Below are 57671 nucleotides of genomic sequence, written 5' to 3' on the forward strand. Positions count from 1 at the left end.
TCCGCCACCAGGCCTGCACGCACCGGGTTGAGGTCCATATAGGCCATGCATAGCAACAAGTAGGGATCAGCCTGGATCAATGTGGAGCGGTAGCGCCCTTCCCATAGGGTGCCGGACCGGCCTTGCAGGTCATTGAAATAACGAACATAGCTGCGTCCCACAGCCTGCATCATCTGCGGCAAGCCCTTTTCCGCTTGGGGCGTTGCCAACAGGTGAAAGTGATTGCCCATCAACACGTAGGCGTGGATGGCGACATCAAATCTCTTCGCGTTTTCGTGCAGCAGACCCAGGAGATGGCGGTAATCGTCCATCGTCGCAAAAATCGGCTGGCGATTGTTGCCCCGTTGAATCACATGATGCGGGTAGCCGGGCAGCGTGAGACGGGGGAGTCGGGCCATATGAAGAGAACAGGGATTGTTTGAGAATGTCAGCCCAGTTTAATGGGAATCCGACCCCAATTAAATCGCAACACTGTCCTGCTTTAGCAGGAGCCTTTTTTTGCCCCTAGTAAACCGGCACGATCCGGAAACTCAGGAATGCTGCCTGCGCAGCAACTCTGCATGTATCTGCACCGCAAGCGCCAGGCCGATGGCGCACAAAGCCACACTCACCCAGCCCGTCCACTGCCAGCCACCTGCGTGCACCGCCACCCAGGCCACCAGGGGTGGCACGGCGACCTGTCCGGCCGACGACCACTGCTGCATCCAGCCGACGGTGGTAGACACGGCAGCCGTGCTGGGTGCCAGCCGGAGCGCCAGACTGAAGAGAGTGGCCGGAATCAGGCCGCCCACCATGGAGAAAACCAGCACGGCGGCATATTGCACCCACGGACCGGCATTCGTGCCAAAAGCCAGCAAGGCGCCCGCCCCCATGGCCAGAAAACCCGTGACCAGCAGGGTCAGCGGCTGCACCCTGCGTTCCAGCAAACGCCCGGCAACAACATTGCCCACCATATTGAGCGACGCCGCAAGCGCGGTCAGCCATCCGACCATGGTGCTGGCAATACCGGCCTTCGCGTAAATCGAGGGCAAAAAGCCCACAACGGCCAGCCACTGGCCCGAATAGGCGGCAAAGGTCAGCGCCATCAGCCAGACCGGGCGTGAGCGCAGGGTCTGGCCAAGCAAACTGCCCTGGCGGGAACTGCCGGGCGAATTCCCTCCGGCAACCGGACGGCCATGCAAAGGCGTATCCGCCGGAACATACCAGCCAAAAGCGACGGCCGTCGCGACAGTCATCGCGGCCAGCAGACACCACCACACCCGCCAGCCACCATCGTGCGAGCCCAGAAGCATGACCCACGGCCCAAGCAGCAGAGCCAGTGAAGTCCCCAGCGGCATGTAGGTGCCCCATACACCCAGCATGCTGTTGATGCGCTCGCGACGCACAAGCTGACGCAACATGCCTGGGCCTGGCAGCACCACCCACAGGAAACCCAGACCTTCAAGGGCGCGGGTGGCGAGCAGCCACGCGGCACTGTCGGCCAGGGCGCCCAGCGCACTGGCACAACCCAGCAGCAACAAACCGCCCACCATGCTGCGTTTGAGGCCCATGCGTTGCGCGGCCAGGCCGGTCAGCAACCCCAGCGACATGCCGGCCAGTTGGACCAGCGATAACAAAAAGCCTGCCTGCAGCAGCGAAATACCCAGCACCCGCTCCAGCACGGGCAATGCCGGCGGCAGTTTGCCAATATGCAATGCGGCAACAATGCCTGCTGCCACCACGCAGAAAGCTGCCGGCATGCTGGGGACAACGCTGGTTTTTGGATCACTCACATCAAACAATCACATCAAAGAATCAAAAGACTGGCCCGCAGGACTCAGGCGGGAAAAACGCTGCGCCCCATCAGGCGCTCATGCTCTTTCGCGGCGAAGCGGTCGGTCATGCCTGCAATGTAGTCGGCCACCACACGCTCAGGTTTTGCACCCGCCGCATGCGGCATGTCGATGCCGTCAAAGCGGTCGATATGTGCCTGCGGCATCTGCGCCGGGTCGGCCATGTAAGCCTCAAACAGATCACGCACCACCTGCTTGGCGGCCTGCGTGGTTTCAACGACCTGTGGATGGCGGTATAAATTTTGTAGCAGGAAGCGCTTGAGGGACGCCGACCGGGATGCCATTTCCTCATCAAAGCAGACCAGCGGGGGATGCTCGCGAACGGCATCGACATTGGCTGGCGCAGCCTTCCGAACTGCGCCCAGCGTCGCATCGATCACGTTGTAGACCTGCGCGCTGAGCATTCGGCGTATGGTTTCAAACAGCAGCCGCCGGCCCTGCAGGCCTGGATTCGCGAGTTCGGTCTCGCGGCGGTATTGGCTGAACAGCGCCACGTCTTCGAGCTGGTCCATGCCCAGCAATCCCGAACGAACGCCATCGTCGATGTCATGGGCGTTGTAGGCAATCTCGTCTGCCAGGTTGGCCAGTTGCGCCTCCAGGCTGGGTTGCTGCCATCGGGGCCCGGAAGAATCCTGCGCTACAAAACGATGGGCTACACCGACGGGCTCACGGGCTTCAATGTGCCGGGCATTGCGGCGGGAGCAGTGCTTCAGGATTCCCTCGCGGGTTTCAAACGTGAGGTTCAGGCCGTTGTAGGCCGGGTAACGTTCTTCCAGGGAGTCGACCACGCGCAGGCTTTGCAGGTTGTGTTCGAAACCCGCGCTTTCAGGGTTGTGTGTTTTCAGGCAGTTGTTCAGCGCATCCTGGCCTGCATGCCCGAACGGGGTATGGCCCAAATCGTGCGCCAGTGCAATCGCCTCCACCAGGTCTTCGTTGAGCTTTAGCGTGCGGGCGATGGAGCGGCCGAGCTGGGCCACCTCCAGCGAATGCGTCAGCCGCGTACGAAACAGGTCGCCCTCATGGTTCAGGAAAACCTGTGTCTTGTAAACCAGCCGGCGAAACGCCGTGGAGTGAACAATGCGGTCACGGTCACGCTGGAAGTCGGATCGCGTAGGCGCTGCCGGCTCGGGGAATCTGCGGCCACGCGACGTGCGCGGGTCGCAGGCGTAAGGTGCCAGGGTCATGAGTTAGTGATAAAAATAGCCTGCAGCCAAGTCAGAATGCCTGCAACCAGCTATTAAATTAGGAGCAAATAGAAAACCATCCCAATGATTACCGGCAGCAGGCATCTATGACCTCACGCACCAGGGCATCCGGTGCAGCCCGAACTACCGCACTGCCGGGGCCCTCGACCAGCACAAAGCGGATTTCACCGGCCTCTGATTTTTTATCAATCCGCATCAGCTCAAGGTAACGGCCGGCGTTGTCGGCCTCAGAAAGGACAGGCCCCTTGACCGGCAACCCGGCGCGCCGGACAAGTTGCACCAGGCGTTCTACAAACGTCATGTCAACCAGGCCCAGGCGCTGCGACAAATGCGCCGCCATCACCATGCCGCAACCCACACCTTCACCATGCAGCCATTCGCCGTAACCCAGCCCGGACTCGATGGCATGCCCAAAGGTGTGGCCGAAATTCAAAATGGCGCGCAAACCCTGTTCACGCTCATCCTGGCCAACTACCCAGGCCTTGATCTCGCAGCTGCGCTGGATGGCATGGGCCAGGGCAGCCGGGTCCCGCGCCAGCAAGGCATCCAGGTTGTTTTCAATCCAGTCCAGGAAGGCCAGGTCTGCGATGGGCCCGTATTTGATGACTTCAGCAAGCCCGGCGCTGAGCTCGCGTGCAGGCAGGGTCTTGAGCACATCCAGGTCGCACACCACCAGCTGCGGCTGGTAAAAGGCGCCAATCATGTTTTTCCCCAGCGGGTGGTTGATCGCCGTTTTACCCCCGACCGAAGAATCCACCTGCGCCAGCAATGTCGTTGGCACCTGCACAAAAGGCACGCCGCGCATATAACTTGCAGCGGCAAAGCCGGTCATGTCACCAACGACACCACCGCCCAATGCAAACAACACCGTCTTGCGGTCACAACCGTTTTCCAGCAGCGCGTCAAAAATCAGCTGCAGTGTTTGCCAGTCCTTGTGAACCTCGCCATCCGGCAAGGTTGTCAGCAGCACTCTGCCGTAACGGGTCTTCAATGCTGCCTGAAGCTGGGCAGCATAAAGCGGCGCTACCGTGGTATTGGAAACAATCAGGGCAGTACTTGCCGCAGGCAGGTTCTGGTAGCCTGCAACGTCGCCCAACAGGCCCTGGCCGATGACGATCGGATAGCTGCGCTCGGCCAGGCTGATCTGCACATGCGCCCTGGCGGAAAGAGAGTTTTCTTGCATAGTCCTCAAGTGTAGGGGCACTGGCGAAAGCACTGGACGCGGAGTCCCGCATCACCGCGGTCAGTGTCTGGACTCTTCCTTTCCTTGCTACGCCCGCGCCGGCACGATTCCCGCCAGCTCCAGCTGCATCAGGATCATGTTGACCAGCGTGGACACCGAAGGACGGCCTGTTTCTATGACGAAATGCGAGGTTTCCCGGTACAAAGGGTCGCGTACGCCGTAAAGTTCCTTGAGGCGGGCGAGCGGATCGGACACCTGCAGCAGGGGACGGTTCTGGTCGTTGCGCAGGCGGCGAAACACATCTTCAGGCGCGGAATGCAGGTAAATCGCCTGGGTCCGCTGGCGCAAATGTTCGCGATTGGCCGGTCGCAAAATCGTGCCGCCCCCCGTGGAGAGTACGCAGGCACCATCCAGCGTCAGTTCATCGACAACGGCTTCTTCGAGGTCACGAAATGCGGACTCGCCTTCGCGCTCGAAAAACTCGCGTATGGAGCAGCCGATCCGCTGTTCTATAACCAGGTCGGAGTCTATGAACTTGACATCAAGCCGCCTGGCAAGCTGCCGGCCTATCGTGGATTTACCCGAGCCAGGTAAACCCACGCAGGCGATTCTGGCTGGGAGTGCATTCACTTTGAAATTTGCAGTGCAGTCAATATGGGCAGGCCTTACAGCCTGCGGAGATCCGGGAGTTTACGCCTGCCTGCAGTATGAGAAAGTCGCAAACCCCGCCATCAATTGACCAGCGGGGATTTTTTCATGCCAAACGACTGTGTCAGGCTTAACGCAACGGCGCCCCATTCGTCAGCATTTTGGGCGTGATGAACACCAGCAGCTCATTTTTGGTAGCCGTGCGGGTCTTGGTTTTAAACAGGTTGCCGACGCCCGGCAGGTCCCCAAAGAATGGCACCTTGGTTTCGTCTTCACGATCGTTTTGCTCGTAAATACCGCCAATCACAACCGTTCCACCGTTTTCGACCAGCACCTGCGTCTGTATGTGTTTGGTATCGATGGCAAAGCCGTTGGCAGTAGAACGGCCCACGCTGTCCTTGTTAACGTCCACGTTAAGAATGATATTTCCCTCGGGCGTGATCTGCGGCGTGACCTCAAGCTTCAGATTGGCTTTACGAAAAGCAATCGACGTAGCGCCGCTGGATGTGGCTTGCTGGTATGGCAACTCAGTGCCTTGCTCAATGATCGCCTTGACTTGGTCGGCCGTCACGATGCGGGGGCTGGACACAATTTTTCCCTTGCCATCTGCCTCCGCAGCAGATATCTCAAGGTTCAGGAAGCGTGTTTTTGCAGCGTTGAATAAAGATACAGCAAATGTGGCTGCGGGAAACCCGTTCTGCCCGACCCCAGGCAAACTTACAAATTCTCCAGCTGTCGTGCCTGCGGTGGTGGCGTTGTAGCTACCTCCGAAAGCCGAGTTGGCATTTTGATTAAACGGCTGTCCTCCAAGCCTGACGCCCAAAGATTTCCCGAATGTGTCAGCAGCCTCCACAATCCGCGCCTCTATCAACACCTGTCGCACGGGAATATCGAGTTTGGCGATCAGGGCCTGCACCTGCTCAAGCGAGGAAGGCACATCTGTTACAAATAACTGATTGGTTCGCACTTCAGCAATCACGCTGCCCCTGGCCGACAGCATCTTGGTTGCGCCAATACCCACGCCCCGCAAATTGACGGCGATATCCGATGCCTTTGCATAGTTCAGCTTGAAATCCTGGGTACGCAACTGCTCCAGGCTCTGAATTGCATTTTTAGACTCCAGGTCAAGCTTGTCCTTGGCAGCCAGCTCATCCTTGGGCGCGATAAGCAGGACGTTGCCCGATTTACGCATTCCCAGCCCTCTGGCCTGCAAAATAATATCCAGCGCCTGGTCCCAGGGTACATCCTTCAAACGCAGCGTGACATTTCCAGTGACCGTATCGGAAGTCACGACATTGAAGTTGGTGAAATCTGCAATCACCTGCAGGAGAGAACGGATTTCAATATTCTGGAAATTCAGGGACAATTTTTCGCCGTTATAACCCGGCCCTTGCGTCAGTTTGTTGGCGTCAACTTTTTGCTGACGCACTTCCAGCACAAACTGGTTATCGCTCTGGTATGCGCTGTGCTCCCACAAGCCCTTTGGCTCGACCACCATGCGCACCTTGTCGCCGGACTGGAAAGTTGTCACGCTCTGCACCGGAGTACCAAAGTCGGCCACGTCCAGGCGACGGCGCAGGCCTTCAGGAAGCGCGGTCTTCAAAAATTCCACCACCAGTGTCTGGCCTTGCTGGCGAATGTCAACGCCCACCTGGTTATTGGGCAGGTCCACCACGATACGCCCGGAACTGTCAGGGCCACGCCTGAAATCGAGGTCCTTCAAAGGCAGGATGTCACGATTGCGGTTTTCAGCGAATACAGGCGCCGCAACAGCCGAAGGGGCCGCAGCAACCACGGGGTCCAGCGTGACCAGCAGGGATTTTCCCTGTATCTCGGCCCTGTACGCTGTTGAAGCCTTGAGGTTCAGGACTACTCGGGTCCGTCCTCCGGCCTGGATCACATTGGCCGAACGCATATTGCCCAAATTGATATCAACAGCCGAGCGCCCCATGGCGCTGTCAACCCCAGGGAAATCAAGCGCAATGCGTGCCGGCGTCTGGATGCTGAAACCCGTTGGAACTGCAGCCAGGGGCTCAGCCAGGTCAATCCGGATAACCTCAGAGCCACCCTGGACAGAACCAGTCACAGACTGGATCGCATTGGCAGCTTGCGCAGAGGGTGAAAACGCTGCCGCAAATATTGCAATCGAAATGGAGGCGCAAGCCAGCACAACCCCAAGCAAGCCCTGCCGGCTGCCTCTTCGGGCAACTGTTTTGGATGTCGATGCCTGCTTGTTCATTTTGATCCCTCTTGAAGCTGTAAAGTCGCCGCTCGCTCTATCCATTCGCCGGCGGCATCCTGGACAATCTCACGCAAAGTCAGGCCCGTCTCCGAAACCTTGGTAATACGGCCGTAGTTCTGGCCCAGATAATTGCCCACACGAACCTGATAAAGCAGGTTGTCAACGCGCACCAGCGCAACGGGTTGCCCCACCTTGATGAGGCTGCCCACCATGACAACCGCATCCAGCGGGGAAGCCTCCAGGGGCTCCTTGCGCCTTGCCAGTTCCGGCGCAATCAAGGCGGCATTGGCCGTCACCTGGTTTGAATCCCGTTTCAGGGCCTGTGCCAGTTTTTGACTGCTGAAAGGCTCCGTGGAGCCCTCCTGGGTATAAGGCTGCGGAGCAAATTTGGTGGGCTCGGGCAAACGCTCAACCCTGGGCCTGGTCTGGTTGCGCTGCTCCGTCATCCATTGCTGCAATTGCTCCTCATCCGACGCACCACAACCGGCCAGCCCCAATAGGCAACCGATCAGCAATGCCCGGGTGGATACCTGTTTACAGGAGATCATTTTTTCTCTCCCTTGGCAGGCCCGGCTTTACGCTGCAGGGCAACTTCGTCGTTATCCAGGTAGCGGAAGGTTTTGGCGGTGGTATCCATCGTCAGCGTACCCTCCTTGGCCGGGACCAGCGTCAGGTTGTTCAAGGTCACGATTCGGGAGAGATTGGCAATATCCGCGGCAAAGGCACCGATGTCGTGGTAACGGCCCGTCACACGCACCGCGATGGGCAACTCGGCGTAATACTCTTTCACGCTCACCTGGCCGGGCCTGAACAGCTCAAACTGCAAACTGCGTCCCAGACCGGCCTGGTTAATGTCCGACAGCAAGGCGTCCATTTCTGCTTTACTGGGCAATTGTTTTTCAAGTTGTGTAACGTACTGTTGAACCTGTTCGCGTTGCTTTTTCAGGGCGTCCAGGCTGGCAGCCTGCGAGAGTTTTTTTGTGAAATCGCCCCGGAGCTGGGTTTCCTTTTCGCGCGCCGCAGTCAACTCTTCATCCGAGGAGCTCAGCCATACAAACCAGAGGCCGACAATGACAAACACAGCCACCGCTGCACACAGAAGATAGCGCGGCAAGGCAGGCCACGACGGCGGATCATTGGGATCCAGGCCTGAAAACTGTGCCTTCAGGCTGGCCTGAAGGCCTGCGAAATCAATATTGGGTTTGGGAATTTTTGCCATGGTCAACTCTGATTCAAACCTTGGCAGGCGCCGGGACCGTGGATCCGGACCCGCTCGCAGCCGACGCAGGGGATTTGGGTTGATCACTTGCACGCTTAAGCACAACACGCATGGAGAAATTGGACACCCGCCTCTGGTCACGAGCGGACAACGCCACATTCGCGGCGGTGATTTCAATCAGTTCGGGCCGGGTCAGCCAGGGACTGTTGTTGCCAAGATTGCGAAGCAGTTCCGATACGCGCTCGTTGGACTGGGCAACACCAGTCAACAACACGACCTGGTTGTCCTGCTTCATGCTGTTGATATACACGCCGTCGGGCAACTGCTTGACCAGCTCAGTCAACAGGTAGACCGGCAAATTCCGGTTGCCCTGCAAATCCTCGACCGCGTTCTGGCGCGCACGAAGTGCGGCAATTTCCTGCTGCAGCCCGGCAATGTCCTTGATCTGCCCTTCGAGCTTGGTAATTTCGGATTTGAGTACGGTATTCCTGTCGTTCTGACTCGAGATCTGTGCCTGGTACCACGAATACACGGCACCGCAAATCAGCCCGCCCACCAGGGCGGCGACACCCAGTGTCGTAAAAAACAGTTCGCGTTTGCGCTTGCGCGCCGCCTCGCGATGGGGGAGCAGATTGACCAGAATCACCGCAAGAACCTCCGCAGAGCCAAACCGCACGACGTCAAATACGATGCAGCTTCACGCCGCATCTTTTTTTCACGGACGTTGTTGCCGATCGTCATCCCGTCAAAAGGATCGGCCCGCATGCTTGCAAACGAGGTCTGCTGCGTCACCGACTCGGTGAGCCCGGGAAGCGCCGAAGACCCCCCCGCCAGCATGACGTAGTCCACCTTGTTGTGCGGCGTACTGGTAAAGAAGAACTGCAGGGCACGCCCGATTTCCTGGGCCATGCTTTCCACAAAAGGCTTTAAAACACCCGACTCATAGTCATCAGGCAAATCGCCGCTACGTTTTTTATTTTCGGCCTCTTCAGGTGAAAAACCATACTGGCGCACAATCAACTGGGTCAGCTGGGCACCGCCAAAGGCCTGGTCGCGCTCATACAGGACTTCATCATTCCGGATGACCTGCATGCTGGTTGTCAGGGCTCCGACCTCGAACAGCGCAACCATGGTATCCACGCCCTTGTTGGGCAGGCTTTCAATCAGGCGCGCAGTGGCCAGCCGGGAGGCATAGGACTCCACATCCACAACGACGGGCTTGAGGCCCGCAGCTTCAGCCAAACCCTGGCGGTCCTGTACCTTTTCCTTGCGGGATGCGGCAATCAGCACCTCGACGTCACCACTGGAGGTGGCGCTTGGCCCCACCACGCAAAAATCCAGGCTTACCTCGTCGAGCGAAAAAGGGATGTACTGGTTAGCCTCGGACTCCACCTGGATTTCAAGCTCGGACTCACTCAAGCCCCCCGGTAGAATGATTTTCTTGGTAATGACGGCCGAGGCAGGAAGGGCCATGGCCACATGTTTTGTGCGCGTCCCGCTCTTTTTGACCACGCGGCGCACAGCCTCGGCCACTTCGTCGAACTTTTCGACGTTGCCATCGGTAATCCAGCCGCGCTCCAGCGGCTCGATGGCACAGCGGTCAAGCACAAGCTGGCCCGCTTTGTCCCGACTCAATTCCACCAGCTTCACGCTGGACGAACTGATATCAAGACCCAGCAATGGCGGTTCCTGGCGGTTGAATAAAGACCCCAAAGAGATCAAGACGGTCCCCAAATGACGGCTAATGAGTAGCCTTGCATACTTAAGAAATCACTTGAATACTATCAGCAAGCCCTTTGTACAGTATGGATTTTTCCTGTTTCGCTTACTATTACCGTTGTCAAAACCCGACGCTTTTTACCAGGCGGGGAGAATCCGTGCTCAAGCACTTTAGGGCTTCAAAAGGTAAAAGTGCGGCCTTGCGCTTACCCGGCCACAGTTTCCGGTCCCCCTGATTTTTATAATAGCTGCGCGCCTTTACGATTGCCTACATGCCGCCAAACCCTTCCACTTCAGCCTCTCCCGACCCAAAATCCAGCCTTTCAAGCCGTCCGCCCTGGCTTCGCTGGCTGATCAAACTCTCCCTTTGGGGGGCGGGCCTGGCGGCGGCCGGCGCCTTGAGCATTCTCATGGTGGTCGCCGTCGCGCTGGCAGTGGCCTACCCCAACCTGCCCGATATCTCCGACCTGTCGGACTACCGGCCCAAGCTGCCCATGCGGGTCTATTCCGCTGATGGCGTTGTGATTGGCGAATTCGGCGAAGAGCGGCGCAGCCTGACACCCATCAAGGACATTCCCCAGGTCATGAAAGATGCCGTGCTGGCCATTGAAGATGCACGGTTCTTTTCACATGGCGGTGTGGACTATCTCGGCGTGATTCGTGCGGGCCTGGCCAACGTGGGCCGGGCCAAAAGCCAGGGCGCCTCGACCATCACCATGCAGGTAGCCCGAAATGTCTACCTGTCGGCCGAAAAAAGCTATACCCGCAAGATCTACGAGATCCTGCTGACCTTCAAGCTGGAGCACCTGCTGACCAAGGACCAGATCCTTGAGATCTATATGAACCAGATCTTCCTGGGCAACCGGGCATATGGCTTCGCGGCCGCTTCCGAGGCTTACTTCGGCAAGCCGCTCAAGGACATCACGATTGCAGAAGCTGCCATGCTGGCCGGCCTGCCCAAGGCGCCGTCGGCCTACAACCCCATCATCAACCCCAAGCGCGCCCGCGCCCGGCAGCTCTACATCATTGAGCGCATGGAAGACAACGGCTTCATCACCAGCGCTCAGGCCACGGCCGCCAAGGCAGAGGAGCTTTCCGTCAGGTCAGGCCCCGACGCGGGCCGCGTACATGCCGAATACGTTGCGGAAACCGTGCGCCAGATGGTGTTTAACCAGTATGGCGACCAGACCTACACGCGCGGACTCAATGTGTACACCACCTTGCGCGCAACCGACCAGACCATGGCTTACAAGGCGCTGCGCAAGGGCATCATGGATTACGAGCGCCGCCAGATTTACCGGGGACCCGAAAAGTTTGTGGATTTGCCGGCAGACGCAGCGGAGCTTGAAGATGCCATCGATGACGCCCTGACCGACAACCCGGACAACGGCGACGTGATGTCGGCGGTTGTTCTCGAAGCCAATCCCAAGCGTATCCTGGCAATGCGGCAGAACAGCGAAAGCGTTGAAATCACAGGTGACGGCCTCAAGCCCGCGCAGTCCGGCCTGTCCGATAAAGCCGCGCCCAACATCAAGATTCGCCGGGGAGCCGTGATTCGCGTCGCCAAAACGCCAAAAGGTACCTGGGAAATCACCCAGTTGCCCGAAGTGGAAGGTGCGTTCGTCGCGCTGGACCCGCGCGATGGTGCGATCCGGGCCCTGGTCGGCGGCTTTGACTTTGAGAAAAACAAGTTCAACCACGTCACGCAGGCCTGGCGCCAGCCGGGCTCCAGCTTCAAACCCTTCATTTATTCTGCCGCCCTTGAAAAAGGGTTCACACCCGCCACGGTTGTCAACGATGCACCGCTGTTCTTTGATGCCGGCGTCACCGGCGGCCAGCCGTGGGAACCCAAAAACTACGACGGCAAGTTTGAAGGCCCCATGACCCTGCGAAACGGCCTGAAGAAATCAAAGAACATGATTTCCATCCGCATACTGCAGGCCATAGGCGCGCCTTATGCCCAGGAGTGGGTTACCCGCTTCGGCTTTGACGCCGAAAAGCACCCCGCCTACCTGACCATGGCGCTGGGTGCCGGCTCGGTGACACCCATGCAAATGGTCACCGCATACTCGGAATTTGCCAATGGCGGCTACCGCATCAATCCCTACCTCGTCACCAAAATTACCGACCAGAAAGGCAAGGTACTGGTTGAAACCAAAACGCCGGCACCAAGCGAAGCCACGCGCGGCATTGATGCCCGCAATGCCTTCATCATGTCCAGCCTGCTGCAGGAGGTAGCGCGATCCGGTACGGCTGCAAGGGCACAGGCAACCCTCAAGCGCCCGGACATCTACGGCAAGACCGGAACGACCAATGACTCGATTGACACCTGGTTTGTCGGCTTCCAGCCAACCCTGGCCGCCGCGGTCTGGATGGGCTTTGACACACCTAAAAACCTGGGCGACCGGGAAACCGGCGGCGGCTTGAGCCTGCCGGTCTGGATCGACTTCATGGGTTATGCCCTCAAGGGCGTGCCGGTCACCGACATCCCCGTACCCGAGGGCGTGGTCAATGTGGGCGGCGAGTGGTATTACGACGAGTACGCCAAGGGCGCCGGGGTGAGCAGCGTGGGGCTGGGACAGCAGGACCCCGCAGCCAATGCGGCCCAGCCGGGAACGACTCCCGGCACGCCCGGTGCGCCAATTTCCGTTTTACCGCCTGCGGATGAAAAGAAACGGATTCTGGACCTGTTCAAGAACTGAAGCCAGGCCGGTCAACCGCTGGACTGGCCTTGTCAGTCCAGCGGTTTGAAACCCAGCGTCTGCCCGGACTGCTCGCTGGCGTAACGCGATAGTCCGCTGAAAAACTCGCTGGCGTCCTTCGTGTCCGTCCACTGGCGGCCATTGAATTTGTAATGAAAACCGCCGGCCCGGGCAGCCATCCAGATTTCCTGCAAGGGCTTCTGGAGGTTGATGACGATCTGGCTGCGGTTGGCAAACGTCAGCGTGATCATTCCGCCGGTGCGCTGGTTGTCGACGTCCGCGTCGGTCTCATCGTTGATCCGGTCGCATGCCAGTTCAACAGCCTTCAGGGCCTTCTCGGCATGGTCCAGATATTCAAGGTCCGTCATTACAATCCCATCATGGTTTTTTCATTTCAAATTTTAGGCCGCCAGCCAAGTGCCTCATGGCGCCATGGACTTGCATTTGCAGTTCTGGGATTGTCAGGCCTGGCCGGTTGCGGGCAAAAGGGCCCCCTGTTTCTGCCGCCACCGGTAAAACCTGTCCCTGCGGTTTCTGCACCCCAACCCGCAGTCGTAGCCCCCGCACTGCCCGCATCGGCTTCCAGATGAGCAACCCTTACGCTCCACTGGGCCAGTCCCCCCTGCACGCCGCGCTCCCGGGCCACCCGTTTGTGGCCTACCGTGACAAAACCCTCCATGTAGAAGATATCGCACTGGATACCCTGGCCGCCACCCATGGAACGCCACTGTTTGTGTACTCCAAAGCCGCCATGCTGGCAGCGCTGGCCGCCTATCAGCGCGGCTTTGCCGGGCGTCATGCGCAAATCTGCTACGCCATGAAGGCCAACTCCTCATTGGGCGTGCTGCAGGTATTTGCCCGCGCCGGCTGCGGCTTTGACATCGTCTCGGGCGGTGAGCTGGACCGCGTGCTGGCCGCTGGCGGTGAAGCCGGCAAGATCATTTTCTCGGGCGTTGGCAAAACCCGCGCCGAGATGCGCCAGGCGCTTGCGGCCGGCATCGGCTGCTTCAATGTCGAGAGTGAAGCAGAGCTGGACGTACTGTCGGAAGTGGCCCTGGCCGCAGGCCTACGCGCGCCCGTCAGCATCCGCGTCAATCCCAATGTAGACCCGAAAACACACCCCTATATTTCCACAGGGCTGAAGGACAACAAGTTCGGCGTGGCGCATGAGGACGCCCTGCGCATTTACCAACACGCCGCCTCGCTCAAAGGCCTGAAGATCGTCGGCATCGATTGCCACATCGGCTCGCAAATCACGGACACTACACCCTACCTCGATGCCATGGACCGCGTGCTGGACCTGGTAGGCGCGATCGAGGGTGCAGGCATCCCGCTGGAGCACATCGACTTCGGCGGCGGGCTGGGCATCAACTACAACAACGACACGCCACCCGAGGCCGACGTGCTCTGGCAGCAGTTGCTGGCCAAGCTGGATGCGCGGGGTTACGGAAACAAAAAACTGATGATAGAGCCCGGGCGCTCGCTGGTCGGCAATGCCGGCGTCTGCCTGACCGAGGTGCTCTACGTCAAACCCGGCGAACATAAAAACTTCTGCATCATCGATGCAGCCATGAACGACCTGCCACGCCCGGCGATGTACCAGGCCTTTCATGCCATTGTTCCGGTCCTGGTGAATGGCAAGGAAACCCCGGCAGCCACCTACGACGTGGTGGGCCCGGTATGTGAAAGCGGCGACTGGATAGGGCGTGACCGCGAACTGGCCGTAGCGGCCGGCGACCGCCTGGCCGTGCTGTCAGCCGGTGCTTATTGCATGAGCATGTCCAGCAACTACAACACCCGGGGGCGGGCCGCCGAGATTCTGGTCGATGGCGCAGCCGTGCACCTGATCAGGCAGCGCGAAAGCTCGCAAGACCAGATGCGCCATGAGCATCTGGTGGCTGGATAAGCGTCTGAATCGCTATCAACCTGATAGCTGGCTGCGCCCTATCTTATTGAGCTGCAGCCTCTTTTTCCTTAAATATTGCATCACGCGCCAGCCCAGCAGCACGACGATGATGGCGGCATACACAAACACTTCGGCAAAGTTGTTTTTGGCGGCGCGCATCCAGAAAAAGTGCAGCAGCCCCAGGCCTGCGATCAGGTAGACCAGCTTGTGCAGCGTCTGCCAGCGTTTGGCGCCCATGGCCTTGATCGCGGCGTTGAACGATGTAGCGGCCAGTGGCGTGAGCAGCAGAAAAGCCGAAAAGCCCACAAGAATGAAAGGCCGCTTGGCGATGTCTTTCGCAATGTCGGCTGCGTCAAAGCCCATGTCGAACCAGCTGTAACTCAGTAGGTGAAGCACGACATAAAAATAGGCGAACAGCCCCAGCATGCGGCGAAAGCGCGCCAGCGTCGGCGTGTTGCTGATCACGCGCAGCGGCGTGACCGCCAAGACGATACATATAAAACGCAGCGTCCAGTCGCCGGTGGCCCGAATCAGGTGTTCCGCCGGATTGGCGCCCAACACATTGGCATTGCCCATTTGGGCCTGCACAACATTCCAGGCCAGCCAGGAAAAAGGCAGCAGGCAAATCAGAAAAAGGATGGGCTTTGCCGCAGGATGCAGCAGAAATTTCTGACGCGACATCACCATCGAGGGAAATCACCGAAGGGCAGCGCGCCGTACGGATCAACCAGCCGCGGAGCCGGCTTTGCCGGGCCGCAGGCGACGGCCCCCTCAGGGGGCAGCGAAGCACACGTAGTGGGGAGCGTGGGGGTCAACATTTCTAGAAATTCTTTTTCAGGTCCATGCCCGCGTAAAGCTGGCCAACCTGCGCTTCGTAGCCGTTGAACATCAGCGTCTTGCGCTTCTTGGCAAACAGGCCGTCCTCGCCAATGCGGCGCTCTGTGGCCTGGCTCCAGCGCGGATGGTCCACGTTCGGGTTCACGTTGGAATAAAAACCGTACTCCTGTGCGGCGGCCTTGTTCCAGGCCGTGCGCGGCTCCTTGTCGGTAAAGCGTATCCTGACAATGCTCTTGCCGCTTTTGAAGCCGTATTTCCAGGGCAGCACCATACGCACCGGCGCGCCATTCTGGTTCGGCAACACCTCGCCGTACATGCCGAAAGTCAGCAAGGCCAGCGGATGCATGGCTTCGTCCATACGCAAGGCCTCGACATAGGGCCAGTCCAGCACACGTGAGCCGACAAAAGGCATGGTCCTGGGGTCGGCCTGGGTGACAAACTCCACGTATTTGGCACTGCCCAGCGGCTCCACTTTTTTGATCAGCTCGGACAGCGAATAGCCCACCCACGGAATCACCATGGACCAGCCTTCGACACAGCGCAGGCGGTAAATGCGCTCTTCCTGCGGGCTGAGCTTGATGAGGTCTTCCAGCGTGTAGCTTTTGGGCTGCTTGACCAGCCCTTCAATGGCGACAGACCAGGGTTTTGTGACCAGCGTGTGGGCGTTTTTGGCCGGATCAGCCTTGTCGGTGCCGAACTCGTAGAAGTTGTTGTACGAGGTGACGTCCTTGTAATCGGTGACCTTCTCCATGGTCACCGCACCGGACACAGCCGACTTGCCGCCGGGCAAGGAAGCAAGTTTGCCGGGTTTCTGCACGGTCTGCGCCAATGCCTCGCGCCCGGCCCAGCCAGCCAGTGCGGCGCCCGCAGCGCCTGTCGCCATCAACCGGATCATGTCCCGCCGCCCCTGGTAAGCCGCCTGGGGAGTGATCTCGCTGGAAAACGGGTGGTCAAACCCGCTGGCGTTGGTCTTGATGAGCATGGTGGAATCCTTGTAAATCCGGGTAATTCCCGTAGGGCCTGGTCTTTATACGCGGCGTCTTGTTGCAAGGATTCACCTTGTCGCTACAAGGTTCCGTAACTGTGCAAACCAGAGAGGAACATATTGACACCCAGGAAGGCAAACGACGTCACGGCCAGCCCGACCAGTGCCCACCAGGCGGCCACGGTGCCGCGTAGGCCCTTCATGAGGCGCATGTGCAGCCAGGCGGCGTAGTTCAGCCAGACAATCAGCGCCCAGGTTTCTTTCGGATCCCAGCTCCAGTAACCGCCCCAGGCTTCAGCCGCCCACAGCGCGCCCAGCACCGTGGCAATGGTGAAAAAGGCAAAACCGACAGCGATCGCCTTGTACATCACGTCGTCCAGCACTTCAAAGCTGGGCAGGCGCGCCGCAATGCGTTTGCGGCCCAGCAGGATGCCGGCTGCGATCAATCCTGAAACCGCCAGGTAGCCGACCCAGTAATAGCTGCCGCCCACTTCTGCCGGCGATTTGCTGCGGAACACGACAGGCAGGAAACACAGCACAACGCCCAGCATCCACAGGGGTGTGAGTTTGTACCAGCGCGTTTCATCCGCCTGCTGCTTGACCAGGTAGGCCAGCGACACCATGGCCGACAACGAGAACATGCCGTAGCCGATGAAGTTGGCCGGCACGTGCAGTTTCATCCACCAGCTTTTGAGGGCGGGCACCAGCGGCTGGATTTCATGCGCTTCGCGTATCACCGTGTACCAGAGCAGGAAACCGACGGCGGCGCTGACCACCAGCATCACGAAAGCGCCAAGCGCGCGGGTTTTGTACTGCGCTTCAAAATAAAGATAAAAAGCCGCAGTCATCCAGCAAAACAGCACGAACACTTCATACAGGTTGCTGACCGGGATATGGCCCACATCGGCGCCAATCAGGTAGCTTTCGTACCAGCGCACCAGCGTGCCGATAAGCGCCATGCCTATGGCCACCCAGGCAATTTTGGAGCCCAGGGATTCGAATGCATTGCTCTGGTTTTTACTGAACATGCCCAGCCAGTAAAAAATGGTGCTCATGAAAAACAGCACGCTCATCCACAAAATTGCCGACTGGCTGGACAAAAAGTACTTGAGCCAGAACACCTGTTCAGACCGCGCCAGGCTACCCGCACCATCTACCTGGTAGGACGCGATCCCCAGCAAGGCAAAACCGGCAACCACCACCATCAGTACCTGCAAAGGCCGCCAGAACCAGCCCATGGCAATCGTTGCCGGAATGGCTGCCAGCAGGATGCCTTTTTCATACACATCCATGAACGCGCCGTAGCGGCCGAATGCATAAAGCAAACCTACCGTCACCAGCACGGCGAACACCCAGTCAAGCGCGTTGCGTCTGGCGAAGTAGCCCTGGTTCAGGCTCAGCGTGCTGCCAGCACCGGAATTGCGCTTTGCACTCAGTGTGGTGGTCTTGATGCTCGTGGTATTCATAAAGGCGCCTGCAACAGTTTCGTTTTCAACATCTCGAACTCCTTGTCCCCGTCCATGGTTTTGCGATTGGTGGACAAGGCCATGGTGGCGTGGCTGCTTCCGGCAGATTCTGGCACCGATTGCGCGGCACCACTGTCATCACCGCTATTGTCCGGCTTGCCGCCGCCTGGCGCCAGCCAGACCCAGACACGGCGCTCACGCACATACAGCATGGCAAACACGCCCAGGATCAGGAAGGCGCAGCCCAGGTAAACAATAGTCTTGCCGGGCGCACGCGCGACCTGGAACACACTGGCCTGGACCTGCGTGAAGTCCTTGAGCTCAAAGGCCATGGGCGCCGGGTAATGGTGGGCATCGGACAGGCTGAGCACCATCTGGGCCATGAAGCCCTGGGTTTTTTCGTCCTGCGGCAGCGGCTGCAGACCCGCCTGCTGCCGCGTCATCTGGGTCAACTCAAACAACACGCCGTTCAGGATACGCACCAGCACCTCGCCGGCCCGATTGCGCTCGGCCTCGGGAACATTGACCTCCATGAAGTCGGAGATGGCCTGCAAACCCGCGACCTTTGTGGCGGCATCGCCGGACGAGCCCCCCTCGGGCCCGGCACCCGCAAACAAGGCCATGGCACGCGAGGCCGAGGCTGCAAGCTGCCGGACAAGCTCCGGGCGGTCTTCGTCAATTGCCATGCGAGCGTAACGTTTGACGGCCATCTCACGCTGGACCGGGTCCGCCAGTGCCGCGCGCATGCGCAAAAAGGTGTTCATGCCGCCCTCGGCATCGACCGGGATACGCAGGTACTGGAAGGCATCCATGGGGTTTTCACGCACCCCCAGCAGGTACACCGCCGGACTGCTTTCGCTCTCGTCCACCTTGACCGGCAGCATGTAGTTGTTGAACTCGCGGGCCTGGCCAGACGCATCGCGCAGCTTGTAGCTCACGCTGGGCCCCACATTGCGCAGCTCTTTCTGCGTCGCTGTCTTGTTGGCCGCGCCCAGGCGCGTGTCAATCGCATGGCGCAGGTCGACCTTGCGCACGTCCGCGCCTGAACCCGCACCCTGTGCAAAGTTCTCGACGTTGATGACACGCAAGGCGGTGTATTCAAGCGTCAGTTTTTCGCTGCCGTTGGTCAGCGCGCTGGAGCTGCCAATCGTGCCCTGGATTTCAAACGGCTTGCTGGCGGCAGCCATGGGTATGGCCTTGAGCGTAACGCTGGAGCCGCCATCGTCAAAGCTGGACTGGTAAATCTCCACGCCCTTGTAGCTGGCCGGATGGTTGACTTCGACCCGCGCCGGGATCTTGTCGCCGGTTTCCTTGTCGTGGATGATGATGTCGCTCGCAAAGAGCTTGGGCATGCCGGTGGAGTAGTACTCGACGATGAACTTTTTGAGCTCAATCGAAAACGGCAGGTCCTGCAGCAGGACGCCGCCCGGCTGGTTCAGGATGGCAGTGCTGGACTGCGCACCTTCCGACACCAGCAGGTTGGCGCGAAAGGTCGGGTTGCTGTCGCTCAGGCGGTGCTGCGCAGGCACATCGGCGATCAGCCCGCCGCCGGTGTAGGTGCTTTTTCCATGCAGCAGCATCTGCGCACGCACAATCATGTCGCCGTCGAGCAGGCCGCCTATGCACACCAGCACGATGGCGCTGTGTGCCGCGATATAACCCAGCTTGTTGGCCGTGCCTTTTTTGGCTGCCACCATCCAGCCGGCGTCCCTGTGCTGCAGCTTGACCTTCCAGCCGCTTTGCACCAGCGTCTGGCCGATGCGGCGTGCGGCCACTTCTGGCGACTCTGCCAGAGTGCCCTCGGCCCGATGGCCAAAAGCCTTGAGGCTTTTCTCGCGCAGGTCTTCTTTCAGTTCATTGAAGTCCGCCAGGATCTTGGGCGCATTCCGGGCAATGCACAGCGACGTCGAGATCACCAGGAAAGCCAGAATCAGCAAAAACCACCAGGCGCTGTAGACCGTGTTCAGGCTCACCAGGCTGAAGACCTGCGCCCAGAACGGGCCGAACTGGTTGACGTAATTGCCCAGCGGCTCCTGCTGCTTGAGCACCGTGCCAATCACCGACGCGATACAGATGACGGTCAGCAGCGAAATCGAAAACCGCATGGAGGACAACAACTCCACCGACGCCCGCGCAGTGCGGGAGCCCCAGTTGACGTTCATGCCTTGGGTGGAAACTGTCATGCGTATGGATCTTGGGTTGGTCGGGCTTGGGACTTGGACAGGGAAGCTGAAAAATGACAAAGGCGGGCTTTCGTCAGAAAGACCCGCCCTGCTGTGACTGGTTTTACGCCTGTGGGTTCAATAACTGGCGGGAATCTGAACGCTTCTTCAGAAAAAAACCGTCAACCTGCCAATACGGCTTTGCTTAACGCAGGCCGGCGATGTAATCGGCCAGCGCGCGAATCTCGCGGTCATTGAGTTTGGCCGCCACCTGGCTCATGGACAGGTTGTTGGTCCGGCTGCCATCACGGAAAGAAGTCAGTTGCGTGGCGACATAGTCGGCATGCTGGCCCGAAAGGCGCGGGTATTGCGAAGGGATGCCGGCGCCGTTGGGGCTGTGGCAACCGGCGCAGGCGGCAATCTGGCGATCGGCGACGCCGCCGCGGTAAATACGCTCGCCCAGCGCCACCAGGTCCTTGTCTTTGGCAAAACCTGGCTTGGCTTTTTGACCCGTAACCCAATAGGCGACGTTTTTCATGTCGTCATCGGAGAGTGCCGCAGCAAAACCCTGCATGATGGGGTTTTTGCGCTTGCCGGACTTGAACTCCTGCAGCTGTTTGACCAGGTATTCCGGGTGCTGCTGTGACAGCTTGGGGTTGGCCGGCGTGCCGGAATTGCCATCGGCTCCGTGGCAGCTGGCGCACACGGCGGCAAAGCTGGCCCCGCCTTTGACCAGGTCAGGTTTGGTCACCTTGGCGGCCGCAGCAGGTGCGGCTTCACCAGCAGCAAACGACGACATGGCGGGCACAACCAGAACGGCGGCCAGGAGGGAAGTAACAAACAGCTTCATATCGGGGGATGTTTTAATGGGTTGGCGCACAAAACTTATAACTTTCTGATTTTACAATGGCTTCAAGGCATTCCCCATTTGTTGGAGGATTGCTGCGGTAGCCCGCCACCACATGCCAACGCCGCGCCGCGTTTGGCGACACACTTTCAGGGACCGCCCGACCATGACCGAATCCACACCTGCCTCCTCCGCAAGCGCCAAACCGGCCAAGACCACGTCCGCTGCCGATCCCAAGATCGCCATGGGCTGGCTGCACACGGCCAAATTCCTGACCACCGCACCGGAGTTGAAACATCTGCCGCGGCTGGAGGTGCCCGAGATTGCATTTGTGGGCCGTTCCAACGCAGGCAAATCCACCTGCATCAACACCCTTACACAGCAGCACCGGCTGGCCTACGCCTCAAAAACGCCGGGGCGCACGCAAAGCATCAATTTGTTCACGCTGGGCAAACAGGGCGTGACCGATGCGGTGCTGGCCGACCTGCCCGGTTATGGTTATGCGGCCGTGCCGAAAGAAGCCAAATACCGCTGGCAGCAGGTCATGGGCAACTATTTGCAGACACGCGACAACCTCAAGGCGGTGGTGCTGCTGTGCGACCCGCGCCTGGGCCTGACGGAGCTTGACGAAATCCTGCTGGACGTGATCCGGCCACGGGTGGAGGAAGGCCTGAAGTTCCTCGTTCTGCTGACCAAATCCGACAAGCTCAACAAGACCGAAGCGGCAAAGGCCCTGCAGATTGTCAAACTGCAGGCAGGCGGCGGCGACGTCAAACTCTTTTCGGCGCTGAAAAAACAAGGTATCGATGAAGTCGCCCAGCACCTGTGGGACTGGGCGCACCCGCCGGAAAAAGCTGAAAAACCTAAAAAGGCCGATGCCGATGGCGAAACCGGCGGCGAAGCGGCTGACTGAGCACCTCCGGAGCCTCTTTTCAGCAAAATTAAAGGGAAAACTGCCCCTGGCCACCGTAAATCCTGCGCAATCAGCTATCAAAAAAGTAGCGCCATGATTGAAACCAGCCTGCAAACCCTGCCCCACGGCATCACGCTCTCGTGCCGCAGCAGCGGCGAAAAGGGCCGGCCGGTACTGATGTTTCTGCACGGCTTCCCCGAGGCGGCCTTTGTATGGGACGGACTGCTGGAGCATTTCGCCAAACCGGAAAACGGCGGTTTTCGCTGCATTGCCCCCAATCTGCGCGGTTTCGAACAGTCAAGCGCGCCGGCCGACATTGCCGCCTACCGGCCCAAACACCTGGTGCAGGACATTGCGGCGCTTATCGCTATTGAAGGTCCACAGATCGAATGTCTTGTTGCCCACGACTGGGGCGGCGCCGTCGCGTGGAACCTGGCAGCCGGCCAACCGCAATTGATGAAAAAACTGGCCATCATCAACTCGCCGCATCCCGGGACTTTCTTGCGTGAGTTGCAACATTCCCCAGCCCAGCAGGCGGCCAGCGCGTACATGAATTTCTTGATTCGACCAGACGCTGAAACACTGCTGGCGGCCAACGATTACCAAAGGCTCTGGACATTTTTTACCAATATGGGCGCAGCCGATGGTCCCTATCCGTGGCTGACGGACAGTGTCAGGGCGCAGTACCGCGAGGTCTGGCAGCGCGGACTGACCGGCCAACTCAATTACTACCGGGCCTCGCCCCTGCGCCCGCCCCGGCCGGGTCCGCCCCACAACGACCCGGCGGCAGCGGCTGTGACGATTCCACGCGAGATGCTGGAAGTCCACCTGCCCACCTTGGTGCTCTGGGCCATGAACGACACCGCCCTGCCGCCTGCGCTGCTGGACGGCCTGGACGATTACGTGCCGCAGATGACGCTCAAGCGCATTGAAGGTGCCACGCACTGGATCGTGCATGAGCAGCCCGAACTGGTGGCACGTTGCCTGCAGCAGTTTCTGGCTTAACGAAAGAAGCCGCAAAGCGCTATTAAAACGATAGCTGACTGCGCGCATTCAACGCCGGCCACAGACACTTTTGGCTTAAAAATACGAGAAAAAAGCGGTCTCAGCCCTGCCGAAGCAGTAAAACGGGTCAATAAACCGAAGCTTCGCCTTCGGGCCGGCTTTTGAAACGCTTGTGCACCCAGTAGTACTGGGACGGCATGGTCCTGATGTAGCTTTCCAGGCGCTGGTTCATCAGCGCTGCATCGGCCACCAGGTCATCGCTGGGGTAGTCCTGCCAGGCCGGCAGCACTTCCACCTCATAACCAGTCGCGGTCAGGCGTGACAACAGCGGCACCACCTTTGCCCGACCCAGGCGGGCAAAGCGCGGCAGCGAAGGCACGGTGGCCGCCTGCATGCCAAAAAAGGGAACAAACACGGAGTCTTCCGGCCCGAAGTCCATGTCCGGCAGCAAATAAAGCGGCTGGCCCTCCCGCAATGCGCTGACGATGGGTTTGACGCCGTCGATCCGGCCAAACAGACGCAAATAACCAAAACGCTGGCGGCCGCGCAAGATCCAGCGGTCCACCAGCTTGTTGGACTGGTCGGTATAGATGGTGGTCGACTGCCGCGGCGGCGATCGCAGGACCACCGCAACCCAGGCGGCATCCATCCCGAAAAAGTGCGGCAGAAAAAAAACGGTCGGCTCCTTGCCCCCCAGTTCCTCAACAGCGCCCGTGAGCTGCACACGCTGGCGCACCCTCTCCGGCGATGCGTGCCACAACCAGGCACGGTCCAGCCAGGCCTGCGCAAAATAAATAAAGGTTTGCCGCGTCAGCGCCTGCCGCTCCTCGTCAGATCGCTCCGGAAAACATAGCAATAAATTGGTCTGGACAACGCGGCGGCGCGAAACCACCACAAAATAAAGGAACCAGCCCAAAGCCTTGCCCATGGCCCGCACCAGGCCCAGGGGCAAAGCAGCCAGCACCTGCATGAAAATAATGCCAGCCCGGGTGAAAAGGTAGCTGGCCCATTGGCGCGGCGTTCTCAATGGACATCCTTCCTGGGTTCATCGTCGTGATGTGCGGCTTCGTTGCGCGGCGTCTTGTAGCGCCCGTAACCCCACAGGTACTGGCCGGGCTGGCTCAGCACAATGGCCTCAATCGCCTGGTTGATGCGTGTCACGACGGCCAGCAGATCGGTTTTTAGCGTTTCTTTTGGCGTTTCAGCAGGCCCGCCAATCGCCGGCCAGATTTTCACGAAATACCCGCGGCCGCGCGGCAGGCGCTCGCAGCTCACCGGCAGCAGCACCGCGCCGCTTTGCAGGGCAAGGCGCGCGGCCAGGGTCATGGTGTAAGCCGGCTTGCCAAAAAACGGTGCCCAGACGCCCAGGCCCTCGGGCGGCACCTGGTCGGTCAGCAAGGCCACGGCCTGGTTGGCCTTCAAGGTTTTATGCATCAGGCGTATGCCGCTCAGGCTGGCGGGTACCACCGTCAACTGCGGACGCTGCCGGGTGGCCTGCTCAATCGCGGCCAGCCAGCGTTTGCGGGCGGGCCGGTAAATCGCCGTGATTGGGCCGTAAAGCTCCGCGAGCGCCTGCGGGCCAAGCTCGAAACTCCCGCAGTGCGGGCCAAAAAAGATCACGCCCCGGCCCTGGGCAAAAGCCTGCACGGCATGTTCCTGGCCCTCGAGCTGTACATTGCCCAGGCAGGACTCGTTTTGCGGCCGCATCCACAGCTTGGGCAGCTCGGCCACAAAACGCCCGGCCTCCGCAATCGCCGGTTTTGCCGACTCAAAAGGCAGGCCCGCCTGCGCGACATTGGCACGGAATTGCGCACGGTACCCGGGGCTTGCAGCCCAGACAAGCCAGCCCAGCGCACCGCCCAGGGTGTGCAGGGCCGACAACGGCCAGAGGGCGAAAAAACGGAAAAGCCAGAGCATCTAGAGATTGAGGGATATGCGGGCAGGGAATTAAAAATACGGCAAATGCCGCAAAAAGCACCGCATCATATAATTGCGGCTGTCGCTGAGTTATTGAACAACTTGCAGAGCGACATTAAACCAAACTGCTAAAGCGTTCGCCGAGGCACCCCAGCCGGCAACGCGCCGACAAACTAAATGGAGTGTACGCAATGGCGAACGATTTTCTCTTTACTTCCGAATCCGTCTCCGAAGGCCATCCAGACAAGGTAGCCGACCAGATTTCCGATGCCATCCTCGATGCCATCTTCAAACAGGACCCGCTGTCACGCGTGGCCGCAGAAACCCTGACCAACACCGGTCTGGTCGTGCTGGCCGGTGAAATCACCACCAACGCACACGTCGACTACATCCAGGTCGCACGCGACACCATCAAGCGCATCGGCTACGACAACACCGAATACGGCATCGACTACAAGGGCTGCGCGGTCATGGTCTGCTATGACAAGCAGTCCAACGACATCGCCCAGGGCGTGGACCACGCATCCGACGACCACCTGAACACCGGCGCCGGCGACCAGGGCCTGATGTTCGGCTACGCCTGCGACGAAACGCCCGAGTTGATGCCCGCGCCGATTTATTACGCACACCGCCTGGTCGAGCGCCAGGCCCAATTGCGCAAGGACGGCCGCCTGCCCTTTCTTCGTCCCGATGCAAAAAGCCAGGTCACCATGCGTTATGTGGACGGCAAGCCGCACAGCATTGACACCGTGGTGCTGTCCACCCAGCACAGCCCGGACCAGAGCGAAACACAGACAAAAATGAAGGCCTCGTTCACCGAAGCCATCATTGAGGAAATCATCAAGCCGGTGCTGCCCAAGGAGTGGCTGAAAGACACCAAGTACCTGATCAACCCGACCGGCCGTTTTGTCATCGGCGGCCCGCAGGGCGACTGCGGCCTGACCGGCCGCAAGATCATTGTGGACACCTACGGCGGTGCCTGCCCGCACGGCGGCGGCGCCTTCAGCGGCAAGGACCCCAGCAAGGTGGACCGCTCGGCCGCCTATGCAGCACGTTACGTAGCCAAAAACATCGTCGCAGCCGGCCTGGCCAAGCAGTGCCAGATCCAGGTGGCCTACGCCATCGGCGTGGCGCACCCCATGAACGTGACGGTCTACACCGAAGGCACGGGCGTGATCTCCGACGAGAAACTCTCGGCGCTGGTGCAGGAACACTTTGACCTGCGTCCAAAGGGCATCATCCAGATGCTGGACCTGCTGCGCCCGATCTACGAGAAGACTGCCGCCTACGGCCACTTTGGCCGCGACGAGCCGGAATTCTCATGGGAAAAAACCGACAAGGCAGCCGCGCTGCGTGCAGCAGCAGGCCTCTGAGATAGCACACGCCACCCAGGACAAAGCCACCTGCGGGTGGCTTTTTCTTGTGTTGATGTATTTGTCTGGTGCGACAGACCCCGCTCACACCACCCTTCATGGTGAGCAACCCTGGCCAGACACCCATCAGCCTAGGCAGCGCTTTTGCTGCCGGCTTCGGCTTCTTCAGTGCCGCGCACCAGCAGTACCGGCACGGGTGCAACACGCAAAATCTGTTCCGCGTCGCTGCCCAGGAAAACCCGGCGAACACCTCGCCGTCCATGCGTGCCAATGACAATCAGGTCGGCGGGCCAGCCAAGGGCCTGTGAAACAACCAGGTCGCTCAAGCGGCCCACGCCATCATCGATCAGCACCGTTTCCGCCTGCACGCCTTTTGAGGCGGCGAGGGTCTGCCCCTCTTTTAATATCGTTTGCCCGCCCTCCCGCAACAGCGGCAGCAGATCGGTAATGAACACAGCGGGTGACTCAAAGCCACCCACATAGGCAAAGGGGTCCACAAAATGGAGCAGCCTCAACTGCGCGCCCATGACCGCAGCCAGCTTGATGGCCTCGCCCAGGCCAAGGCGGGAGGTGGGACTTCCGTCGATGGGAACCAGGATTTTTTTATACATGATCAAGTCCTTTTCAATAAACAATCGAAACACAGCCTTTCAACAAGCGCATGCTGGCCGGCAAAACCGGAGGGCAGGCCGGCACAACCTACTCCAGGGCGACCGACTCAAGATAGTCGGGCAGGTGGCAAGCCCAGCCGAGCTCACGCTCAATCCGCTGTCGCATGGCATCGGCTGCGTCAGGCTCGCCATGCGTGATGAAGGTCCGCAGGGGCGGTTTGGCAAAGGCTTTCAGCCACTGGATGATCTCGGCCGCGTCGGCATGGGCAGAAAAGCTTGTCAACGCATCGATGTGCGCAAGCACAGGCACTTCGGTGCCGTGGATACGGATGGTCCTGGCCCCCGCCAGCATCGCGGCACCCCGCGTGCCACCCGCCTGGTACCCGGCAAACAAAACGGTATTTCGTTCATGCGGCAGGAAGGCCTTGAGGTGATGCACGACCCGCCCGCCCGTGGCCATGCCGCTGGCGGCAATGATCACCATTGGACCCTTTTTCCGGTTCAGCGACTCGGACTCCTCCGGGCTGTTCACGATATGCGCAGCGCTGCACATGGCTTCGCACTGCTCAGGCGTCAGGCGATGCTGGCTGCGATATTTCCGGTAAATTTCAGTCGCATTGGCGGCCATAGGACTGTTCAGGTATATCGGCAAGTGTGCAATCGCCCCCCTGGACTTGAGCAGGTACAGGCAATAAAGAAGGCTCTGCGCCCGCCCCACGGCAAATGCCGGAATGATCACGGCGCCGCCGCGCGCGGCCGTACGGTTGATCACCTCGGCAAGCTTGTCCATCGGATCGCCTTGTTCATGCAGGCGGTTTCCGTAAGTCGACTCGACAACAAGGTAGTCAGCTCCCGGCACTTTTTCAGGGGCGGCCAGAACCAGATCCTCCGGCCGGCCAATATCACCCGAAAACAGTATGGAGCGCTGCTCGCTGCGGATATGCACAAACGCCGAGCCCAGCATGTGCCCCGAAGGAATGAAGACGGCCTCCAGGCCCGGCGACAGGTGCCAGCTGGTGTGGAAATCAACCGACGCGAACCGCCCCAGGCATTTTTCCGCATCTGCACGTGTGTACAGGGGCAATGCCGGCTGGTGTTTTGAAAAGCCGTGGCGATTGGCGTAGTTGGCCTCTTCCTCCTGGAGATAACCGCTGTCAGGCAACAGAATCCCGCAAAGGGCGCGCGTTGCCTCGGTGCAAAAGACCTTCCCGGCAAATCCCTGCTTCACCAGCAGCGGAATGTAGCCACTATGGTCAATATGGGCATGGGTAAGTACCACCGCGTCAATCTCGCTGGCCGGCACCGGCAATGACGCCCAGTTACGCAGGCGCAGTTGCTTGTAACCCTGAAACAGCCCGCAATCAATGAGGATCTTGACACCCTTGTGTTGCAGAAGGTACTTGGACCCTGTCACGGTTCCAGTTGCCCCCAGAAATTGAAGGTTCATGGAGTTTGCATCCTGAGTCATATCGGTTCCAAGCCGTCATGTCTGTGCCAGGCATAGTACCGAACCAGGCTCCAAATGCCCAGGCACGCGTCCGATGGCCGATCACCCGAAGCCGCAGCAGCCATTTCACAGCCATCCACCACAAGAAAAATTTTTCTGCACATAAAGGTCACTGTCCCCCATTGGTGGCGCCTCACGCCCATGTGACGATCCTGCCCATCCAGGGGCCTGGCGTCCCAAGAGATAAAAATCTTAGGCGACTGATGAAAACCCAGCTTGATCCAGCGCAAGCTTTGGCCCGGCAGATCCGGAAAGCCCGGGGTCGGCCAAGAAACCGGACTGCCGATAAAAGCGCCCTGAACGCCCGGAATCCCCATCAGAATTGATTTGGCGCAAACAGATTTACCCTTCTGCGAGCCTGCCACCCTTGAAAAGGGGCTCAAATGCCCCTATGATTAGCACTCGACGGCCATGAGTGCTAACAAACGCACCCAAGCCGCAGATTGACAAGTGCCAGCCCTCTTTAGTTGGCATTTTTGTTTTCTTAAAACCATTGTTTAAAAACAAGGAGCTCTCATGAAACTTCGTCCTTTGCACGACCGCGTGATCGTCAAACGCGTGGAAAACGAAACCAAAACCGCTTCCGGCATCGTTATTCCTGACAGCGCTGCTGAAAAGCCTGATCAAGGCGAGATCCTGGCCGTTGGCCCAGGCAAGAAAAACGACAAGGGTGAAGTTCAGCCTGTTGGCGTGAAAGTCGGCGACCGCGTTTTGTTCGGCAAATACAGCGGCCAGACCGTCAAGGTCGATGGCGATGAATTGCTGGTCATGAAAGAAGAAGACCTCTTCGCAGTGGTCGAGAAGTAATTTCTCAGCTCTTTCAATCCCTAATTAACTGAATCTGGAGAATTAAACATGGCAGCAAAAGACGTCATTTTCGGCGGCGAAGCCCGCGCACGCATGGTCGAGGGTGTGAACATCCTGGCCAACGCAGTCAAGGTTACCCTGGGCCCCAAAGGCCGTAACGTGGTGCTCGAGCGCTCTTTCGGCGCCCCCACCGTGACCAAGGACGGTGTGTCCGTCGCCAAGGAAATCGAACTGAAAGACAAGCTGCAGAACATGGGCGCGCAGATGGTCAAGGAAGTTGCGTCCAAGACCTCCGATATCGCTGGTGACGGCACCACGACCGCTACCGTTCTGGCTCAAGCCATTGTTCGCGAAGGCATGAAGTATGTCGCCGCCGGCATGAACCCTATGGACCTGAAGCGCGGTATCGACAAGGCTGTTTCGGCCCTGGTCGACGAACTGAAAAAAGCTTCCAAAGCCACCACCACTTCCAAGGAAATCGCCCAGGTAGGCTCGATTTCCGCCAACTCTGACGAAACCATCGGCAAGATCATTGCTGATGCCATGGACAAAGTCGGCAAGGAAGGCGTCATCACCGTTGAAGACGGCAAATCCCTCGAATCCGAACTCGACGTCGTTGAAGGCATGCAGTTTGACCGCGGCTACCTGTCGCCTTACTTCATCAACAACCCAGAGAAGCAGTCGGCGATCCTGGACAACCCGTTTGTCCTGCTCTACGACAAGAAAATCAGCAACATCCGTGACCTGCTGCCTACGCTGGAACAAGTCGCAAAAGCTGGCCGTCCATTGCTGATCATCGCTGAAGAAGTTGATGGCGAAGCCCTGGCAACGCTGGTGGTCAACACCCTGCGCGGCATCCTGAAAGTGGTGGCCGTCAAGGCTCCAGGCTTCGGCGATCGCCGCAAAGCCATGCTGGAAGACATCGCCACCCTGACCGGCGGCAAGGTCATCGCTGAAGAAGTCGGCATGTCGCTTGAAAAAGCAACGCTGGCTGACCTCGGTTCTGCCAAGCGCATCGAAGTGGGCAAGGAAAACACCATCATCATCGACGGTGCAGGTGCTGCTGCCGACATCGAGGCACGCGTCAAGCAAGTGCGCGTGCAGATCGAAGAAGCGACCAGCGACTACGACCGTGAAAAACTGCAAGAGCGCGTGGCCAAGCTGGCCGGCGGTGTTGCCGTGATCAAGGTTGGCGCTGCCACCGAAGTCGAAATGAAAGAGAAGAAAGCCCGCGTTGAAGATGCACTGCACGCTACCCGCGCTGCCGTGGAAGAAGGCATCGTGGCTGGCGGCGGCGTGGCTCTGCTGCGCGCCAAGCAAACTGCCGGCGTCATCAAGGGTGACAACGCTGACCAGGAAGCCGGCATCAAGCTGGTCCTGCGCGCCATCGAAGCTCCCCTGCGCGAAATCGTTTACAACGCAGGCGGCGAAGCCTCTGTGGTGGTGAACGCCGTGCTGGCCGGCAAGGGCAACTTTGGCTTCAATGCAGCCAACGACACCTACGGCGACATGATCGAAATGGGTATCCTGGACCCAACGAAAGTGACCCGCACTGCACTGCAAAACGCAGCCTCCGTCGCATCCCTGATGCTGACGACCGAAGCCATGATTGCTGAAGCTCCAAAAGACGAAGCAGCTGGCGGCATGCCTGGCGGCATGGGCGGCGACATGGGCGGCATGGGTGGTATGGGCGGCATGGGCATGTAATTGCCTGCTGTCCAGTTCGCACCCGGCTTGTAGCAATACAGGTGAGGTGCGAGTCACTGACAAAAAAACCCGCAGGGCGCAAGCCCTGCGGGTTTTTTAATGTGCGATTCAGGCAGTATTCGAAGCCGGTCACCGCATCGAATTACCAAAGCTGCTTCGAGCCAGGACTGTTTGAATGTGGACCTGACCCTGGTTCAAGCGGGAAAACATCCGTCCCGAAAGCCCGCAACGCCAAAATGCCGCAGCCTCCACTGGAATGCCAGGGAAAACTAGGCTGCAACAGCGTCGTATTCGTTACTGCCTTCAACCGTGGGTTGCACAAACCAGTAAAGCAGCACGAGGGAGCCGATGATGGTCAGCGAGAGCAGTTGCCACCAGCCCGTCCGGCCGATGTCATGCAGGCGGCGTGCGCCTACGGCCAGAACCGGCAAGACCAGCGCCAGAGCCACGATGCCGTACAGGATGTCGCTGATGGCACTCGTGACGCCAAGAAGTATCACTTCAAAAAGCATGAACCACCAGAACTCCGAGCGCGATGCGCGGCCCGAAAAAGTTGCGTACTTGGAAAAACACGTGGATATGGCTTGTCCGAAATTCATAGAACCTCCTCCTCAGGATGTGTGCGGGGTGGATTCCCCACGCCATGATAAGGCTAGACGCAAGACATGCCTATGTCAGGTTCACTGCGCGCCTGGTGCCACCTGAGCTACGGGCGGCACAGGGGCCGGGCCATAAGTGTTGACGCCTTCATCGCCTTTTTTGGCCGCCCAGGCGATAAAAATCAGGCCGAGTACGGGAACGGCTGAAATCAGCATCCACCATCCGCTTTTACCAATGTCATGAAGCCTGCGCGCCGACACGGTCACAGCCGGCAGCAAAAGCGCCAGCGAGACGAGGTAGTAGGCGATTTCATGGATCAAGGCAGCAAGAACCATCGTGCCGATTTGAAACACAAAAAACCACCAGAACTCCGAACGCGATGCACGGCCGGAAAAAGTCGCGTATTTTCTAAAGCAGCTGGAAATGGATTGTCCAGGATTCATGTTTTACGCTTCACCATATGTCGTGCACACAAGCCGGGGCAAGTACTACCTCCCCGGCGCTACCTCTGACGCTACAACATGCGTTGCAACAACCCTGCCGTGGAGGCATCAAGGCCGGAAAGATCCCCGCTTTGCAGGCGTGGTTCAATGTCTTGCGCCAGCACCTTGCCGAGCTCCACGCCCCACTGGTCAAAACTGTTGATGCCCCAGATCGCTCCGCTGACGAACACGCGGTGCTCCTGCAGGGCCAGCAGGGCCCCCAGGCTGGCGGGCGTGAGCCGCTCCAGCAGCAAGAAGGTGCTGGGCCGGTTACCGGGGAAATGTTTGTGGCCACCCACATCGGTTTTTCCTTGCATCAGTGCTTGCGCCTGCGCCAGCGCATTGGCCAGCAATTTGTGGTTATGGCTCTTGAAGACGGGGCCCGATTCTTTAATCGCCACAAACTCGACCGGCACCACGCTGGTCCCCTGGTGCAGCACCTGGAAGTAAGCATGCTGGCCGTTGGTGCCGGGCTCACCCCACAAAACCGGCGCGGTCTCAAACGGCAAGGCCCTGCCCTGACTGTCGACCCGCTTGCCGTTGCTCTCCATTTCAAGCTGCTGCAAATACGCCGGCAGGCGCCGCAAGGCGCTGCTGTAGGGCGCGATGCTGCGGCTGGTAAAACCGTGAAAATTCCGGTACCAGATATCCAGCAGGCCCAGGCGGGCCGGCAGGTTGCGCTCCAGCGGTGCAGTACGAAAGTGCTCGTCCATCGCATGCGCACCGGCCAGTAATTCGCGAAAGCCCTGGCTGCCGACAGCCAGCGCAATGGGCAGGCCGATCGCAGACCACAGGGAGTAACGGCCACCAACCCAGTCCCAGAACCCGAAAATGGTGCTGATGCCAAAAGCCTTTGCCGCCGCCACGTTGCTCGTCAGCGCCGCGAAATGCCGGCCAATATCACGGCCGCCGCTTGCCTCGAACCAGGCCTTTGCGGACTGTGCGTTGGTCATGGTTTCGGCTGTGGTGAAAGTCTTGGAGGCAATCAGGAACAGCGTGTTTTGCGGCCTGAGTTGCGCCAGCACATCCCCCAGCTCCCGGCCATCGACGTTGGAGACAAAGTGAAAACGTTTGCCCGTGGTGGCAAATTCAGCGAGCGCCAGCACGGCCATCTGCGGGCCCAGGTCCGAGCCGCCTATACCGATGTTGACGATGTCGGTGATGGCTGCATCGGCACGCACCTGCTCGGCGTAAGCCAGCATGGCCTCGCGCGCCTCGTCCACTTCGGACTGCAATTTTGCTATGTTTTTAATAGCTGGCTGCGCTTGTTGTCCAACGGACTGGGCATGATTTCGCAATAAAAAGTGCATCACGGCACGCTGTTCGGTGCTGTTGATCAGTTCTCCGGCAAACATGGCGTCGCGGTATTGCTCCAGGCCGCATTGCCGCGCCAGGTCAAACAGCAGTGTCTGTGCGGCTGCATCCAGCCGGTTTTTCGACAGGTCGGCAAACACGTGGGGCGCGTCCTGGCTAAAACTTTCAAAACGCCGCGGATCGGCTGCAAAGGCTTCACGCAGGTCAAAATTTTTGCCCGTCGTATCAAACAGCGTCCGCAATGCAGTCCAGGCTGCGGTCTGGTCCGCGCGTGGCCGCATCAGGCTGCCAGCATCAGTTGTTCAAGCTTGACCGCGTCTGCCGCAAAGGCGCGTATGCCCTCGGCCAGTTTTTCGGTGGCCATGGCATCCTGGTTCAGTGCATGGCGGAAACCGGCTTCGTCAAAATTCACGGCCGGCAAGCCCAACGCCTTCGCCGCACCGGCATCCAGCGTGCGGGCCAGGGGTGCATCCGATGCGGCAAGCTGTGCCAGCAGTTCGGGGCTGATGGTCAGCAGGTCGCAGCCGGCCAGCGCCGTGATCTGGCCCACGTTGCGAAAGCTCGCGCCCATGACCTCGGTGTTGATGCCAAAGTGTTTGTAGTGGTTGTAGATCTCGCGCACCGACTTCACGCCCGGATCGTTGGCACCGGCCATGGCCGCTTCGTCCCACGCGGCGCCCGCAGACTTTTTGTACCAGTCGTAAATACGGCCCACAAAAGGCGAAATCAGCTGCACCCTGGCCTGCCCGCAGGCAACGGCCTGGCAGAACGAAAAAAGCAAGGTGAGGTTGGTGTGGATGCCACGCCGCTCCAGCCTTTCGGCGGCCTGTATGCCCTCCCAGGTTGCGGCGACCTTGATCAGCACGCGGTCAATGTGAACGCCCTCGGCCTGGTACAGCTCGACGATGCGTTCGCCGCGCGTATAGGTGTCGTTCGCGTCAAAACTCAGGCGGGCATCCACCTCGGTTGACACCCGCCCTGGGACGATGGACAAGATCTCGCAACCAAAGCGCACCAGCAGCCGGTCCATGATTTCATCAAGCGCGCGGCCCTTGAAGCGGCTTACCGTGCTCGTGAGCAGGGGCTGGTAATCAGCTTTTTGCACGGCCTTGAGAATCAGCGAGGGATTGGTCGTGGCGTCCTGCGGCTTGAATTGCCCCAGCTGTTTGAAGTCACCGGTATCGGCAACAACGGTGGTGTACTGTTTGAGTGCGTCGAGTTGGTTCATGGCAAAAGTGTATTTGGCAATCGCTGGATAGTCTGTCAGGCAGAAGCCCGTATGCGGCTCGCGTGAGTTACCATTATGCCCAGCATCCACGAAACTTTATTACATTCACCTACCTTTTCGGCTGGAATCCTGAACCATGAGTTTTGATTTGATCTTGTTCGGCGGCACCGGCGACCTCGCCTGGCGCAAGCTGATGCCGGCGCTGTTCCAGGCCTTCCGCCATGGCTCGCTGCCCAAGGACGGCCGCATCGTCGGTGTGGCGCGCGACGACCTGTCCGATGCGCAATACCGTGCGCTGATCAAGTCACGCTTTGACGAGGTTGAACTCGCCAAACGCCCCAGTGAAGAAGAGTTTGCGCGGTTTGCCGACCTGCTGTTTTACCTGCGCATGGACCTTTCCAGCCCGGCGGATTACCCGCGGCTAGCTGCAAAACTGCAGGAGCACACAGCCGATACGGTGGTGATGTACCTGGCCACGGCGCCCGGGCTTTTTACAACCTTCTGCGAACAGATTGCAGTAGCTGGCTTGAACGGCCCGCAGATGCGCGTAGTACTGGAAAAGCCCCTGGGCCATGACCTGGCCTCCAACCGCACCATCAACGAAAGCGTGCGCAAGGTGTTCAGTGAGCGGCAAATATTCCGCATCGACCACTACCTCGGCAAACCGTCGGTGCAAAACCTGTTTGCGCTGCGTTTTGGGAATGCGCTTTTTGAACCCCTGTGGCGGCGCGAAACCATCGCCAACATCCAGATCACGATTGCCGAAGAGCTGGGCATTGAAAAGCGCGGCGCGTTTTACGACAGCACAGGCGCGCTGCGCGACATGGTGCAAAACCATGCGCTGCAGTTGCTGTGCGCCATCGGAATGGAGCCACCCATCAATGCGCATGCCGATGCGATACGCGACGAAAAGCTCAAGGTGCTGCGCTCGCTGAAGGCATGGACCCCTGAGACGCTGCGCCAGCATGTTGTCAGGGGCCAGTACAGTGCGGGCACCATAGACGGCCTGCCGGCGTCCGCTTACCGCCAGGAAAATGGTGTGAGCGAAGGCAGCCCTACCGAAACCTTTGTGGCCCTGCGCACCGAGATCGCCAACTGGCGCTGGGCGGGCGTACCCTTTTACATTCGCACCGGCAAGCGGCTGGCGGCGCGTTCAGCCTACATTGAAGTCAACTTCAGGCCTGCACCGCATGCGATTTTCAAATCCCCTTTGGGCGCGGCGAACCGGCTCGTGATTCACCTGCAACCCAAGGACGGTCTGGAACTTCATTTGCTGGCGCAGGGCCAGGACAACCGCCAGAACCGGCAGCAGACCAGCCAGACGCTGGCGCCCGTGCAACTGGACCTGGACTTCGACAAGCGTTTTGGCGCAGAACGCGTCGGGGCCTACGAACGCCTGTTGCTGGACGTGATTGACGGACGGCTGAACCTGTTTGTGCGCAGCGACGAGCAGGAAGAAGCCTGGCGCTGGGTTGAGCCAATTCTTGAGTCCTGGAAAAATGATTCCGAAGGACCACGGCCTTACGCAGCCGGCACGTGGGGGCCAAGTGCGTCCAGCGCGATGATTGCAAGAGATGGCTATTGCTGGACTGAGGAATGCTGAAGATGAGGAAGGCACACTACGCAGAATCATTCTCCATGCAAGGTCAAGCCGCGGAACCGGCTTTGCCGGGCCGCAGGCGGGCGGCCCCCTCGGGGGGCAGGGAGCTACACGCAGTGAGCGACCGTGGGGGCAACATCCTTGCTTGATCGAATCAAAGCGTCGCTGCCCTCACTCGCCCCTGCCGAGCAGCGCGTGGCCCGCCTGGTGCTGGCCGACCCGCGGGCTTTTGCCAACCTGCCCATCACCGAACTGGCCAGGCGCTCACACGTCAGCAAACCGACCGTGGTACGGTTTTGCCGCAGCGTAGGCTATGACGGCTTGAGTGATTTCAAGCTCAAACTGGCCGGCAGCGTGAGCGAGGGCGTACCTTTTATCCACCGCAGCGTGGACGTGGACGACAAGACCAGCGATGTCGTGGTCAAGGTCATAGACAACACCGTTGCGGCCTTCCTGAAATACCGCAACGACGCCTCGTCATCGGTCATCCAGAAGGCCACCGATGCGCTGGAAGCTGCCTGCAAGGCAGGCAAACGCATAGAGTTTTTTGGCGTCGGCAACTCCGGCATCGTGGCACAGGATGCGCAGCACAAGTTCTTTCGCCTGGGCGTCAACACCATCGCCTACAGCGACGGCCACATGCAGGTCATGAGCGCTTCCCTGCTCGGGCCTGGTGATTGTGTGGTGGTAATCTCGAACTCGGGCCGCACGCGGGATTTGATGGACGCCTGCGACATCGCGCGCAAAAACGGCGCCACCACCATCGTGATCACCGCGACCGGCTCCCCGCTGGCCACGGCCGGAAACATCCACCTGGCCGCCGACCACCCGGAAGGGTATGACCGCTACAGCCCCATGGTGTCGCGCCTGCTGCACCTGATGATCATCGACGTCCTGGCCACCTGCCTGGCATTGCGCATAGGCGGCAAGCTGCAGCCGCTGCTCAAGGAAATGAAAAACAACCTGCGCAACAAGCGCTACACGTGAGCCGCAACGCCGCAAACGCGGCAGGGATCAGGGTTTGGCGGCCGTGATGGTGAGCGGGCCATACCAGGCCTGCGTGTTGCTCTGGGTGTTGTCGCTGTCGGTCATGACGCTGACACTCATGAGGGCTCCCGGCGCCTCGCCAAACGCTTTCTCAAAATCGGCGCGAATGGTACGCTCATAGTCCACCCAGCTGTTGAGCTTGCCATTACCAGACTCAACTACCAGCTTGCGTATGCGGTCAGTTCGCGGGTTGATGATCACACTGCCCGCCGGGCGCGTCTTGCTCCAGACGTACATCAGCGTTGCATAAGGCAGTTCTTCGCCTGTCAGCAGGCGCGCCAGCTCGGACAGCATGGCGTTTTTGGCTGAAAAATTGCCTCGATCACCCTCAAACGCCAGCACCACGCGGACTGGTGAGTCGTCAAACTCGGGCACCGACACGTCGGCGTATTGAATCAGGTCTGGCAGTTTCCATGAAAATTTGACAGTCCCCAGATCGCTGGGCTCTACCCGTGTCACCTGCCACAGCATGCTGGCGGACGATTGTGCGTGGGCTGCGATGGCAACTCGCCTGTCCTCAAGTACAAAATCAAATGTGCTGGGACGCTTACCAGGCAACTTGAAATGCTCCCAGACCACAGATTTGCTATGGGTACCCGCTGCTTGTACCCGTGGCGCGATGCGCGTGTTCAAGGCGTCTACAGGTTTAACCGCTACGGGCGGGCGCGATGCGCAGGCGCAAAGCCACACCAGGGGAAACCAAGCAGCCAAGGACTGAAAGATAGGGAATATTGAGAAATCATGATGGTTGTGAAAAATAAAAAACCCCACTGCAAGCAGCGGGGTTTTATCGGTCATCAGGCGACTGTACTAGCCAGTCAGCTATTAGAACGAGTGAGAGACACCAACAATAGTTTTAGTGTCGGTACTATATGCCAATGGGTTGGCAGGCGCAGCGGCATCCGTGGTTTTACCGTACATGGCATAAGCAGTTGTGCGTTTGCTAAGACTGTAACGCACACCGATCTGCGCAGTCTTGAAGTCTTCAGCAACAGTATTTAATGAATTTTCGGTGTTCTTTGCGCGACCAATGGCAACGAAGGGAACGAAGGCTCCAAATGGTACTGAAACACCAATCTGGTACGCGGTATAGCTGTTATTCAAGGTCAAGCTGGTTGAGACGCCACCGTTTTTGGCTTTCAAATATGTGCCGGCCACCTTGGCAACACCAAAGTCGTAACTAGCACCCAGTTGGGTCATGCTGCTTTTACGATCAGCAGGGTTCACGGGGACAGTCGGCACTGCAAACGCCGTCGCATTGCCTTGGGAAGTTAATGTCGTGTATGCCAATGCAACAGACAAAGGACCGTTTGCATACTTGCCCATCAGACCAAAGCGTTTGCCTGATGATGTGAGATTACTAGCACCAGTCTGCTGGTTCTCCAACGCAGAACCAAAACCGCTCGCACCGTACTGCGCGCGCACAGTAAAGCCTGAGAAATCAGGGCTGATGTAGGTTAAACCATTGGCACGAGCACTGCCTACGGTCAAAAGCCCAAACAAGTGAGCTTTGTCACCACCAGGCATGCCTTCAGAACTGACCGTGTAACCGGACAAGGTACCCAATTCGTACAGGTTGGTGTACTGGTAACCAATGTTCAGCGTGCCCATGGTGGCGCTGGACAAACCGATGTAGGACTGACGATTGGTATTAGCACTGAAACCACCGCCAGCACCACTCAAGCCTGAAGCTGCTGATGGCGCGCCAGGAATTGGCTGGCCGAAGGACAGGCGGTTCGCGAATCCATTGGCGCTGGTGGGGCTCACGCCTTGTTCAAATACGAAGTTTGCTTTCAAGCCACCGCCCAGATCTTCGGTACCACGAAAGCCAATACGGCTTCCAGCATTGGCACCGTCCATCACGCCACGGCTCTTAAATGCCAGAGTGCCATCACGCGATTTAGTCGTTTGTGCGCCATAACCGATGTCCAGCAAGCCGTACATGGTCACGGACGACTGGGCAGATGCTGCGCTAACAGCTGCGAGTGCAGCCAGAGCAATCAGGGATTTTTTCATTGAGAGTTTCTCCAAGGTTAAACATAGGGCTCCAGGATTTTGGATCCCCGGGCCAACCTCCGTTTAGGAAGTTGTATGTATTGCACCAGACCCCGCAGCCTATGGCAAAGGAATTGGACCGGATTTGTCCAGAAAAAGGCTATTTCGTTGCACCCGTGCAACAAACCCAAAACACCGCGTTGAAGCCGCGCAACACCTGAACTGTGTCCCTGCGGGGACGGGAGAGGCCAATTGCCATAGACTTTGCCCAAATGCTCACGAAAGGTGCCCCGCACATGGATTCCCTGATCAACGCCGCTGACGGCGCACTCCGCACGCTTTTTGCCAAACCACGGGCGAGCCGCCCCTGCCCAACAGTGGCTGGCGACATCACGCAGCTGACCGGACCCGAAAAGACGCTCGCAGGCGCCCTCATGCGGGTCAATCACGTTGGCGAGGTGTGTGCGCAGGCGCTTTATGCCGCGCAGGCCATCAGTACGAACGATGCCGCCCTCAGGCAACAGTTCCTGGCTGCCAGCGAGGAAGAAACCGACCACCTGGCATGGACGAGGCAGCGGCTGGATGAGCTGGATGCGCGCCCATCACTGCTCAACCCGCTGTGGTACGCCGGGGCATTCGGCCTCGGGCTGGTTGCGGGCCGGTTGGGCGACCGGCTCAGTCTGGGGTTCGTGGTCGAGACAGAACGCCAGGTGGAAGCGCACCTCGCGGGCCACCTTGAAAGACTCCCTGCCGGTGACCATGAATCGCGCGCCATCGTGGCGCAGATGAAAGACGATGAGGCCCGCCATGCGCAGGAAGCATCCAGTGCAGGCGCACTTGAGCTGCCGCCACCAGTCAGGGCCCTGATGAGTGCAGCCGCCAGGGTGATGACCACCACGGCGCACTACATCTGACCCAAATCTGACCCTGCCTGGCTCCAGGCCAGCTCCAGGTTAAGCGGGCAAGCAGGTTCAGGCTTCCTGGATCTCGAAACTGGTGGTGATTTCAGCTGTTTTGCCAAGCATGATGGTGGCGGAGCAGTATTTGTCGTGACTCATGGCAATCGCCCGCTCCACTGCACTGGGAGCAAGCGCTTTGCCAGTCACGAGAAAATGCATGTGGATTTTTGTGAATACCTTGGGGTCAACCGTGGCGCGCTCCGACGTAAGTTTGACAGAGCAGCCACGCACATCATGCCGGCCGCGCTTGAGGATCAACACCACGTCGTAAGCCGTACAGCCGCCCGTGCCTGCAAGCACAGTCTCCATGGGGCGCGGGGCAAGATTGGCGCCGCCGTTTTCAGGCTTGGCCTCATCAGGAGCACCGTCCATCACCAGGGTGTGGCCGCTCCCCGTTTCAGCAAGGAAAGTCATGCCTGAGCGCGACCCGGTGGTAGCGCTGGGACCGGTCCAGCTCACTGTGCATTCCATATCCATCTTTCCTTATGCAAAAAATTTATAGTCAATCACATCTAAAAACTGCACAAGTGTGTAATTTTCACGACAAAGGCAATTGTGCAGCGCAACATCACTCGATATACTTCAAATCATCGCATCAATATCCAATGATATTTTTGCACTGGTTGTCTCCTCCACCTCCTCTAAGGTGGATTTACAGGCCCAGACCTCACGGTCTGGGCCTTTTTTCTTGCCTGCGCCCTTCCACAGGGCGCGAGGACCGCGCCCGATATGATGTGAGGCTGCGAGAAAACAATGCCAACACACACCAGCACAGCCGCCAAAACACCCGCGAAAGCACATCCTGCACCCGCACGCAAGCCCGGCATCAAGGCAGGCAACAAGAACCTTCAACCTGCCGACTACCTGAAAAAGATCCTGACGGCGCGGGTTTATGACGTCGCGGTTGAATCTGCACTCGAAAAAGCCAAAACCCTCAGTGCCCGGCTGAAAAACACGGTCCTGCTCAAGCGCGAGGACCAGCAACCGGTCTTCAGTTTCAAGCTGCGCGGCGCCTACAACAAGATGGCCCACCTCAGCGCGGCCCAGCTCAAGAAAGGCGTGATCTGCGCCTCTGCCGGCAACCACGCCCAGGGCGTGGCCATGAGTGCACAAAAGCTGGGAACGCGCGCCGTCGTGGTCATGCCGACGACGACCCCGCAACTCAAGATTGATGCCGTCAAAAGCTGGGGCGCGGAAGTGGTACTCCATGGCGACAGCTATTCAGACGCCTATAGCCATTCCCTGCTGCTGGAGAAAAAGCGCGGCCTGACCTTTGTGCACCCGTTTGACGACCCCGATGTCATCGCCGGCCAGGGCACGATTGCGATGGAAATCCTCATGCAGCTGCAAAGCCTGGGTTCCAGCCGCCTCGATGCCGTGTTTGTAGCCATTGGCGGCGGCGGGCTGATCTCCGGCGTAGCCAACTACATCAAGGCCGTGCGTCCCGAGATCCGGGTCATCGGCGTGCAGATGAACGATTCCGACGCCATGATGCAATCGGTCAGCGCCAGCAAGCGCGTGACATTGAACGATGTCGGCCTTTTCTCCGACGGCACAGCCGTCAAGCTGGTGGGCGAGGAAACCTACCGCATCAGCCGCGAGCTGGTTGACGAATTCATCAGTGTGGATACGGATGCCGTCTGCGCCGCCATCAAGGACGTGTTTGTCGACACGCGCAGCATCGTCGAACCGGCCGGTGCACTGGCCGTGGCCGCCATCAAGAAATATGTAGCGACGAACAAGACGCAGGGCGAGACCTACGCCGCCATTCTGTGCGGCGCCAACATGAACTTCGACCGCCTGCGTTTTGTCGCTGAGCGCGCCGAAGTCGGTGAAGAACGCGAAGCGCTGTTCGCGGTGACCATCCCCGAAGAGCGCGGCAGCTTCAGGCGTTTTTGTGAAGTTATCGGCGACCTGCCGGGCGGCCCCCGCTCGGTGACCGAATTCAACTACCGCATCAGCGACGACGCCAGAGCGCATGTGTTTGTGGGCCTGACGACTTCAGCCAAAGGCGAGAGCACCAAAATCGCGGCCAACTTCACGCGCCACGGCTTCAAGGCACTTGACCTGACGCATGACGAACTCGCCAAGGAGCACATCCGCCACATGGTGGGTGGGCACAGCGCGCTGTCAAAAAACGAGCGTCTGCTGCGTTTTGTTTTCCCCGAGCGGCCGGGTGCGCTGATGAAGTTTTTATCCAGCATGCAGCCGGGCTGGAACATCTCCCTGTTCCACTACCGCAACCAGGGCGCGGACTACGGACGCATCCTTGTCGGGCTGCAGGTGCCCAAGGCCGACAACAAGGCCTTCAAGTCCTTCCTGGACACCATGGGCTACCCCCATGTGGAAGAAACAGACAACCCGGTGTACCGGCTGTTTCTGCAAAGCTGAGCAAGCCCGCCATGACTGCACCGGGCCTGCCAGAAAACGTCGAGTTGCCAGACTCGTCACGCTGCCCCAGGTGCGGGGCGGGCCTGCGCTGCGGCATGGTTACCGGGGACGCGACATGCTGGTGTTTTGCCATGCCCCATGCCATCCCCGTGCCCTCCACGGACAAAACAAAACAGGCGGGCTGCCTCTGCCCGGCCTGCCTTCAACAATTGATTGATGCCCAGCCATGACCTTCGCCCTTCCGCCGATTGAGGCCGTCACCGATGTCCGGCTTGAAGCCAAGCTCCGGCACAAGATAGACAACAAGACCAAACCCGTCGGCTCGCTCGGCCAACTGGAAGACCTGGCCCTGCAGCTGGGCCTGATCCAGCGCAGCGACGTGGTGACCTTCCAGGACCCGCAAATGGTGGTTTTTGCCGCCGACCACGGGATTGCGGCGGACGGCGTTTCGGCTTTCCCGCAAGCCGTCACGGTGCAAATGGTAGCCAACATGCTGGCCGGAGGGGCCGCCATCAATGTGCTGTCAAGGCAACATGGCTTTGCCCTGCAGGTGGTCGATGCCGGCGTGGCCGCCGACCTGGAGGACCACCCCCAACTCATCAAGCGGAAAATCGGCCACGGCACCAAAAACATCTGTAAAAATCCGGCCATGTCCGAAGAGCAGTTGCATGCCGCCCTGCAGGCCGGTGCAGACATCGTGAAAAGCCTGCCAGGCAATGTCATCGCATTTGGTGAAATGGGCATTGCCAACACCTCTTCCGCGGCCCTGCTCCTGAACCGGCTGACAGGCATCGCGCTGAAAGACGCGACCGGACGCGGTACGGGTTTGACCGATCCCCAGCTCAGGCACAAACGCAAGGTATTGATGCTTGCCATACTGCGCCATCCGGATGCCGTGGAGCCGCTGCAGGCACTTGCCGCCCTCGGCGGCTTCGAGATCGCCATGATGACCGGCGCCATGCTGCAGGCTGCCAGCCAGCGCCGGGTGATTCTGGTTGACGGTTTTATCGCCGGCGCGGCGGCGCTTGTCGCGTACAAGCTGGTGCCGCAGGTGCTGCACTACATGGTGTTCTGCCATCGCTCAGCCGAACGCGGCCACCGCCTGCTGCTGGACCACCTCAAGGCCAGGGCGCTGCTGGACCTGGACATGCGCCTGGGCGAGGGCACGGGCGCGCTGCTGGCCTGGCCGCTGGTGCAGTCGGCCGCACGCCTGATGAACGAGATGGCCAGCTTTGCCTCCGCCGGCATCAGCGGGAAAGAAAGCGTTGAAGCCGCAATGACGCCACCATGAAAGCCATCAGCCAATTTGTGCGGGAATACCTTCTCGCGGTGCAGTTTTTCACCCGTATTCCCATCACGGGACGGCTGGCGGACTGGGTCGGCTTCAGCCCCGAGATGCTGCGCGCCAGCGCCGGCCATTTTCCCGGCGTAGGCATCCTGGTGGGTGCCGTGGCGGCTGCGACGTACGCGCTGCTGCTGGCCCTGCTGCCCGACACCACCTTCACGCCGCTGGTGGCCGCGGCGCTGACAACAGTGGTCACGGTATTGATGACAGGCGGTTTTCATGAAGACGGCCTGGCCGACGTGGCCGACGGACTCGGCGGCAGCCGTGACCGGGATCGCGCGCTGGAAATCATGAAAGACTCGCGCGTGGGAGCCTTCGGCGCCATGGCCCTGGTACTGGCCCTGCTGAGCAAGATCGCATTGCTGGCCATCCTCGGTTCGGTTGATGGCGCGCCCACCGGATGGGAAGAAGCGCCCTTCAGCGCCTGGTACATCTGTGCCGCCCTGTGGGCCGGGCATGTGGTGTCGCGCGGCCTGCCGCTGCTGCTGATTTACCTGTTGCCGCATGTGGGTGACACGGCCAGCTCCAAATCCAAACCACTCGCCGACCAGATAGCGCCGGGCAGCCTGCTGCTCGCGTTTGCATGGTGTTTTGTGGTGCTGCTGGCCGTCCTCAGCGTGCTGGATGCTATTAATTTAATAGTAGCCTGCAGCTTTGCCGCCATCGCGCTGCTGTGGATGGGCCGGCTTTTCAGGCGCCGCCTGCAGGGCTTTACGGGCGACTGCCTGGGCGCCGCGCAGCAGGTCTGTGAAATCGCTTTTTACCTGGGTTTGGCCATCAGTTTATGAGCCTTTGGTTAGTCCGCCATGCACAGCCGCTGGTGGCGCCGGGCACCTGCTACGGCCAGCTTGACGTTCCAGCGGATGCTGATGCAACGCACGATAGCGTCCAGGCATTGGCCAAAGTGCTGCCAGCAGCCATTTCAATCGCCACCTCTCCGCTACAAAGATGTGAGCAGCTTGCGCACGTACTACGGGGGCTGAGGCCTGATTTGACCTGTAAAACCGATGACCGGCTGCAGGAAATGAACTTCGGCCACTGGGAAGGCCAGGCCTGGGCGGACATTCCCAGAACCGAACTGGACGGCTGGTCAGCCAGCTTCGACAGCTATGCGGCCGGGCAAACCGGCGAAAGCGTCACGCAGTTCATGGCCCGCGTCGCCTCGGCGTTTGACGCGCTGCCGCGCGACGCCGACACCTTGTGGATCACCCACGCCGGTGTTATCCGTGCCGTGGAGCTGATTGCGCGCGGCGTGCGCCATATAGACCGCGCCGACCAGTGGCCCGCGACTGCGCCGGCTTGTGGACAATGGTGCAAACTGAGCCTTTAGATCAGCCAGCAAAGCCCGGACGAAAACCCAATAACAAAGCACCACATGGCAACCAACCTGGACGGACAACTGGTCGTGGCGATTTCCTCGCGCGCCCTGTTTGACCTTGAAGAAGAGAACCGCGTTTTCGAGCAGTCCGATGACCGCGCCTACATGAAACTGCAGCTGGACCGGCTGGACCAGCCCGCCAAACCCGGCGTGGCTTTTTCACTGGTCAAGAAGCTGCTGGCTTTCAATACCGATGCAAAGCGTGTTGAAGTGGTCATGCTGTCGCGCAACGACCCGGTCTCGGGCCTGAGGATTTTTCGCTCTGCCGAGGTGAACAAGCTGCCGCTGGAACGCGGTGTATTTACCAAGGGCCGTGCGCCGTACGACTATCTCCGGCCGTTGCAGGCCAACCTGTTTTTATCGGCCAATCCGCAAGACGTGCGCGCCGCGCTCAACGCCGGGTTTGCCGCCGCCACCGTGGCGACACACGCGGCACACGCAAAAAACAGCTACCCCAACGAGGTGCGCATTGCATTTGACGGCGACGCCGTGCTGTTTTCAGACCAGGCCGAGCGGGTGTTTCAAAAAGACGGGCTGGATGCCTTTCAAAAACATGAACGCAAGCTGGCCAGCAAACCACTGCCCCCAGGCCCTTTCATGCCCCTGCTGCAAGCCCTGCACCGGCTGCAGCAGGCGGGCACGCCGCATATACGCATACGCACGGCACTGGTCACGGCACGCGGCCTGGCTACGGCCGACCGCGCCATCCGCACGCTGATGGGCTGGAACATCGAGGTCGATGAAGCCATGTTTCTGGGCGGTTTGGCAAAGGCCGAATTTCTGCGCGACTTCGAACCCGATTTCTTCTTTGACGACCAAACCGGCCATGTAGACGCCGCCGCCCAGCATGTTCCTGCCGGCCATGTGGCCAGCGGTGTATCCAACCAATCGACATGAGTGCATCCCCCATGAACCCCACCACCAGCACGGGCACCGGCATCACCGGCAAACTCAGCGCATTCAGGCAGTTCTGCACACGTGTCTGGGCCCTGTCAGCACCCTACTTCAAGTCCGAGGACAAATGGAAGGCCCGCGGCCTGCTGCTGGCCATCATCGTGCTAAACTTGGCCGCGGTCTACATGCTGGTTCTGCTCAACGACTGGAACCGCGTGTTTTACGACGCGCTGCAAAACAAGAACGAAGCGGTGTTCTGGACGCAGCTCGGGCGTTTCACCTACCTGGCCTTCGCCTTCATCATCATCGCGGTGTACCGCTTTTACCTCACGCAACTGCTGCAGGTGCGCTGGCGCGCCTGGATGACCGCGAACTACCTGCAACGCTGGCTCGCCGACCACGCGTTTTACAGCCTGGAGCTGGCGCGTTTTTCAGGCACCCAGCAAACCACCGCAGACAACCCCGACCAGCGTATCCAGGAAGACATCAACCTGTTCACCACCTACAGCATTTCACTCAGCATGGGCCTGCTCAATGCCGTGGTCACGCTGGTGAGTTTTGTCGGCATACTGTGGTCGCTCTCTGGCGCCTTTGCCTTCACGCTGGGTGGCACAAGCTACAACATCCCCGGTTTCATGGTCTGGATGGCCGTGCTGTACTGTGTTGTCGGCAGCGTGATCACCCACTACATAGGCCGGCCGCAGATCAGGCTCAACTTCCTGCAACAACGTTACGAGGCCGACTTCCGGCACCACATGGTCCGCGTGCGCGAGTACAGCGAAGCCATCGCACTGGACAAGGGCGAGCCGGTCGAGCGGGCCCAGCTGGACACGCGTTTTTCGACGGTGCTGGCGAATTACCTGGCGCTGATCAGGAAGCAGAAAAACCTGGTCTGGTTCACCAATTTTTTCGGTCAGGCCGCCGTGGTTTTCCCCTTCATTGTGGCGGCGCCGCGCTTTTTCAGCGGCGCCATCCAGCTGGGTGAGCTGATGCAGATTTCATCGGCCTTCGGGCGCGTGCAGGACTCCCTGAGCTGGCTGGTTGACAACTACAGCAGCCTGGCCGCCTGGCGCGCCACAACCGATCGCCTGACCAGTTTTGAAGACAATATTTCGGCTGCAGCCCAACAGACAAGGGCGCAAATAGCTACAAATTCAATAGCAGACAGCCAAAATCCGGCTACCGCATCCGGCACGCTTTCAGCCAGCGACCTGACCGTTAGCCTGCCCACGGGCCTGACGCTGCTCAGCGGTGTCGCGCTGCAGGCCAGCCCCGGCGACAGCGTGCTCTTCAAGGGCCCCTCGGGCAGCGGCAAGTCCACGCTGTTCCGCACGTTTGCCGGCATCTGGCCGTTTGCCAAAGGCCGGAGCCAGCTGCCGCCCGAGACCATGTTCATTCCCCAGCGGCCCTACTTCCCCGACGGGCGCCTGCGTGATGCCCTGGCCTATCCGGAGCCGGCCGCGCAGTACAGCGACGAGGCGCTGCAAAGGGCGCTGGCCGATGCCCTGTTGCCGCAACTGGCCAGCCGCCTGGATGACAGCGACGCCTGGAGCCAGAAGCTCTCGGGCGGCGAGCAGCAGCGCCTGGCGATTGCACGCGTGTTGCTGAAAAAACCGTCCTGGGTATTTGCCGACGAGGCCACCGCCGCACTGGACGAGGTGTCCGAAAAAACGCTGTATGAAAAACTGCAGGCACATGTCAGGGCGGTGCACGGCGGCATGGTGTCCATTGCCCACCGGCCCAGCGTGGCGGCTTTTCACAGCAGGCAATGGGAACTGGTAAAACAGCCCGACGGCTCTGCGGCGCAATACACGCTGAAGGAAAGCACGCTGCCAGACAATGCCCTGCCCCCAACACCCCTGAAAAGTACCTGAATGCCAGAGGATATCGCCCAAACAGCCGTTGCAATGCCTGCCGAACCTGAAAAACTGTCGGCCTGGGACCCCATCAAGGTCCCTGTGTTCCGCATGCTGTGGAGCACCTGGCTGGTCGCCAACACCTGCATGTGGATGAACGATGTCGCGGCCGCCTGGTTGATGACCTCCATGACGACTTCGCCGATCTGGGTGGCGCTGGTGCAGTCGGCCTCCACCCTGCCGGTGTTCCTGCTCGGCCTGCCCAGCGGCGCGCTGGCCGACATACTGGACCGCAGGCGTTATTTCATCATGACGCAGTTCTGGGTTGCGGCGGTGGCCACCTTGCTGTGCGTCACCGTCATCTCGGGCGTCATGACACCGCCGCTGCTGCTGGCGCTGACCTTTGCCAACGGTATCGGCCTAGCCATGCGCTGGCCGGTGTTTTCAGCCATCGTGCCGGAACTCGTCAAGCGCTCACACCTGCCTGCCGCGCTGGCGCTCAACGGCGTGGCCATGAATGCCTCGCGCATCATCGGCCCGCTGCTGGCCGGCGCGCTGATTGCCAGCGCGGGCACCGAATACGTGTTTGTGCTCAATGCCGTGCTCTCGGTTATTTCGGGCCTGGTCATCATGCGCTGGCGCCGCAACCATGTGCCCAGCCCGCTGGGCCGGGAGCGGCTGGTCAGCGCCATGCGCGTGGGGCTGCAGTTTGTGCGCCAATCCAGCCGCCTGCGGGCCGTGCTGCTGCAGGTGTCGCTGTTCTTTTTTCATTCGACGGCCCTGCTTGCCCTGCTGCCCCTGGTGGCGCGCAACATGCATGGCGGTGACGCCGGTACCTTCACGCTGCTGCTGGCCTCCATGGGCATAGGCGCCATTGTTGCCGCGCTGAACCTGGCGCGGCTGCGCCAGCTGATGCCGCGCGACACCCTGGTGTTGCGCTCGACCATCGCACAATCACTGTCCACCGCCGTTGTGGCGTTTGCACCGAATATCTATGTCGCGGTCCCGGCCATGCTGCTCAACGGCGCGGCCTGGATTAGCTGCGCCAATTCGCTCAGCGTGTCGGCCCAGCTGTCGCTGCCCGACTGGGTGCGCGCGCGCGGCATGTCCATGTACCAGATGTCCATCATGGGTGCCAGCGCCCTGGGCGCCGCCCTGTGGGGCCAGATCGCCACCATGACCAGCATTGCCGTCGGCCTGCTGGTTGCGGCAGTGAGCGGCACCGCCGCCATGCTGCTGGCCCAGCGACGTATCGTGGACCTGAGCATTGAAGAAGACCTGACGCCTTCACGCGAATTCAAGGTGCCTGTGCCTCATGCGCCGCCTGGCGCAGGCAATGTGGTTGTGACCATTGAATACCTGATAGACCCGGCGCGCAGCGACGGTTTCCACGCCTTGATGCAGGAAAGCCGCCGCAGCCGCCTGCGCCAGGGCGCGCTGGAGTGGGAGCTGCTGCGCGACATAGGCCATCCCGGCCGCTACCTGGAGCAGATCACCGACGAGTCATGGACGGAACACCTGCGGCGCTTTGACCGCGTGACGGCCAGCGACGTGACGCTGCGCGAACGCAAGCTGGCTTTCCATATCGGGGAAGAGCCGCCCGTCGTTCGCCGCTGCGTCATCGAAGACCTGGTGAGAAGTTAACGTCAGGCTTTTAATGCCGCGGCGTAACGCTCGTAGCCGCGCGCACGCAGTTCGCAGGCGGGGCATTTGCCGCAGCCGTAACCCCAGGGCTGGCGGTGCGTGCGGTCCCCCAGGTAGCAGGTATGGGTGTGCTCCACAATCAGCTCCACCAGGTCCTGGCCGCCCAGCGAATGCGCCAGCCGCCAGGTGTCGGCCTTGTCTATCCACATCAGCGGCGTTTCAATCAGGAAACGCTTGTCCATGCCCAGCGACAGGGCCAGCTGCATGGCCTTGATGGTGTCATCGCGGCAATCCGGGTAGCCTGAGAAATCGGTTTCACAAACACCGGTGACCAGCACCTGCAGGTCACGCCGGTAGGCCAGCGCCGCCGCCAGCGTCAAAAACAGCAGGTTGCGCCCCGGCACAAAGGTGTTGGGCAGTCCCGAGCTTTCCATCCTGAAGGCGACATCACGCGTCAGCGATGTGTCGCTGACCTGCCCTAGTACCGCCAGGTCCAGCAGGTGGTCTTCGCCCAGCTTGTGGGCCCAGTGCGGAAAGCGCGCCTTGATTTCGCGCAACACATTCAGCCGCGCCTCCAGCTCCACCACGTGGCGCTGGCCGTAGTCAAACGCCACGGTTTCAACACGCTCGTATTTGGAGAGCGCCTGGGCCAGGCAGGTGGTGGAGTCCTGCCCACCGGAAAATAAAACGAGTGCTGAGGTATGCATGCTGAGGCCCTTTCTTTCTTGACCCCAATTAGACCAAACACCGGCATCCCGGCAACGCGCCAGGGGAATCAACAGTCAGCAGGAAAAGCGAAAAGTTTGCATCGGCCTGACCCCGAAGACAGGCGCTGCCGTCAAAGCAGGCCAATATCCCTGGCCTTGATCCCCGAAAAAACCTGCTCATTCTGCACAGCGCTCAAACCATATTGCCGGGCAAACAAACCCGCCAGTACGGCCCGGTAATCGTTGAGCACCTGGAAGTCGCGGTTCTGGAACAGCGTGGATTGATCCACCTTTACCTGGTCGCCCGCGACCTTGCCGCCGCGTACGCTACCGCCCAATACCCAGTAGGCGGTGCCGTGGCCGTGGTCAGTGCCACGATTGCCGTTCTGGCGGAAGGTGCGGCCGAACTCACTGACCACAACAACCGTGGTGTTCTTCCACATGGTGCCCATCTCCTGTGAGAAACCGAGCAAACCTCGGCCAAGTTCGTCAAAACGGCCGGCGAGGTAGCCGCTGGCGCCGCCCTGGTTCACGTGGGTGTCCCAGCCGCCCACATCCACAAAACCTATGCTGTAGCGGTCTTTCATCAGGCGTGCAATGCGCCTGGCCTCAAGCTCGAAACCTTTGGCTGAGACAGCATTGCGGTTGGCGGCATCCATCTCGGTTTTCATGTCCTGCATGACCTCGTCGCGCACGGTAAAACCTTCGTTGACCGTGGCGGCCAGCGGCGTGTTGCCATACATGGCGGCGATGATGCTGCTCTGGCGGTTGTCGACCGAAGGCCTGGACACCGACTTGAGCGCCGTGTTGGGCACGCGTGTGCTGCCCTGAAAGATCAGCGGCAACTGATCGGTAAAGGACATGGCTTCTGCGTCGCGCAGCGTGGACGCCAGCCGGTTGAGAAAACCCGAGCGGTAGTTTTTGCTCTGGTCCAACGGCTGGCCCAGCTCAATGCTGTCCTGTGTTTCGAAATGGCTGCGCGAGGTGTCCGGCGTGCCGGCAAAGGGCACAAATGCCGCCTCGCCGCTTTTGAACATGGGGTAAATGGTCTCGCGCAGCGCGGGGTGCAGGCCCCAGTCAGCGTTGAGCGGCAGGGCCGAATCCAGTTCTGTCGACGGTTTTGCAATGGCAATGTTGGGCCGCGACTCGTAGTAAAAGCTGCTGCTCACGGGCACCAGCAGGTTGGCCGCGTCGTAACCGCCGCGCAAAAACACGATGAGCAAACGCGGCTGGTTGCCCTGCGCCGTGCCGGCGGCAAAAAGCTGCCCGCCGGCCATGGCGAGGCCGGAGGCGGTGAGGGACTGGACGAAGTGACGGCGTTGCATGGGGACTCCTTGCACGTTGGCTTGCCTGGCGATCTCAGCGCGTCATCATCTCCGGCGATGACAGCAAAAAGGTGTTCCACTCCTGCGGGGACGCGGCCTGGTCCAGCGCCTTGCGTGTGCCCGGGCTCAGGGTGCGGGCAATGGACTGGTAGTACAGCGCGTTGCTCAGCTGTGGAAATGCGGCGCGCTCTACCGGCTGCGGGCCCTCGGACCTGAACAGCCCTGCATTGCCCGTACCGATCGCCTTGGCGATTTCAAAACGCGTGGCCATCTGGCCGGGGCTGGCCCATGCGGCCTCATTCAACGGATAGCCGTCAGGTGTCTGGCGGCCATAGAGGGGTTCACCCATCCGGTTGAGCCAGTTCAGGATGGGTCCCGCGTTGAGTATGACCTTGTCGTCGTAGGCCATGCGCACGGCGGAGATGACGTAACGCATCGGGTCCTTGAACTTGCGTCCTGCGCCTTGTCCAAACTCGGGTGCGGTGAACATGGTTTTAAGCGTCTCGGCAATGTCGCCATCGGTGCGCTGGAAAGTCTGGCCCATGCGTTCGACCAGGGCCCTGGGCGGCTCGTCAGCCAGCCAGTATTGCGCCAGCTTGCGGCTGATAAACGTGGCAGTGGCGGGCTGGCGCGCCAGGCGGTCAAGTGCTTCGTCTACCTCGGCCAAACCCTTTGCATGCAAGGGTTGGCCAAGCAATTGCTTGGGGCCAAAGTCGTGCCGCGCAGGGTTGAACTCAAACAGGCCGCGACGCACGTAATAGCCCTGCAGGTCGGGTTTGAGGTTTGGGTTGTTTGGCTGCAGGTTGACGCCCACGCCGGTCAGCACGCGGGCCAGTTCCTGCACGTCGCGCTGGCTGTAGCCCGAGCCCACACCCAGCGTGTGCAACTCCATCAGCTCGCGCGCAAAGTTTTCATTGATGCGGCCGGATGCGTTTTGCTCGTTGTCCAGGTAACGCAGCATGACCGGATGAAAGGCCACGGCCTTGAGCAGGTCGCGGAACTTGCCGAGTGCACGCGGCCGGATGGCGCTGTCTTCGTAATCGGCCAGCATGGGGCGGATATTGCTTTTGTACTGAAAGACGCTGAAATGGTTGAGCCAGAACCATGTCATCTGCTCCTGCACCTGGTTGGGTGAATACAGGTCGCGCAGGATGTGGCGCGTGGCGGCTTCGCGGCCGAGGCGGTTCAGCTCCTGCTGGTAGCTTTGCTGCGCGGCCTTTTTAGCTTCGTCATCGGTCAGCGCGTTGGCGTCCTTGTTGCGCTGCTCCAGTTCCTGCACCAGCACAACCATGGGGCGCTGGCTGATGGTCATGGCCTGTATTTGTGTATTGACGGCTTCGGGCAGGCGGGCTGCCGGTGGATGCAGTTGCTGCGTCAGGTAGGCGTCAAAACCCTTGTTTGCATTGGCATCCACCGCAGAAGGTGAAGCGCCCCAGGTGAGCCGGTTAAGCCATTTGTAGCCGTCGCCGTTTGCCGCAACGGGCGCTGCCGAAGTAACCATGCCACCACCGGGCAGAGGGCCTGTGGCGGCGCATCCCGACAAGGCAAGCAGAAGCACCAGCCGCGTCCAGTGTGCAGGATGTGACGTGCGTGAAAGGCAGTAAGTTTTCATGGCCGAATAATTTGAATTCAGTTTGCCTGTTCCCAACGCGGCAGACCAATGCCGGGACGACCTGAAAAGCCCGCTCACACAAATAACTGCAAATCCTGTGGGAGCGCCAATGGCGGGGCATGTAAAGTTCCGCGAAGACCCTGCCGCCAAGCCCTTCGGGTCAGGTTCTGCTCAGTTTTCGGCGAGGCATCCTGCCCTCATCCAGCGCAAGGCAGAGTGCGCCGGTGACCGCATCGGGCCTACTGGTCCACGCGCTCAACCGCGGGCATGCCCCAGGCACCATTCAGTGCGGCTGGCTTGGGCCAGTACAGGCGCGCGTTCAGCAAAAATGGCTTGCCTGATTTGACGGGCAGCCAGTTTTTGGTTTTGTCGCCTGCGGGCGCTTCAGCCTGCATCCACAGGTCCAGCGATCCGTCGGGGTTGTAGACCAGCGGGTCGCGATCGCCCAGGGCGTAACGGTGCAGCGGGTTGTCGATAAAAAAGTTGTCGCTGCCGTAGGCGGTGATGGACCAGAAGGCATTCACGGGCGGCAGTTCCGTGGCCTTGAAATGCAGGCGGTAGCTGCGGCTGCCGTCCAGTGCCTGCCCGCTGCCGTCAACAGCGGTATTGGGATACGTCGCGTCCGCCGGCAGGTTGGCGCCCAGCCCTATCATGGCCACAACGGCGCGGGCGTTGTAGAACGTGCCGTAGTTGCCCAGGATGGCCGGCGGGGTAGACCAGCCCCGCACCAGGTCGCGCGGCTTTTTAAGTTCCTTTGCCACCGTGAAGTCGGCAAGCCAGCGGCCCAGAGCTATCGCCCAGCGGTCCAGCGTGCTCCAGTTGGGCGCCTGGCCGGCCGTGACACCGATGCGTGAGAGTTTGACCAGCATGGGGCCATCTGCCGCAGCCGGGGGATTGCCCACCATCAGCATGGCAAGCCGTGTAAAAAAAGTTTCCACGCCCATCGCCCGCATCTGTTCAACCGGCGGTACGGGTTTGACGGCCGCCGCCTGCCACGCCACGACAGGCGCCGGTTTACCGGCCTGCCATTCCGCAAGGGACCGCAAACTGATGCCATCCTGCAGGCCATGCACCGCCGGGTAGTCGGCTGCGCCGTTGGTCTGGGTACGCCCTATCAGCCAGACCATCTGCGTGGGTGATCGCAGCAACGTCAGGCCCTGCGGCACCTGGCCAGTCCAGTCGCGGCCGGCCAGCAGGAAGCGCCCGCCTGCCGTCCCGGTGGTGCGCGTGCCCGGCGCCGCAAAAACATTTGTCCAGGCATCCATAAAGGGCATGACCTCGTAACGCTTGTCGTTGGCGCTCATCTCGAACACCCAGGGGCCTCGGGCCATGTCGATAAAACCGCTGGTGTACAGCGTATCGACGTTGGGCCTGACCACGTCCCTGAAGCTGGCATCGGGGAACTGGCGCACCCTGTGCAGGGTGTTTTCCGGGGCCAGCGTCAATGCGGCATTGGCCCGGGTGGCGTCCATGATCACCAGGGGGTAACCAAAGATGTAGCCCTCCGCACCCAGCAGGATCTGCTCGCCCTTGGTGTACAGGACACCGGCGATGAGCACGCAAGGCACCAGCAGGATGAGCAACACACGCTTCAGGCGTTTAAGCCGGCTGGCCGGTGACAAGGTTGATTTTTTCATGGCGATGTTTATCAAGGCCCGGGGGCCAAAAGGACCGTGCGAAAACCCAGGTGGCTGGCGCCCAGGTCATCATCCTGCGGCTGGCGTGCGCCGGAGCGGTAACGCATGCAGTAGTCGGGCGAGCACAGGTAAGAGCCGCCCTTGATGACACGCTGCGCGGCAGTGCCTGGTCCCATGCCGCGCGGCACCTGGTCGGGCGGGCCGTCACCGGAATCACCGTGACCGGGTTTATAGGCGTCAGATGTCAGCTCCCACGCATTGCCGATCATGTCGAACAGGCCCAATGCGTTGGGCGCATAGCACCCCACAGGCGCCAGCCCCAGGAAGCCGTCTTCCGCCGAGTTCACCACCGGAAAAATCCCCTGCCAGGTGTTGGCATCCCTGGGTTGATCGTGGTCCTTTGCAGCCTGCGTCTGGCCCGCACGGGCGGCCCATTCCCATTGCGCCTCGCTGGGCAATGCGCGGCCCTTCCATTTTGCATAGGCCTTGGCATCCGCAAAAGTCACGGCCACGACGGGAAACGACTCATGCCCGTCCAGGCTGGTGGCCGGACCACCGGGATGGCGCCAGCTGGCGCCCGGCACATAACGCCACCATTGGGCAGGGCTACCCTGGGTATTGACCTCGCGCGGCATCACAAACACGACCGCGCCGGGCTTGCGCATATCGGGCGGCAGGCCGGCGTACAACTTGGGGTCGGGCCCGCGCTCGGCTTCGGTGATGTAGTTCGTGGCCTTTACAAATTCGGCGAACTCGGCATTGGTGACTTCGGTACGGTCCATCCAGAAGCCTGAAACGCTGACCTTGCGCAGCGGCAGCTCTTCCGGGTAAACCGTGTCGCCCAGTTCAAAGCTGCCACCGGGCACCCACACCATGCCGGGGTGCAGATCCTGCGCGGTTTGTGCAGGCAATGCGCAAGACGTGGCCTCGGCCACCTGACGTTTTGCGACAGGCTGGCCCTGCGCACCCCACCCCATCCATGCCCCCACCAGAAGAGTCAGCCCCACAAGGGCAGCCCCCAGGCTCCAGAAGATTTTTATTTTTCGCGCAGGCATTGGCTTGGTACAGGCTTTTTTTTCAGTGTTCGCCGCCAAAGCGCTTGATCAGGTTGGCGATGTATTTCTCAACCAGTTTTTCGTTTTCACCCACAACGACAGGCGTGACAATGCCCTTCATCAGGCTGGGCAGCGGCACTTCGAGCTTGCCGCTGATTTTCAGCACCAGGTGGGTGAACTTCTTTTTGTCCGTGATCGTCCAGCTACCGCCGACCTGGGCATTGCCTTCACCCACAACAGGCGTCCAGACCACCGTGCCCTTCTTCTTGTCGGCCACGTAGCGCGATGCATAAACGGTCTGGATGTTCATTTGCGCAGTGCCCACTTTTTCCATTTCCCAGCGGTAGGCCTGATCGCCCAGATCCACCAGCTGGTGCACCTTGGGGAAATGGCTGGCCGAAGCCGGCACGTCCGACAGGACTTCAAATACCTCGGGCGCGAGGGCGTTGACTTCAAACTCATACGCCAGGTCAAAAGGAACGGTAATGGCCATGTGGTGCTCCGCTGAATTAAAGGAAACGGCTGGAAAGCGCTGTCAACAGCGCTGCAAGCCGGTCTCAGTTATACCAATAGGTGTATTCGTCTTCTGGGGTCTGCTTCTGGTCCAGCGTTTTGTCGATCGCAATCGGCATTTCGATAAAGGACGGCCAAAGCGGCGGCGGCATTTTGGCGTGATGCGCCTGCAATTCGGCTTTTAACTCCGCCAGCTTTTGCGGCTGCGTTGCCGCGAGGTTGGTCTTTTCGGTCGGGTCCTTGCTGAGGTCAAAGAGCCAGTCCTTTTTGGGCTTTTCCGAAACAATCAGTTTCCATCCCTTGTCCTGCACAGTGCGGTACGGGCCGTCACGCCAGAACAATGGCCTCTGGGGTTGGGGCGCGGCATTCCTGCCCAGAAAGGGCAGCAGGTTGACACCGTCTATCACCCGGTCCGTCGGCAGGCTGCCACCCGCCGCCGCAACCACGGTAGGCAGGATATCGATGTTGGACACCGGCTGCTGGTAACGCGTGCCCGCCGGGATATGGCCCGGCCACTTGGCCACATAAGGCACCCGCACACCACCTTCGAACTGCGTCAGCTTCCAGCCGCGGTAGGGTTTGTTGACATCGGGAATGCCGATGTAACCCGGCGCACCGTTGTCGCTGGTGAAGATGACGATGGTGTTGTCATCCAGCCCCTCATCACGCAAGGTCTGGAGCACACGGCCCACACTGCGGTCCACCGACTTCACCATGGCCGCATACACGCGGCGCCTGTGATCGGGGATATTGGCCAATGCGTCGTAGTCGGCTTTGCTGGCCTGCAGCGGCGTGTGCACGCCCCAGTGCGCCAGGTACATGAAGAAGGGCTGGTTCCTGTTGCGCTTGATCGCGGTCACCGCCTCGTCCGTGAAATAGTCGGTCAGGTACTTGCTCGGCTCAAACCATTTGCCGCCGTTGTAACTGACGCCAAAACGCATGTTGGGCCACAGGAATTTGTCGATAGGGTCGAAGTCCTGTTTTGCGTTGACGACATTGGCATCCTTCTCCGGCAGGTAAAGCCCGCTTTCCATGAACAGGCTCTCGTCGAAACCCTGGTTGTTCGGCCGCATCTCTGGCGTGCTGCCCAGATGCCATTTGCCGATATGGATGTTGTGGTAACCACGCGCCTTGAGCAGCTCGGCCACGGTCTGCTCGGACGCAGGCATGCCGAGATCGTTGAAGTTTTTGGCCGCGCGGGCTTTCTGGTCGTCAACAATGACCTGGTGCGGACTGTTCGGGTTGAAATACAGTTCGCCCGCGACCCGGGCCATGGCGCCCGGCGTGGGCGTGAAC

General features: G+C 60.0%; 53 protein-coding genes (2 of these 53 only partly in view). 19 read left to right on the forward strand and 34 right to left on the reverse strand.

The features are described from left to right. The 10 genes from ACFQND_RS15425 to ACFQND_RS15470 all read right to left on the reverse strand — a co-directional run. Positions 1 to 398, reverse strand: partial view of a transposase gene (locus ACFQND_RS15425; protein WP_371439330.1) — the 5' portion only. It extends 301 nt beyond the left edge of the window; the window shows 398 of its 699 coding nt (coding positions 1-398); its start codon is at positions 396 to 398; its stop codon lies off the left edge, out of view. A gap of 132 nt (positions 399 to 530) precedes the next feature. Beyond that, a complete protein-coding gene (locus tag ACFQND_RS15430; RefSeq protein ID WP_371439329.1) occupies positions 531 to 1739 on the reverse strand; it encodes an MFS transporter in 1209 nt (402 codons plus the stop codon). 77 nt (positions 1740 to 1816) lie between these two features. Next, entirely contained in the window at positions 1817 to 3016 is a 1200-nt protein-coding gene (locus ACFQND_RS15435) for a deoxyguanosinetriphosphate triphosphohydrolase (protein ID WP_371439328.1), read from the reverse strand. An 88-nt stretch (positions 3017 to 3104) separates the two neighbouring features. Beyond that, positions 3105 to 4220 (reverse strand): 3-dehydroquinate synthase, encoded by a 1116-nt coding sequence (aroB, locus tag ACFQND_RS15440; protein WP_371439327.1) that lies wholly within the window; start codon positions 4218 to 4220, stop codon positions 3105 to 3107. 87 nt (positions 4221 to 4307) lie between these two features. Next, on the reverse strand, positions 4308 to 4850 hold the full coding sequence (locus ACFQND_RS15445) for a shikimate kinase (RefSeq protein ID WP_371439326.1): 543 nt from the start codon (positions 4848 to 4850) through the stop codon (positions 4308 to 4310). Between the two features lie 148 nt (positions 4851 to 4998). Further along, positions 4999 to 7107 (reverse strand): type IV pilus secretin PilQ, encoded by a 2109-nt coding sequence (pilQ, locus tag ACFQND_RS15450; protein ID WP_371439325.1) that lies wholly within the window; start codon positions 7105 to 7107, stop codon positions 4999 to 5001. Then, positions 7104 to 7658: a pilus assembly protein PilP gene (locus ACFQND_RS15455; RefSeq protein WP_371439324.1), complete on the reverse strand. Its 555-nt coding sequence runs from the start codon at positions 7656 to 7658 to the stop codon at positions 7104 to 7106. Before ACFQND_RS15455 ends, pilQ begins: the two co-directional genes overlap by 4 nt. After that, positions 7655 to 8329 carry a type IV pilus inner membrane component PilO gene (pilO, locus tag ACFQND_RS15460; protein ID WP_377414066.1) on the reverse strand — a complete coding sequence of 225 codons (675 nt, stop codon included), beginning with the start codon at positions 8327 to 8329 and terminating at the stop codon, positions 7655 to 7657. The genes ACFQND_RS15455 and pilO overlap by 4 nt, the downstream gene beginning before the upstream one ends. A 13-nt stretch (positions 8330 to 8342) precedes the next feature. Then, positions 8343 to 8975, reverse strand: a complete 633-nt coding sequence (locus tag ACFQND_RS15465) for a PilN domain-containing protein (RefSeq protein ID WP_371434870.1) — start codon at positions 8973 to 8975, stop codon at positions 8343 to 8345. Further along, positions 8972 to 10051 (reverse strand): pilus assembly protein PilM, encoded by a 1080-nt coding sequence (locus tag ACFQND_RS15470; RefSeq protein WP_371434869.1) that lies wholly within the window; start codon positions 10049 to 10051, stop codon positions 8972 to 8974. Before ACFQND_RS15470 ends, ACFQND_RS15465 begins: the two co-directional genes overlap by 4 nt. Before the next feature lie 269 nt (positions 10052 to 10320). Here ACFQND_RS15470 and ACFQND_RS15475 point away from each other — a divergent pair, with 269 nt between their 5' ends. Then, positions 10321 to 12750, forward strand: coding sequence for a penicillin-binding protein 1A (locus tag ACFQND_RS15475; protein WP_377414069.1), 2430 nt, complete (start codon positions 10321 to 10323; stop codon positions 12748 to 12750). Between the two features lie 32 nt (positions 12751 to 12782). On the opposite strand, the gene cyaY is transcribed toward ACFQND_RS15475, so the two are convergent. After that, on the reverse strand, positions 12783 to 13118 hold the full coding sequence (gene cyaY / locus ACFQND_RS15480; protein ID WP_377414072.1) for an iron donor protein CyaY: 336 nt from the start codon (positions 13116 to 13118) through the stop codon (positions 12783 to 12785). Positions 13119 to 13130: 12 nt separating this feature from the next. Between cyaY and lptM the strand changes: the two genes are divergently transcribed. Beyond that, on the forward strand, positions 13131 to 13340 hold the full coding sequence (gene lptM, locus ACFQND_RS15485) for an LPS translocon maturation chaperone LptM (protein WP_377414114.1): 210 nt from the start codon (positions 13131 to 13133) through the stop codon (positions 13338 to 13340). Further along, positions 13337 to 14656, forward strand: coding sequence for a diaminopimelate decarboxylase (gene lysA, locus ACFQND_RS15490; protein ID WP_377414075.1), 1320 nt, complete (start codon positions 13337 to 13339; stop codon positions 14654 to 14656). The genes lptM and lysA overlap by 4 nt, the downstream gene beginning before the upstream one ends. A gap of 15 nt (positions 14657 to 14671) precedes the next feature. On the opposite strand, the gene ACFQND_RS15495 is transcribed toward lysA, so the two are convergent. The 5 genes from ACFQND_RS15495 to ACFQND_RS15515 form a co-directional block, all read right to left on the reverse strand. After that, entirely contained in the window at positions 14672 to 15337 is a 666-nt protein-coding gene (locus ACFQND_RS15495; protein WP_377414078.1) for a protein-methionine-sulfoxide reductase heme-binding subunit MsrQ, read from the reverse strand. Between the two features lie 139 nt (positions 15338 to 15476). After that, entirely contained in the window at positions 15477 to 16475 is a 999-nt protein-coding gene (msrP, locus tag ACFQND_RS15500; protein WP_377414081.1) for a protein-methionine-sulfoxide reductase catalytic subunit MsrP, read from the reverse strand. 83 nt (positions 16476 to 16558) lie between these two features. Next, entirely contained in the window at positions 16559 to 17944 is a 1386-nt protein-coding gene (gene ccsB, locus ACFQND_RS15505; RefSeq protein ID WP_371434862.1) for a c-type cytochrome biogenesis protein CcsB, read from the reverse strand. Continuing rightward, positions 17941 to 20127, reverse strand: coding sequence for a cytochrome c biogenesis protein ResB (locus ACFQND_RS15510; RefSeq protein ID WP_377414084.1), 2187 nt, complete (start codon positions 20125 to 20127; stop codon positions 17941 to 17943). The genes ccsB and ACFQND_RS15510 overlap by 4 nt, the downstream gene beginning before the upstream one ends. A 184-nt stretch (positions 20128 to 20311) precedes the next feature. Continuing rightward, complete coding sequence (locus ACFQND_RS15515; protein WP_377414087.1) at positions 20312 to 20956, reverse strand: c-type cytochrome; 645 nt, start codon at positions 20954 to 20956, stop codon at positions 20312 to 20314. A gap of 163 nt (positions 20957 to 21119) precedes the next feature. Between ACFQND_RS15515 and yihA the strand changes: the two genes are divergently transcribed. Beyond that, the gene (gene yihA, locus ACFQND_RS15520) at positions 21120 to 21866 is read left to right on the forward strand and encodes a ribosome biogenesis GTP-binding protein YihA/YsxC (protein ID WP_377414090.1); all 747 of its coding nucleotides are present in this window, start codon (positions 21120 to 21122) and stop codon (positions 21864 to 21866) included. Between the two features lie 93 nt (positions 21867 to 21959). After that, positions 21960 to 22871, forward strand: coding sequence for an alpha/beta fold hydrolase (locus ACFQND_RS15525; protein ID WP_371434858.1), 912 nt, complete (start codon positions 21960 to 21962; stop codon positions 22869 to 22871). A 127-nt stretch (positions 22872 to 22998) separates the two neighbouring features. Here ACFQND_RS15525 and ACFQND_RS15530 read toward each other — a convergent pair whose 3' ends face one another. Further along, complete coding sequence (locus ACFQND_RS15530) at positions 22999 to 23898, reverse strand: lysophospholipid acyltransferase family protein (protein WP_371434857.1); 900 nt, start codon at positions 23896 to 23898, stop codon at positions 22999 to 23001. After that, complete coding sequence (locus tag ACFQND_RS15535) at positions 23895 to 24788, reverse strand: lysophospholipid acyltransferase family protein (RefSeq protein ID WP_371434856.1); 894 nt, start codon at positions 24786 to 24788, stop codon at positions 23895 to 23897. The genes ACFQND_RS15530 and ACFQND_RS15535 overlap by 4 nt, the downstream gene beginning before the upstream one ends. A 191-nt stretch (positions 24789 to 24979) precedes the next feature. On the opposite strand from ACFQND_RS15535, the gene metK reads away from it, so the two are divergent. Beyond that, complete coding sequence (gene metK / locus ACFQND_RS15540) at positions 24980 to 26161, forward strand: methionine adenosyltransferase (RefSeq protein ID WP_371434855.1); 1182 nt, start codon at positions 24980 to 24982, stop codon at positions 26159 to 26161. A gap of 131 nt (positions 26162 to 26292) precedes the next feature. Here metK and ACFQND_RS15545 read toward each other — a convergent pair whose 3' ends face one another. Further along, entirely contained in the window at positions 26293 to 26772 is a 480-nt protein-coding gene (locus tag ACFQND_RS15545) for a universal stress protein (RefSeq protein WP_371434854.1), read from the reverse strand. An 88-nt stretch (positions 26773 to 26860) separates the two neighbouring features. Beyond that, complete coding sequence (locus ACFQND_RS15550; protein ID WP_371434853.1) at positions 26861 to 28219, reverse strand: MBL fold metallo-hydrolase RNA specificity domain-containing protein; 1359 nt, start codon at positions 28217 to 28219, stop codon at positions 26861 to 26863. A 576-nt stretch (positions 28220 to 28795) separates the two neighbouring features. On the opposite strand from ACFQND_RS15550, the gene ACFQND_RS15555 reads away from it, so the two are divergent. Continuing rightward, positions 28796 to 29086, forward strand: coding sequence for a co-chaperone GroES (locus ACFQND_RS15555; protein ID WP_324493173.1), 291 nt, complete (start codon positions 28796 to 28798; stop codon positions 29084 to 29086). Positions 29087 to 29134: 48 nt separating this feature from the next. Further along, a complete protein-coding gene (gene groL / locus ACFQND_RS15560) occupies positions 29135 to 30793 on the forward strand; it encodes a chaperonin GroEL (protein ID WP_371434852.1) in 1659 nt (552 codons plus the stop codon). 269 nt (positions 30794 to 31062) lie between these two features. Here groL and ACFQND_RS15565 read toward each other — a convergent pair whose 3' ends face one another. The 4 genes from ACFQND_RS15565 to tal all read right to left on the reverse strand — a co-directional run bounded on the left by ACFQND_RS15565 (position 31063) and on the right by tal (position 34417). Continuing rightward, the gene (locus tag ACFQND_RS15565) at positions 31063 to 31392 is read right to left on the reverse strand and encodes a DUF805 domain-containing protein (protein WP_371434851.1); all 330 of its coding nucleotides are present in this window, start codon (positions 31390 to 31392) and stop codon (positions 31063 to 31065) included. Positions 31393 to 31473: 81 nt separating this feature from the next. Next, complete coding sequence (locus ACFQND_RS15570) at positions 31474 to 31836, reverse strand: DUF805 domain-containing protein (RefSeq protein WP_371434850.1); 363 nt, start codon at positions 31834 to 31836, stop codon at positions 31474 to 31476. Between the two features lie 71 nt (positions 31837 to 31907). After that, a complete protein-coding gene (pgi, locus tag ACFQND_RS15575; protein ID WP_371434849.1) occupies positions 31908 to 33470 on the reverse strand; it encodes a glucose-6-phosphate isomerase in 1563 nt (520 codons plus the stop codon). Further along, positions 33470 to 34417, reverse strand: coding sequence for a transaldolase (gene tal / locus ACFQND_RS15580; protein WP_371434848.1), 948 nt, complete (start codon positions 34415 to 34417; stop codon positions 33470 to 33472). Before tal ends, pgi begins: the two co-directional genes overlap by 1 nt. Before the next feature lie 136 nt (positions 34418 to 34553). Here tal and zwf point away from each other — a divergent pair, with 136 nt between their 5' ends. Beyond that, positions 34554 to 36020 carry a glucose-6-phosphate dehydrogenase gene (gene zwf / locus ACFQND_RS15585; protein ID WP_371434847.1) on the forward strand — a complete coding sequence of 489 codons (1467 nt, stop codon included), beginning with the start codon at positions 34554 to 34556 and terminating at the stop codon, positions 36018 to 36020. A 138-nt stretch (positions 36021 to 36158) separates the two neighbouring features. Continuing rightward, the gene (locus tag ACFQND_RS15590; protein WP_371434846.1) at positions 36159 to 37004 is read left to right on the forward strand and encodes a MurR/RpiR family transcriptional regulator; all 846 of its coding nucleotides are present in this window, start codon (positions 36159 to 36161) and stop codon (positions 37002 to 37004) included. A 27-nt stretch (positions 37005 to 37031) separates the two neighbouring features. Here the strand turns inward: ACFQND_RS15590 and ACFQND_RS15595 are convergent, their stop codons facing one another. Further along, the gene (locus ACFQND_RS15595) at positions 37032 to 37697 is read right to left on the reverse strand and encodes a DUF3047 domain-containing protein (RefSeq protein ID WP_371434845.1); all 666 of its coding nucleotides are present in this window, start codon (positions 37695 to 37697) and stop codon (positions 37032 to 37034) included. 192 nt (positions 37698 to 37889) lie between these two features. After that, positions 37890 to 39080 (reverse strand): porin, encoded by a 1191-nt coding sequence (locus ACFQND_RS15600; RefSeq protein WP_371434844.1) that lies wholly within the window; start codon positions 39078 to 39080, stop codon positions 37890 to 37892. A gap of 275 nt (positions 39081 to 39355) precedes the next feature. Here ACFQND_RS15600 and coq7 point away from each other — a divergent pair, with 275 nt between their 5' ends. Continuing rightward, positions 39356 to 39973, forward strand: a complete 618-nt coding sequence (coq7, locus tag ACFQND_RS15605) for a 2-polyprenyl-3-methyl-6-methoxy-1,4-benzoquinone monooxygenase (RefSeq protein WP_371434843.1) — start codon at positions 39356 to 39358, stop codon at positions 39971 to 39973. Between the two features lie 57 nt (positions 39974 to 40030). On the opposite strand, the gene ACFQND_RS15610 is transcribed toward coq7, so the two are convergent. After that, entirely contained in the window at positions 40031 to 40489 is a 459-nt protein-coding gene (locus ACFQND_RS15610) for an OsmC family protein (RefSeq protein ID WP_371434842.1), read from the reverse strand. A gap of 282 nt (positions 40490 to 40771) precedes the next feature. Between ACFQND_RS15610 and ilvA the strand changes: the two genes are divergently transcribed. The 8 genes from ilvA (at position 40772) to ACFQND_RS15650 (ending at position 49526) form a co-directional block, all read left to right on the forward strand. Next, positions 40772 to 42409, forward strand: coding sequence for a threonine ammonia-lyase, biosynthetic (ilvA, locus tag ACFQND_RS15615; protein ID WP_371434841.1), 1638 nt, complete (start codon positions 40772 to 40774; stop codon positions 42407 to 42409). Positions 42410 to 42504: 95 nt separating this feature from the next. Further along, positions 42505 to 42639, forward strand: a complete 135-nt coding sequence (locus ACFQND_RS15620; protein WP_377414117.1) for a cysteine-rich CWC family protein — start codon at positions 42505 to 42507, stop codon at positions 42637 to 42639. Continuing rightward, on the forward strand, positions 42636 to 43700 hold the full coding sequence (gene cobT / locus ACFQND_RS15625) for a nicotinate-nucleotide--dimethylbenzimidazole phosphoribosyltransferase (protein WP_371434839.1): 1065 nt from the start codon (positions 42636 to 42638) through the stop codon (positions 43698 to 43700). The genes ACFQND_RS15620 and cobT overlap by 4 nt, the downstream gene beginning before the upstream one ends. Then, positions 43697 to 44542, forward strand: a complete 846-nt coding sequence (locus ACFQND_RS15630; protein WP_371434838.1) for an adenosylcobinamide-GDP ribazoletransferase — start codon at positions 43697 to 43699, stop codon at positions 44540 to 44542. The genes cobT and ACFQND_RS15630 overlap by 4 nt, the downstream gene beginning before the upstream one ends. Continuing rightward, the gene (locus tag ACFQND_RS15635; protein WP_371434837.1) at positions 44539 to 45084 is read left to right on the forward strand and encodes a histidine phosphatase family protein; all 546 of its coding nucleotides are present in this window, start codon (positions 44539 to 44541) and stop codon (positions 45082 to 45084) included. The genes ACFQND_RS15630 and ACFQND_RS15635 overlap by 4 nt, the downstream gene beginning before the upstream one ends. Positions 45085 to 45129: 45 nt before the next feature. Continuing rightward, positions 45130 to 46029, forward strand: a complete 900-nt coding sequence (locus tag ACFQND_RS15640) for a 5'-nucleotidase (RefSeq protein ID WP_371434836.1) — start codon at positions 45130 to 45132, stop codon at positions 46027 to 46029. Continuing rightward, the gene (locus tag ACFQND_RS15645) at positions 46026 to 47900 is read left to right on the forward strand and encodes an ABC transporter ATP-binding protein/permease (RefSeq protein WP_371434835.1); all 1875 of its coding nucleotides are present in this window, start codon (positions 46026 to 46028) and stop codon (positions 47898 to 47900) included. The genes ACFQND_RS15640 and ACFQND_RS15645 overlap by 4 nt, the downstream gene beginning before the upstream one ends. 33 nt (positions 47901 to 47933) lie before the next feature. Beyond that, positions 47934 to 49526 carry an MFS transporter gene (locus ACFQND_RS15650; RefSeq protein WP_371434873.1) on the forward strand — a complete coding sequence of 531 codons (1593 nt, stop codon included), beginning with the start codon at positions 47934 to 47936 and terminating at the stop codon, positions 49524 to 49526. Between the two features lie 2 nt (positions 49527 to 49528). Here the strand turns inward: ACFQND_RS15650 and queC are convergent, their stop codons facing one another. The 7 genes from queC to ACFQND_RS15685 form a co-directional block, all read right to left on the reverse strand. Beyond that, positions 49529 to 50233, reverse strand: coding sequence for a 7-cyano-7-deazaguanine synthase QueC (queC, locus tag ACFQND_RS15655; protein ID WP_371434834.1), 705 nt, complete (start codon positions 50231 to 50233; stop codon positions 49529 to 49531). Between the two features lie 131 nt (positions 50234 to 50364). Further along, positions 50365 to 51558, reverse strand: a complete 1194-nt coding sequence (locus tag ACFQND_RS15660) for a DUF1501 domain-containing protein (RefSeq protein ID WP_371434833.1) — start codon at positions 51556 to 51558, stop codon at positions 50365 to 50367. A 34-nt stretch (positions 51559 to 51592) separates the two neighbouring features. Beyond that, the gene (locus ACFQND_RS15665; protein ID WP_371434832.1) at positions 51593 to 53170 is read right to left on the reverse strand and encodes a DUF1800 domain-containing protein; all 1578 of its coding nucleotides are present in this window, start codon (positions 53168 to 53170) and stop codon (positions 51593 to 51595) included. A 239-nt stretch (positions 53171 to 53409) separates the two neighbouring features. Next, positions 53410 to 54807, reverse strand: coding sequence for a DUF1254 domain-containing protein (locus ACFQND_RS15670; RefSeq protein ID WP_371434831.1), 1398 nt, complete (start codon positions 54805 to 54807; stop codon positions 53410 to 53412). Positions 54808 to 54818: 11 nt separating this feature from the next. Then, positions 54819 to 55862, reverse strand: coding sequence for a formylglycine-generating enzyme family protein (locus ACFQND_RS15675; protein ID WP_371434830.1), 1044 nt, complete (start codon positions 55860 to 55862; stop codon positions 54819 to 54821). Between the two features lie 22 nt (positions 55863 to 55884). Then, positions 55885 to 56355, reverse strand: a complete 471-nt coding sequence (locus ACFQND_RS15680; protein ID WP_371434829.1) for an SRPBCC family protein — start codon at positions 56353 to 56355, stop codon at positions 55885 to 55887. Between the two features lie 64 nt (positions 56356 to 56419). Next, on the reverse strand, positions 56420 to 57671 hold the 3' portion of the coding sequence (locus ACFQND_RS15685) for a sulfatase (RefSeq protein WP_371434828.1). The gene runs 413 nt beyond the window's last position; only the last 1252 of its 1665 coding nucleotides appear in the window; the start codon falls outside the window, past its right edge; its stop codon occupies positions 56420 to 56422.

It is taken from the genome of Polaromonas aquatica, assembly GCF_042659145.1.
Classification (GTDB): domain Bacteria; phylum Pseudomonadota; class Gammaproteobacteria; order Burkholderiales; family Burkholderiaceae_C; genus Polaromonas; species Polaromonas aquatica.

Coding starts and splice junctions, on each gene's coding strand:
- ACFQND_RS15430 (WP_371439329.1), bottom strand. CDS start 1,739: ATGCCGGCAGCTTTCTGCGTGGTGGCAGCAGGCATTGTTGCCGCATTG.
- ACFQND_RS15435 (WP_371439328.1), bottom strand. CDS start 3,016: ATGACCCTGGCACCTTACGCCTGCGACCCGCGCACGTCGCGTGGCCGC.
- aroB (WP_371439327.1), bottom strand. CDS start 4,220: ATGCAAGAAAACTCTCTTTCCGCCAGGGCGCATGTGCAGATCAGCCTG.
- pilQ (WP_371439325.1), bottom strand. CDS start 7,107: ATGAACAAGCAGGCATCGACATCCAAAACAGTTGCCCGAAGAGGCAGC.
- ACFQND_RS15455 (WP_371439324.1), bottom strand. CDS start 7,658: ATGATCTCCTGTAAACAGGTATCCACCCGGGCATTGCTGATCGGTTGC.
- pilO (WP_377414066.1), bottom strand. CDS start 8,329: ATGGCAAAAATTCCCAAACCCAATATTGATTTCGCAGGCCTTCAGGCC.
- ACFQND_RS15475 (WP_377414069.1), top strand. CDS start 10,321: ATGCCGCCAAACCCTTCCACTTCAGCCTCTCCCGACCCAAAATCCAGC.
- cyaY (WP_377414072.1), bottom strand. CDS start 13,118: ATGACGGACCTTGAATATCTGGACCATGCCGAGAAGGCCCTGAAGGCT.
- lptM (WP_377414114.1), top strand. CDS start 13,131: ATGGTTTTTTCATTTCAAATTTTAGGCCGCCAGCCAAGTGCCTCATGG.
- lysA (WP_377414075.1), top strand. CDS start 13,337: ATGAGCAACCCTTACGCTCCACTGGGCCAGTCCCCCCTGCACGCCGCG.
- ACFQND_RS15495 (WP_377414078.1), bottom strand. CDS start 15,337: ATGTCGCGTCAGAAATTTCTGCTGCATCCTGCGGCAAAGCCCATCCTT.
- msrP (WP_377414081.1), bottom strand. CDS start 16,475: ATGCTCATCAAGACCAACGCCAGCGGGTTTGACCACCCGTTTTCCAGC.
- ccsB (WP_371434862.1), bottom strand. CDS start 17,944: ATGAATACCACGAGCATCAAGACCACCACACTGAGTGCAAAGCGCAAT.
- ACFQND_RS15510 (WP_377414084.1), bottom strand. CDS start 20,127: ATGACAGTTTCCACCCAAGGCATGAACGTCAACTGGGGCTCCCGCACT.
- ACFQND_RS15515 (WP_377414087.1), bottom strand. CDS start 20,956: ATGAAGCTGTTTGTTACTTCCCTCCTGGCCGCCGTTCTGGTTGTGCCC.
- yihA (WP_377414090.1), top strand. CDS start 21,120: ATGACCGAATCCACACCTGCCTCCTCCGCAAGCGCCAAACCGGCCAAG.
- ACFQND_RS15525 (WP_371434858.1), top strand. CDS start 21,960: ATGATTGAAACCAGCCTGCAAACCCTGCCCCACGGCATCACGCTCTCG.
- ACFQND_RS15535 (WP_371434856.1), bottom strand. CDS start 24,788: ATGCTCTGGCTTTTCCGTTTTTTCGCCCTCTGGCCGTTGTCGGCCCTG.
- metK (WP_371434855.1), top strand. CDS start 24,980: ATGGCGAACGATTTTCTCTTTACTTCCGAATCCGTCTCCGAAGGCCAT.
- ACFQND_RS15545 (WP_371434854.1), bottom strand. CDS start 26,772: ATGTATAAAAAAATCCTGGTTCCCATCGACGGAAGTCCCACCTCCCGC.
- ACFQND_RS15550 (WP_371434853.1), bottom strand. CDS start 28,219: ATGAACCTTCAATTTCTGGGGGCAACTGGAACCGTGACAGGGTCCAAG.
- ACFQND_RS15555 (WP_324493173.1), top strand. CDS start 28,796: ATGAAACTTCGTCCTTTGCACGACCGCGTGATCGTCAAACGCGTGGAA.
- groL (WP_371434852.1), top strand. CDS start 29,135: ATGGCAGCAAAAGACGTCATTTTCGGCGGCGAAGCCCGCGCACGCATG.
- ACFQND_RS15565 (WP_371434851.1), bottom strand. CDS start 31,392: ATGAATTTCGGACAAGCCATATCCACGTGTTTTTCCAAGTACGCAACT.
- ACFQND_RS15570 (WP_371434850.1), bottom strand. CDS start 31,836: ATGAATCCTGGACAATCCATTTCCAGCTGCTTTAGAAAATACGCGACT.
- pgi (WP_371434849.1), bottom strand. CDS start 33,470: ATGCGGCCACGCGCGGACCAGACCGCAGCCTGGACTGCATTGCGGACG.
- tal (WP_371434848.1), bottom strand. CDS start 34,417: ATGAACCAACTCGACGCACTCAAACAGTACACCACCGTTGTTGCCGAT.
- zwf (WP_371434847.1), top strand. CDS start 34,554: ATGAGTTTTGATTTGATCTTGTTCGGCGGCACCGGCGACCTCGCCTGG.
- ACFQND_RS15600 (WP_371434844.1), bottom strand. CDS start 39,080: ATGAAAAAATCCCTGATTGCTCTGGCTGCACTCGCAGCTGTTAGCGCA.
- coq7 (WP_371434843.1), top strand. CDS start 39,356: ATGGATTCCCTGATCAACGCCGCTGACGGCGCACTCCGCACGCTTTTT.
- ACFQND_RS15610 (WP_371434842.1), bottom strand. CDS start 40,489: ATGGAATGCACAGTGAGCTGGACCGGTCCCAGCGCTACCACCGGGTCG.
- ilvA (WP_371434841.1), top strand. CDS start 40,772: ATGCCAACACACACCAGCACAGCCGCCAAAACACCCGCGAAAGCACAT.
- ACFQND_RS15620 (WP_377414117.1), top strand. CDS start 42,505: ATGGTTACCGGGGACGCGACATGCTGGTGTTTTGCCATGCCCCATGCC.
- cobT (WP_371434839.1), top strand. CDS start 42,636: ATGACCTTCGCCCTTCCGCCGATTGAGGCCGTCACCGATGTCCGGCTT.
- ACFQND_RS15630 (WP_371434838.1), top strand. CDS start 43,697: ATGAAAGCCATCAGCCAATTTGTGCGGGAATACCTTCTCGCGGTGCAG.
- ACFQND_RS15635 (WP_371434837.1), top strand. CDS start 44,539: ATGAGCCTTTGGTTAGTCCGCCATGCACAGCCGCTGGTGGCGCCGGGC.
- ACFQND_RS15640 (WP_371434836.1), top strand. CDS start 45,130: ATGGCAACCAACCTGGACGGACAACTGGTCGTGGCGATTTCCTCGCGC.
- ACFQND_RS15645 (WP_371434835.1), top strand. CDS start 46,026: ATGAGTGCATCCCCCATGAACCCCACCACCAGCACGGGCACCGGCATC.
- ACFQND_RS15650 (WP_371434873.1), top strand. CDS start 47,934: ATGCCTGCCGAACCTGAAAAACTGTCGGCCTGGGACCCCATCAAGGTC.
- queC (WP_371434834.1), bottom strand. CDS start 50,233: ATGCATACCTCAGCACTCGTTTTATTTTCCGGTGGGCAGGACTCCACC.
- ACFQND_RS15660 (WP_371434833.1), bottom strand. CDS start 51,558: ATGCAACGCCGTCACTTCGTCCAGTCCCTCACCGCCTCCGGCCTCGCC.
- ACFQND_RS15665 (WP_371434832.1), bottom strand. CDS start 53,170: ATGAAAACTTACTGCCTTTCACGCACGTCACATCCTGCACACTGGACG.
- ACFQND_RS15670 (WP_371434831.1), bottom strand. CDS start 54,807: ATGAAAAAATCAACCTTGTCACCGGCCAGCCGGCTTAAACGCCTGAAG.
- ACFQND_RS15675 (WP_371434830.1), bottom strand. CDS start 55,862: ATGCCTGCGCGAAAAATAAAAATCTTCTGGAGCCTGGGGGCTGCCCTT.
- ACFQND_RS15680 (WP_371434829.1), bottom strand. CDS start 56,355: ATGGCCATTACCGTTCCTTTTGACCTGGCGTATGAGTTTGAAGTCAAC.